The sequence below is a fragment of the Microbacterium trichothecenolyticum genome (assembly GCF_030818955.1).
GTDB lineage: Bacteria > Actinomycetota > Actinomycetes > Actinomycetales > Microbacteriaceae > Microbacterium > Microbacterium trichothecenolyticum_B.
Window position 1 is genome coordinate 112,590 of sequence record NZ_JAUTBF010000001.1, and the last position, 57,671, is coordinate 170,260.

At 70.8% G+C, this 57,671-nt stretch carries 48 protein-coding genes and 1 pseudogene; 28 read left to right on the forward strand and 21 right to left on the reverse strand.

The genetic code is table 11. The annotated features are described in order from the left end of the window. Positions 1 to 69: 69 nt before the first annotated feature. Together QE412_RS00580 and QE412_RS00585 are read right to left on the reverse strand one after the other, a co-directional pair. Positions 70 to 1,344: a DUF445 domain-containing protein gene (locus QE412_RS00580; RefSeq protein ID WP_307478822.1), complete on the reverse strand. Its 1,275-nt coding sequence runs from the start codon at positions 1,342 to 1,344 to the stop codon at positions 70 to 72. Beyond that, positions 1,344 to 2,504, reverse strand: coding sequence for an acyl-CoA dehydrogenase family protein (locus QE412_RS00585; protein ID WP_307478823.1), 1,161 nt, complete (start codon positions 2,502 to 2,504; stop codon positions 1,344 to 1,346). The genes QE412_RS00580 and QE412_RS00585 overlap by 1 nt, the downstream gene beginning before the upstream one ends. 102 nt (positions 2,505 to 2,606) lie before the next feature. On the opposite strand from QE412_RS00585, the gene QE412_RS00590 reads away from it, so the two are divergent. Continuing rightward, the gene (locus QE412_RS00590) at positions 2,607 to 3,011 is read left to right on the forward strand and encodes a pilus assembly protein CpaE (RefSeq protein ID WP_307478826.1); all 405 of its coding nucleotides are present in this window, start codon (positions 2,607 to 2,609) and stop codon (positions 3,009 to 3,011) included. A gap of 46 nt (positions 3,012 to 3,057) precedes the next feature. Here the strand turns inward: QE412_RS00590 and QE412_RS00595 are convergent, their stop codons facing one another. After that, a complete protein-coding gene (locus tag QE412_RS00595; RefSeq protein ID WP_307478829.1) occupies positions 3,058 to 4,263 on the reverse strand; it encodes an MFS transporter in 1,206 nt (401 codons plus the stop codon). A gap of 396 nt (positions 4,264 to 4,659) precedes the next feature. Here QE412_RS00595 and nrdH point away from each other — a divergent pair, with 396 nt between their 5' ends. From nrdH to nrdF, 4 genes are read left to right on the forward strand one after another with little or no spacing between them, the layout of a single operon-like run. Then, the gene (gene nrdH / locus QE412_RS00600; protein ID WP_055838040.1) at positions 4,660 to 4,893 is read left to right on the forward strand and encodes a glutaredoxin-like protein NrdH; all 234 of its coding nucleotides are present in this window, start codon (positions 4,660 to 4,662) and stop codon (positions 4,891 to 4,893) included. A 28-nt stretch (positions 4,894 to 4,921) separates the two neighbouring features. After that, positions 4,922 to 5,362 carry a class Ib ribonucleoside-diphosphate reductase assembly flavoprotein NrdI gene (nrdI, locus tag QE412_RS00605; protein ID WP_307478832.1) on the forward strand — a complete coding sequence of 147 codons (441 nt, stop codon included), beginning with the start codon at positions 4,922 to 4,924 and terminating at the stop codon, positions 5,360 to 5,362. After that, positions 5,344 to 7,500, forward strand: a complete 2,157-nt coding sequence (nrdE, locus tag QE412_RS00610; protein ID WP_307478835.1) for a class 1b ribonucleoside-diphosphate reductase subunit alpha — start codon at positions 5,344 to 5,346, stop codon at positions 7,498 to 7,500. Before nrdI ends, nrdE begins: the two co-directional genes overlap by 19 nt. 35 nt (positions 7,501 to 7,535) lie before the next feature. Further along, positions 7,536 to 8,510 (forward strand): class 1b ribonucleoside-diphosphate reductase subunit beta, encoded by a 975-nt coding sequence (gene nrdF / locus QE412_RS00615; protein ID WP_307478838.1) that lies wholly within the window; start codon positions 7,536 to 7,538, stop codon positions 8,508 to 8,510. 71 nt (positions 8,511 to 8,581) lie between these two features. Here nrdF and QE412_RS00620 read toward each other — a convergent pair whose 3' ends face one another. The 8 genes from QE412_RS00620 to QE412_RS00655 all read right to left on the reverse strand — a co-directional run bounded on the left by QE412_RS00620 (position 8,582) and on the right by QE412_RS00655 (position 17,922). Further along, entirely contained in the window at positions 8,582 to 9,805 is a 1,224-nt protein-coding gene (locus QE412_RS00620) for a hypothetical protein (RefSeq protein ID WP_307478841.1), read from the reverse strand. Between the two features lie 17 nt (positions 9,806 to 9,822). Further along, entirely contained in the window at positions 9,823 to 11,025 is a 1,203-nt protein-coding gene (locus tag QE412_RS00625; RefSeq protein ID WP_307478844.1) for a polysaccharide pyruvyl transferase family protein, read from the reverse strand. 246 nt (positions 11,026 to 11,271) lie between these two features. After that, positions 11,272 to 13,089 (reverse strand): ABC transporter permease subunit, encoded by a 1,818-nt coding sequence (locus QE412_RS00630; protein ID WP_307478847.1) that lies wholly within the window; start codon positions 13,087 to 13,089, stop codon positions 11,272 to 11,274. A 3-nt stretch (positions 13,090 to 13,092) separates the two neighbouring features. Then, positions 13,093 to 14,622, reverse strand: a complete 1,530-nt coding sequence (locus QE412_RS00635; RefSeq protein ID WP_307478849.1) for an ABC transporter substrate-binding protein — start codon at positions 14,620 to 14,622, stop codon at positions 13,093 to 13,095. Between the two features lie 48 nt (positions 14,623 to 14,670). Next, the gene (locus QE412_RS00640) at positions 14,671 to 15,327 is read right to left on the reverse strand and encodes an ATP-binding cassette domain-containing protein (RefSeq protein ID WP_307478852.1); all 657 of its coding nucleotides are present in this window, start codon (positions 15,325 to 15,327) and stop codon (positions 14,671 to 14,673) included. A gap of 26 nt (positions 15,328 to 15,353) precedes the next feature. Further along, positions 15,354 to 16,037, reverse strand: a complete 684-nt coding sequence (locus QE412_RS00645; protein ID WP_307478855.1) for an ATP-binding cassette domain-containing protein — start codon at positions 16,035 to 16,037, stop codon at positions 15,354 to 15,356. Between the two features lie 116 nt (positions 16,038 to 16,153). Further along, positions 16,154 to 17,080: a nucleoside hydrolase gene (locus QE412_RS00650; protein WP_307478859.1), complete on the reverse strand. Its 927-nt coding sequence runs from the start codon at positions 17,078 to 17,080 to the stop codon at positions 16,154 to 16,156. Continuing rightward, positions 17,077 to 17,922, reverse strand: coding sequence for a PfkB family carbohydrate kinase (locus QE412_RS00655; RefSeq protein ID WP_307478862.1), 846 nt, complete (start codon positions 17,920 to 17,922; stop codon positions 17,077 to 17,079). Before QE412_RS00655 ends, QE412_RS00650 begins: the two co-directional genes overlap by 4 nt. A gap of 88 nt (positions 17,923 to 18,010) precedes the next feature. On the opposite strand from QE412_RS00655, the gene QE412_RS00660 reads away from it, so the two are divergent. Then, positions 18,011 to 18,463: a YybH family protein gene (locus QE412_RS00660; RefSeq protein ID WP_307478864.1), complete on the forward strand. Its 453-nt coding sequence runs from the start codon at positions 18,011 to 18,013 to the stop codon at positions 18,461 to 18,463. A 12-nt stretch (positions 18,464 to 18,475) separates the two neighbouring features. On the opposite strand, the gene QE412_RS00665 is transcribed toward QE412_RS00660, so the two are convergent. Further along, a complete protein-coding gene (locus tag QE412_RS00665) occupies positions 18,476 to 19,495 on the reverse strand; it encodes an FUSC family protein (protein WP_307478867.1) in 1,020 nt (339 codons plus the stop codon). A 200-nt stretch (positions 19,496 to 19,695) separates the two neighbouring features. On the opposite strand from QE412_RS00665, the gene QE412_RS00670 reads away from it, so the two are divergent. Continuing rightward, positions 19,696 to 20,160 (forward strand): DUF3817 domain-containing protein, encoded by a 465-nt coding sequence (locus QE412_RS00670; protein WP_307478869.1) that lies wholly within the window; start codon positions 19,696 to 19,698, stop codon positions 20,158 to 20,160. A gap of 53 nt (positions 20,161 to 20,213) precedes the next feature. On the opposite strand, the gene QE412_RS00675 is transcribed toward QE412_RS00670, so the two are convergent. The 5 genes from QE412_RS00675 to QE412_RS00695 all read right to left on the reverse strand — a co-directional run bounded on the left by QE412_RS00675 (position 20,214) and on the right by QE412_RS00695 (position 24,424). Beyond that, positions 20,214 to 20,558: a hypothetical protein gene (locus tag QE412_RS00675; protein ID WP_307478871.1), complete on the reverse strand. Its 345-nt coding sequence runs from the start codon at positions 20,556 to 20,558 to the stop codon at positions 20,214 to 20,216. A 52-nt stretch (positions 20,559 to 20,610) separates the two neighbouring features. Further along, on the reverse strand, positions 20,611 to 21,714 hold the full coding sequence (locus QE412_RS00680) for a class I SAM-dependent methyltransferase (protein WP_307478873.1): 1,104 nt from the start codon (positions 21,712 to 21,714) through the stop codon (positions 20,611 to 20,613). A gap of 70 nt (positions 21,715 to 21,784) precedes the next feature. Continuing rightward, the gene (locus QE412_RS00685) at positions 21,785 to 23,449 is read right to left on the reverse strand and encodes an alpha-keto acid decarboxylase family protein (protein WP_307478875.1); all 1,665 of its coding nucleotides are present in this window, start codon (positions 23,447 to 23,449) and stop codon (positions 21,785 to 21,787) included. A 15-nt stretch (positions 23,450 to 23,464) separates the two neighbouring features. Continuing rightward, positions 23,465 to 23,614 carry a hypothetical protein gene (locus QE412_RS00690; protein WP_307478878.1) on the reverse strand — a complete coding sequence of 50 codons (150 nt, stop codon included), beginning with the start codon at positions 23,612 to 23,614 and terminating at the stop codon, positions 23,465 to 23,467. A gap of 24 nt (positions 23,615 to 23,638) precedes the next feature. Next, positions 23,639 to 24,424 (reverse strand): EI24 domain-containing protein, encoded by a 786-nt coding sequence (locus QE412_RS00695; protein ID WP_307478880.1) that lies wholly within the window; start codon positions 24,422 to 24,424, stop codon positions 23,639 to 23,641. Between the two features lie 456 nt (positions 24,425 to 24,880). On the opposite strand from QE412_RS00695, the gene QE412_RS00700 reads away from it, so the two are divergent. The 12 genes from QE412_RS00700 to QE412_RS00755 all read left to right on the forward strand — a co-directional run bounded on the left by QE412_RS00700 (position 24,881) and on the right by QE412_RS00755 (position 43,097). Next, positions 24,881 to 25,516 carry a hypothetical protein gene (locus QE412_RS00700; RefSeq protein WP_307478882.1) on the forward strand — a complete coding sequence of 212 codons (636 nt, stop codon included), beginning with the start codon at positions 24,881 to 24,883 and terminating at the stop codon, positions 25,514 to 25,516. A gap of 60 nt (positions 25,517 to 25,576) precedes the next feature. Then, a complete protein-coding gene (locus QE412_RS00705) occupies positions 25,577 to 32,587 on the forward strand; it encodes a TIGR03773 family transporter-associated surface protein (protein ID WP_307478883.1) in 7,011 nt (2,336 codons plus the stop codon). 98 nt (positions 32,588 to 32,685) lie between these two features. Next, complete coding sequence (locus tag QE412_RS00710) at positions 32,686 to 34,173, forward strand: anchored repeat ABC transporter, substrate-binding protein (protein WP_307478885.1); 1,488 nt, start codon at positions 32,686 to 32,688, stop codon at positions 34,171 to 34,173. Further along, complete coding sequence (locus QE412_RS00715; protein WP_307478888.1) at positions 34,170 to 34,421, forward strand: hypothetical protein; 252 nt, start codon at positions 34,170 to 34,172, stop codon at positions 34,419 to 34,421. Before QE412_RS00710 ends, QE412_RS00715 begins: the two co-directional genes overlap by 4 nt. Before the next feature lie 55 nt (positions 34,422 to 34,476). Beyond that, positions 34,477 to 35,178 carry a choice-of-anchor M domain-containing protein gene (locus QE412_RS00720; RefSeq protein WP_307478891.1) on the forward strand — a complete coding sequence of 234 codons (702 nt, stop codon included), beginning with the start codon at positions 34,477 to 34,479 and terminating at the stop codon, positions 35,176 to 35,178. Next, positions 35,175 to 35,924, forward strand: a complete 750-nt coding sequence (locus tag QE412_RS00725; protein WP_307478894.1) for an anchored repeat-type ABC transporter ATP-binding subunit — start codon at positions 35,175 to 35,177, stop codon at positions 35,922 to 35,924. The genes QE412_RS00720 and QE412_RS00725 overlap by 4 nt, the downstream gene beginning before the upstream one ends. Beyond that, on the forward strand, positions 35,921 to 36,880 hold the full coding sequence (locus tag QE412_RS00730) for an anchored repeat-type ABC transporter permease subunit (protein ID WP_307478896.1): 960 nt from the start codon (positions 35,921 to 35,923) through the stop codon (positions 36,878 to 36,880). The genes QE412_RS00725 and QE412_RS00730 overlap by 4 nt, the downstream gene beginning before the upstream one ends. After that, complete coding sequence (locus QE412_RS00735) at positions 36,877 to 37,701, forward strand: lytic transglycosylase domain-containing protein (protein ID WP_307478899.1); 825 nt, start codon at positions 36,877 to 36,879, stop codon at positions 37,699 to 37,701. Before QE412_RS00730 ends, QE412_RS00735 begins: the two co-directional genes overlap by 4 nt. A gap of 43 nt (positions 37,702 to 37,744) precedes the next feature. After that, positions 37,745 to 38,434: a hypothetical protein gene (locus QE412_RS00740; protein ID WP_307478901.1), complete on the forward strand. Its 690-nt coding sequence runs from the start codon at positions 37,745 to 37,747 to the stop codon at positions 38,432 to 38,434. Between the two features lie 126 nt (positions 38,435 to 38,560). Continuing rightward, entirely contained in the window at positions 38,561 to 41,086 is a 2,526-nt protein-coding gene (locus QE412_RS00745) for an ATP-dependent Clp protease ATP-binding subunit (protein WP_307478904.1), read from the forward strand. Between the two features lie 356 nt (positions 41,087 to 41,442). After that, entirely contained in the window at positions 41,443 to 42,324 is an 882-nt protein-coding gene (locus tag QE412_RS00750; protein ID WP_307478907.1) for an LLM class flavin-dependent oxidoreductase, read from the forward strand. Next, a complete protein-coding gene (locus QE412_RS00755; protein WP_307478910.1) occupies positions 42,321 to 43,097 on the forward strand; it encodes an LLM class flavin-dependent oxidoreductase in 777 nt (258 codons plus the stop codon). Before QE412_RS00750 ends, QE412_RS00755 begins: the two co-directional genes overlap by 4 nt. Positions 43,098 to 43,174: 77 nt before the next feature. On the opposite strand, the gene QE412_RS00760 is transcribed toward QE412_RS00755, so the two are convergent. Continuing rightward, the gene (locus tag QE412_RS00760) at positions 43,175 to 43,669 is read right to left on the reverse strand and encodes a GNAT family N-acetyltransferase (protein WP_307478912.1); all 495 of its coding nucleotides are present in this window, start codon (positions 43,667 to 43,669) and stop codon (positions 43,175 to 43,177) included. 61 nt (positions 43,670 to 43,730) lie between these two features. Between QE412_RS00760 and QE412_RS00765 the strand changes: the two genes are divergently transcribed. Then, on the forward strand, positions 43,731 to 44,138 hold the full coding sequence (locus QE412_RS00765; RefSeq protein WP_307478914.1) for a DoxX family protein: 408 nt from the start codon (positions 43,731 to 43,733) through the stop codon (positions 44,136 to 44,138). A gap of 105 nt (positions 44,139 to 44,243) precedes the next feature. Here the strand turns inward: QE412_RS00765 and QE412_RS00770 are convergent, their stop codons facing one another. Further along, positions 44,244 to 45,917, reverse strand: coding sequence for a RecQ family ATP-dependent DNA helicase (locus tag QE412_RS00770; RefSeq protein WP_307478917.1), 1,674 nt, complete (start codon positions 45,915 to 45,917; stop codon positions 44,244 to 44,246). Positions 45,918 to 46,146: 229 nt separating this feature from the next. Between QE412_RS00770 and QE412_RS00775 the strand changes: the two genes are divergently transcribed. Both QE412_RS00775 and QE412_RS00780 read left to right on the forward strand, forming a co-directional pair. Continuing rightward, on the forward strand, positions 46,147 to 47,715 hold the full coding sequence (locus QE412_RS00775) for an ATP-dependent DNA ligase (RefSeq protein WP_307478920.1): 1,569 nt from the start codon (positions 46,147 to 46,149) through the stop codon (positions 47,713 to 47,715). A gap of 58 nt (positions 47,716 to 47,773) precedes the next feature. Next, positions 47,774 to 48,400, forward strand: a complete 627-nt coding sequence (locus tag QE412_RS00780; protein WP_307478923.1) for a hypothetical protein — start codon at positions 47,774 to 47,776, stop codon at positions 48,398 to 48,400. A 228-nt stretch (positions 48,401 to 48,628) separates the two neighbouring features. Here QE412_RS00780 and QE412_RS00785 read toward each other — a convergent pair whose 3' ends face one another. Further along, a complete protein-coding gene (locus QE412_RS00785) occupies positions 48,629 to 49,489 on the reverse strand; it encodes an NYN domain-containing protein (RefSeq protein WP_307478927.1) in 861 nt (286 codons plus the stop codon). A gap of 220 nt (positions 49,490 to 49,709) precedes the next feature. Continuing rightward, positions 49,710 to 50,693, reverse strand: coding sequence for a Gfo/Idh/MocA family protein (locus QE412_RS00790; RefSeq protein WP_307478930.1), 984 nt, complete (start codon positions 50,691 to 50,693; stop codon positions 49,710 to 49,712). Positions 50,694 to 50,763: 70 nt separating this feature from the next. Between QE412_RS00790 and QE412_RS00795 the strand changes: the two genes are divergently transcribed. The 6 genes and pseudogenes from QE412_RS00795 to mmsB all read left to right on the forward strand — a co-directional run bounded on the left by QE412_RS00795 (position 50,764) and on the right by mmsB (position 57,550). Next, positions 50,764 to 52,104 carry a M20/M25/M40 family metallo-hydrolase gene (locus QE412_RS00795; RefSeq protein WP_307478933.1) on the forward strand — a complete coding sequence of 447 codons (1,341 nt, stop codon included), beginning with the start codon at positions 50,764 to 50,766 and terminating at the stop codon, positions 52,102 to 52,104. A gap of 70 nt (positions 52,105 to 52,174) precedes the next feature. Beyond that, positions 52,175 to 52,294, forward strand: a pseudogene (locus QE412_RS00800) (LacI family DNA-binding transcriptional regulator); the annotation flags it as partial. Positions 52,295 to 52,439: 145 nt separating this feature from the next. Next, a complete protein-coding gene (locus QE412_RS00805; RefSeq protein WP_307478935.1) occupies positions 52,440 to 53,201 on the forward strand; it encodes a substrate-binding domain-containing protein in 762 nt (253 codons plus the stop codon). Between the two features lie 314 nt (positions 53,202 to 53,515). Continuing rightward, positions 53,516 to 54,619: a multiple monosaccharide ABC transporter substrate-binding protein gene (gene chvE, locus QE412_RS00810; protein ID WP_307486948.1), complete on the forward strand. Its 1,104-nt coding sequence runs from the start codon at positions 53,516 to 53,518 to the stop codon at positions 54,617 to 54,619. A gap of 152 nt (positions 54,620 to 54,771) precedes the next feature. Beyond that, on the forward strand, positions 54,772 to 56,298 hold the full coding sequence (gene mmsA / locus QE412_RS00815) for a multiple monosaccharide ABC transporter ATP-binding protein (protein ID WP_307486951.1): 1,527 nt from the start codon (positions 54,772 to 54,774) through the stop codon (positions 56,296 to 56,298). Next, a complete protein-coding gene (gene mmsB / locus QE412_RS00820; RefSeq protein WP_307478938.1) occupies positions 56,285 to 57,550 on the forward strand; it encodes a multiple monosaccharide ABC transporter permease in 1,266 nt (421 codons plus the stop codon). The genes mmsA and mmsB overlap by 14 nt, the downstream gene beginning before the upstream one ends. Positions 57,551 to 57,671: the final 121 nt, after the last annotated feature.

Genomic DNA, 57,671 nt, shown 5'->3' on the forward strand with positions numbered 1-57,671 from the left:
GGCGTCGACGCGGAGACAGATTGCGCCAGCGGGTGTGCGTTGTGCGCACAACGGCGGGGGAGGACGCGATCACGAACCCCACGCCAGGTGGGCCACGGTGAAGATCGCCAGTCCGGCGAGCGCGCCGACGATCGTGCCGTTGAGACGGATGTACTGCAGATCGCGTCCGACCATGAGCTCGATCTTCTCGGTCGTCTCGTCGGCATCCCACCGCTCGACGGTGTCGGTGATGATCGACGCGATGTCGTGGCGGTAGCGTCCGACGACGAAGACGGCGGCATCGGTGACCCAGCTGTCGACGCGCTTCTGCAGCTTCGCATCGCTCTGCAGACGTGTGCCCACTTCTGCGAGCGCGGCCGACGCGCGCCGGCGCAGAGCGCTGTCGGGGTCGGCGAGGGAGCGCAGGAGCCCGGTCTTGGCGGTGTTCCACGCGTCGGCGGCGAGCTGGCGCACGCGGGGGCTGTCGAAGACGGCCGCCTTCGCCTCTTCGAGGCGCACCATGGTCGCGGGGTCGTGCTGCAGGTTGTCGGCGAGACGGCCCAGGTAGCCGTCGATGGCGCCTCGAGCCTGGTGGCGGGGATCGGCGCGCACGGCGTCGACGAACTGCACGGCCTCGCGGTACACCGTGTCGTCGACGAGTCGTGTCGCCATGCTCGGCACCCACGCCGGCAGGCGGCGTGAGACGAGACCGTCGAACACCTCGCGATTGTTGCCGAGCCAGACGGCGATGTTGTCGAGCGCCAGATCGACCGCCCCGTGATGGGCGCCCGACCCGACGACGCGTTCCAGCCACCCGCCGAGAGACGGGCCCCAGTCGGGGGAGAGCAGATGCTCGCGGGCGAGGTCTTCGATCAGCGTCTGCACGTCGTCGTCGCTCAGGGCGGTGAGCACGCTCGTGGCGAGGGTCGCTCCCTCGGCGGCCAGGCGATCGGCGTGCGCGGGTTCGGCCAGCCACGCGCCCGCGCGGGCGGCGAGCGGCGTCGACTCGAGCTTGGTGCGCACGACGTCGCCCTCGAGGAAGTTCGTCTCGACGAACTCCCCGAGCTGCTTGCCGATCTCGTCTTTGCGGCGGGGGATGATCGCCGTGTGCGGGATGGGGAGCCCGAGCGGATGGCGGAAGAGCGCGGTCACTGCGAACCAGTCGGCGAGGGCGCCGACCATGCCGCCTTCCGCGGCGGCGCGGACGTATTGCAGCCACTCGACCTCGCGTTGCAACGCGAAGGAGACCGCGAAGACGATCGCCATCGCCAGCAGGGCGCCCAGGGCGACGCCTTTCATCACGCGCAGGGCGCGGCGGCGTTCCCGGTCGGTCGGACTCAGGAGAGTCGTGGGTGTGCGGGCCATCACGCCGTCACCGGGCCGAGCCAGGCCGACGCGGCCGTCGCGTGCGCCGATTCGGGGTCGGAGGGGTGGAACATGCCGGCGATGACGTCGCGGTAGAGACGACTGAGCTCGTGTCGCGAGAAGTAGGCCGAGCCTCCTGCGACCAGGAGGGCGTCGTCGACCACCGCCTTCGCCGACGTGACCGCGCGGTGCTTGATCCCGGCCAGCAGCGAGAACCACCGCGCACCGTGATCGACGAGGTCGTCGACGTCGCGCGCGAGGGCGGCGAGCTGCGGCGGCAGGGCCTCGTAGGCCAGCGCCATGTCGGCCACGCGCCACCGGATGTCGGGATCGTTCGCGTACGTGGTGCCGGTCTTCTTCGATCGTCGGGAGGTCGCGGCCTCGACCGCGAGGTCGAGCGCGCGGCGGGCGATGCCGGTGTACACCGACGCCAACAGGATCTCGAAGACGGCGAAGATGCCGAACACGAGCGGGTCGGGCTGGGGCCCCGGGTCGATGCGCCGCACGATGCGATCCGCCCCGGCGTGGGCGCCGTGCAGTTCGGTGGTGCGACTCTGCGTGCCGCGCATGCCGAGGGTGTCCCAATCGTCGCGGCTGACGACGGCGTCGTCGCGCTCGAGGAAGGCGAAGACCATCTTCGGCGCGTCGGGCGAGGTGGTGTCGAGTCCGTGCACGCCCAGGTGGTCCCAGGCCGGTGAGAGCGAGGTGAAGATCTTCGTGCCCGTGAACGCGTACCCGCCTCGGCCGTCGGGGCAGGCGTCGGTGTCGCTGCCGAACAGCACGAGGTCGTTGCCGGCCTCGCTGATGCCGAACGCGAACACCTCGCCCGCGGCGGCGCCGCGCTGCACGAACTCGAGGTCGTCGATGCCGCGGTCGCGCAGCACCTTGGCGACGCCTGTCCACACGAGGTGCATGTTGACGGCGAGGGCGGTCGCGGGCGCGGCTCCCGCGAGCCGCTGCTGCAGCACCGAGACCTCGGCGAGGTTGAGACCGGCGCCACCCAGATCGGTGGGGACGAGGATGCCGAGGTACCCGGCCGCGCGCAGCTCATCGAGATCGTCGTGCGGGAACGTGTTCTCGCGGTCGTGCACCGCCGCCCGCTCGCGGATGCGCGCCAGCAGGTCGTCGGGCAGGTATCGAGCCGGATCGAACGAGGTCATGGCATCCATTCTGCTCGGGGCGGCCGACATCGCGGGCGGGGATGGCGTCGGCGCCGGAAATCGGCCCGGCCTCGGCGCGCGCGACGGCCCCAGAATGGAGCCATGATCTCGACCGAGACGGCTCTGGCCCTGCGCGAGGCGGGCCTGGTGTGGCATCCGCGCTCCGGCGATCGTTTCCAGCTCGACGAACCCGAGTTCGACGCCGACGTGTTCACGGTCAGCGAGATGACCGTCGAGCCCCGCGACGAACCGACCGGGCGCATCCTCGCCTTCAACGGCACGACCGAATGGGCGCTGGACTCCGTCGCGACCGAGGACGCGCTCTGGCTGCCGTCGGAGTCGCAGTTGCGCGAGCTGCTGCGGGCGACCTTCCGGTCGTTGCGCCGGCTGTCGGACACCTACGAGGTCGAGATCTCGATCGCCGGCGCCACCCTCGTCTTCGACCACCCCGAGCCGGCCGACGCCTACGCGCTCGCCGTGCTGGAGCTGCTGCGCCGCACGCACTGACGCCCGAGCGGTGAGCCGAAGGGATGCCGGGGATCCGGCATCCCGTTCAGGTGATCGTCTCGACGGGCTCGGTGTCGGGGATGGGGCTGGAGTCGCGGTGGCGCAGGTCGGGGAAGCCGCGCACGAACGTCGCCGCGACGATGAAACCGGCCACGGCGAACGCGGCAGCGGCGATGTACGCGCCCTGCGCGCCGATGCCGTCGACCAGGAAGCCCGCCACGGCGGAGCCCGCGGCCGCGCCGATGAGCTGGCCGGTGCTGATCCAGCCGTACGCCTCGGCCGTCTCGCTGAAGCGGACGCTCGCCGAGGTCATCGCGAACATCACCGCCAGTGCCGGGGCGATGCCGGCGCCGGCGACCAGCAGCGTCGCGCCCAGCCACCAGGCGTTCAGCGACACGATCGTGAGCGACAGACCGATCGCCACGATCGCCAGGCGTCGGGCCATGGCCCACGGGCCGATGGGGAGGTGTCCGAACGACAGCCCGCCGGCGAGGCTGCCGACGGCGAAGACCGCGAGGATGAGGCCCGCCTCGAGGCCGCCGTGGTCGAAGGTGGACACGACCCCGGCCTCGACGGCGGCGCACGCCCCGATGAGAAGGAACCCGGTCGCGGTGGCGAGGATCACCGGTGGCTTGGTGAGCACGCGGCCGAGGCCGCGGCGGCTGCGCGGGATGCGCACGCGCCCGACCTCGGGACTGAGGATGAACCATGCCCCGCCGCCCAGCAGGATGACGACGACGAGCAGCAGGCCGGGCACGGTGCCGACCTGCGTGGCGACCAGGGTGATGAGCACGGGAGCGAGCACCCAGATGATCTCTTGCAGCGATGCGTCGAGCGAGTACAGGGGTGTGAGCTGCTTCGAGTTGACCATCTTGGGGTAGATGGTGCGCACGGCCGACTGGATGGGCGGGGTGGAGAGACCGGCCACGAGACCCAGGGCCATGTAGAGGGGGAGCGGCATCTCGACCAGGGCGAGCGCGGCGATCGCCGTAGCGCAGGCCAGCAGCGTCACGGTCAGGACCCGGCGCATGCCCCAGATGCCCATCCACCGGCTCGTGACCGGGCCGGCCACGGCCTGACCGATGCTGGTGGCGGCGAGAACCAAGCCCGCGGCGCCGTAGGAGCCGGTCACGTGCTCGATGTGCAGCAGCACGGCGAGGCTCGTCATGCCGTTGGGGAAGCGCGCCGTCAACTGTGCGGCGATGATGCGACCCACGCCGGGGGTCTGGAGGAGTTCGCGGTAGCCGGCCACGGCTCCACGCTATCTCTCCCCTCCGACATGGCGGATCGGATGCCGGGACGGATGCCGCGGGCGGCGAGGCGCGACACGCCGCGACACGCCGGGGGAGGTTGTCCACGCCCTGTGCGATGTCGGAACCCCCGTCTAGCGTCCGATCTGTGGACAGATGCCGGACGGGCTCGTCGGAACCGCGGAATCGCGGGGCTCGCGAGGCCCGAGCGATCGGGGAGGGCTGTGGATGAAATCGTGGACAACCTGTGTTGTACATGGGGAGAGACGGTGGAAAATGACACTCGTGTAACTACTACCCCTTGTGGTGACTCCCGATGTCGGCACCCATATGTAGTATTGAGGTCCCGGCGAGCACTGCTTGCCCGGGCGATGATTTTTCAGGGGAAGAGAGAGAACATGGCGATCACGGTCTACACCAAGCCGTCCTGCGTCCAGTGCACCGCGACCTACCGTGCGCTCGACTCGAAGGGCATCGAATACAACGTGCTCGACCTGTCGGAAGACCCGTCGGCGCTCGAGCAGGTCAAGTCGCTCGGCTACCTGCAGGCGCCCGTCGTCATCACCGACGAGGACCACTGGTCGGGCTTCCGCCCCGACAAGATCGACGAGCTCGCGTCGCGTCTCGCCTGATCCGACGACAGGCTCACAGACCCCCGTCATGAGCGCTGTCATGTCGGCGACCGAGGCCCCGCTGCTGGTCTACTTCTCGAGCGTGTCCGGCAACACCGCGCGTTTCATCGAGAAGCTCGGCAAACGGGCCGTCCGCATTCCGGTGCGACCGACCGACCCGCCCCTCCACGTCGACGAACCCTTCGTGCTGGTCACCCCCACCTATGGCGGGGGTGCCGGCCGGGGTGTCGAGAAGGGTGCCGTCCCCAAGCAGGTCATCCGGTTCCTCAACGAGGAACGGAACCGACGCAACATCCGCGGAGTGATCTCCGCGGGCAACACGAATTTCGGCGATGCCTTCTGCCTCGCCGGAGACATCATCAGCCGCAAGTGCGCCGTGCCGCACCTGTACCGGCTGGAAGTATTCGGCACGCCCGACGACGTCGCGCGGGTCACCGAGGGATTGGAACGATGGTGGAAGTTGAGCTGACCGACGTGGACTTCAAGACCGAAGCGCGTTTCGAGGGCCTGGATTACCACGCCCTGAACGCGATGCTGAATCTGTACGACGCCGACGGCAAGATCCAGTTCGACGCCGACAAGCGGGCCGCGCGGGAGTACTTCCTGCAGCACGTCAACCAGAACACGGTGTTCTTCCACTCGCTCAAGGAGCGCCTCGACTACCTCGTCGAGAAGGAGTACTACGAGCCCACCGTGCTCGAGAAGTACTCGATGGAGTTCATCCAGGAGCTCAATGACCGCGCGTACGGCGCGAAGTTCCGCTTCGAGACCTTCCTCGGCGCGTTCAAGTACTACACGAGCTACACGCTGAAGACCTTCGACGGCAAGCGCTACCTCGAGCGCTTCGAGGACCGCGTCGTCATGACCGCCCTCGCCCTGGCCGACGGCGACCCGCGCCTCGCGGTGCAGCTCGTCGACGAGATCATCTCGGGCCGCTTCCAGCCCGCGACCCCGACGTTCCTCAACGCGGGCAAGGCCCAGCGCGGCGAGCTCGTCTCGTGCTTCCTGCTGCGCATCGAAGACAACATGGAATCGATCGCCCGCGGCATCAACTCCGCGTTGCAGCTGTCGAAGCGCGGCGGCGGCGTGGCCCTGCTGCTGTCGAACATCCGCGAGTCGGGTGCGCCGATCAAGCAGATCGAGAACCAGTCCTCGGGCATCATCCCCGTCATGAAGCTCCTCGAAGACAGCTTCAGCTACGCCAACCAGCTCGGCGCCCGTCAGGGTGCCGGTGCGGTGTACCTCAACGCCCACCACCCCGACATCCTGCGCTTCCTCGACACCAAGCGCGAGAACGCCGACGAGAAGATCCGTATCAAGACGCTGTCGCTGGGTGTCGTCATCCCCGACATCACGTTCGAGCTCGCCAAGAACGGCGAAGACATGTACCTCTTCTCGCCGTACGACGTCGAGAAGGTCTACGGCAAGCCGTTCGGCGACATCTCGGTCACCGAGAAGTACCGCGAGATGGTCGACGACCCGCGCATCAAGAAGACGAAGATCAACGCGCGCGAGTTCTTCCAGACCCTCGCCGAGATCCAGTTCGAGTCGGGCTACCCGTACATCATGTTCGAAGACACGGTCAACAAGGCGAACCCCATCGCCGGCCGCATCAACATGTCGAACCTGTGCTCGGAGATCCTCCAGGTCAACACGCCGACGACGTACAACGAAGACCTCTCGTACGCCGAGATCGGCAAAGACATCAGCTGCAACCTCGGCTCGATGAACATCGCCCTGGCGATGGACGGCGGCGACCTGGGCCTCACGGTCGAGACCGCGATCCGCGCCCTCACCGCGGTGAGCGACCAGAGCCACATCGCCTCGGTCCGCTCGATCGAAGACGGTAACGACCGCTCGCACGCCATCGGCCTCGGCCAGATGAACCTGCACGGCTACCTCGCACGCGAGCACGTGCACTACGGCTCCGAAGAGGGCATCGACTTCACGAACATCTACTTCTACACGGTGCTCTTCCACGCCCTCCGGGCCTCGAACCGCCTCGCGATCGAGCGCGGCGTGGCCTTCGACGGCTTCGAGAACTCCACCTACGCGTCGGGGGCGTTCTTCGACAAGTACACCGAGCAGGTGTGGGCCCCGCAGACCGAGAAGACGAAGGAGCTGTTCGCCGGCATCCAGATCCCCACGCAGGACGACTGGCGCGAGCTGAAGTCCTCGGTGCAGGCCCACGGCATCTACAACCAGAACCTGCAGGCCGTGCCCCCGACCGGCTCGATCTCGTACATCAACAACTCGACGAGCTCGATCCACCCGATCGCGTCGAAGATCGAGATCCGCAAGGAAGGCAAGCTCGGCCGCGTCTACTACCCGGCTCCGTTCATGACGAACGAGAACCTGGAGTACTACCAGGACGCGTACGAGATCGGCTACGAGAAGGTCATCGACACGTACGCCGCCGCCACGCAGCACGTCGACCAGGGTCTGTCGCTCACGCTGTTCTTCAAGGACACCGTCACCACGCGCGACATCAACAAAGCCCAGATCTACGCGTGGAAGAAGGGCATCAAGACCATCTACTACATTCGCCTCCGTCAGCTGGCGCTCGAGGGCACCGACATGACCGAGTGCGTCTCGTGCATGCTTTGATCCGCTGATCCCGACGATTCCGACAAAGGACACTCATGGCTGAGAAGCTGCAGCTGCTGAATCACGTGCAGGCCATCAACTGGAACCGCATCCAAGACGACAAAGACCTCGAGGTCTGGAACCGTCTGGTGAACAACTTCTGGCTCCCCGAGAAGGTGCCGCTGTCCAACGACATCCAGTCGTGGAACACGCTCACCCCCGAGGAGCAGACGCTCACGATGCGCGTGTTCACGGGGCTCACGCTCCTCGACACGATCCAGGGCACGGTCGGGGCGGTCTCGCTCATCCCCGACGCGATCACCCCGCACGAGGAAGCCGTCTACACGAACATCGCGTTCATGGAGTCGGTGCACGCCAAGAGCTACTCGTCGATCTTCTCGACGCTGTGCTCGACGAAGGAGATCGACGAGGCGTTCCGCTGGTCGACCGAGAACGAGTTCCTTCAGAAGAAGGCACGCATCGTCATGGACTACTACCGAGGTGATGACCCGCTCAAGCGCAAGGTCGCCTCGACGCTGCTGGAATCGTTCCTGTTCTACTCAGGCTTCTACCTGCCGATGCACTGGTCGAGCCGTGCCAAGCTCACCAACACGGCCGACCTCATTCGGCTCATCATCCGCGACGAGGCCGTGCACGGGTACTACATCGGCTACAAGTTCCAGCGCGGTCTCGAAACGGTCGATGAGGCGCGTCGCCAGGACATCAAGGACTACACGTTCTCGTTGCTGTACGAACTGTACGACAACGAGGTGGGCTACACCCAGAGCCTGTACGACTCGGTCGGCCTGAGCGAAGACGTCAAGAAGTTCCTGCACTACAACGCCAACAAGGCGCTGATGAACCTCGGCTACGAGGCGATGTTCCCGTCGTCGGTGACGAACGTGAACCCGGCGATCCTGTCGGCCCTGTCGCCCAACGCCGACGAGAACCACGACTTCTTCAGCGGGTCGGGTTCGTCGTACGTCATCGGCAAGGCCGAGGCGACGGAAGACGACGACTGGGACTTCTGAACCGGACTACCGCCGCACGACGCGAACGGTGCGGCGGTAGGAGCCCCCGCTTGATCGACCCGAAAGATCGATCAAGCGGGGGCTTCTTCTTGTCCCCGGTCCATCTGTCGCAGCGACACCAGGAAGGTCGTCCACCACGCGACCGCCTGCAGCGCCCCGCCGATGACGGCCGCGAGGACCGCACCGAAAGCGCCGCCCTGCCACGCGCCGTAGACGACCGCGGCGATGATGACCGGCGCCGTGGACCACCGCAGAATCAGGCTCCTGCGCGCCAACTGCAGGGCACGCAGACCGGATGTGGCGCCGTACGACACGTTCGACGCGAGCAGCTGAAGGATCAGCACGGGCAGGAGCGCCGCTCCGACGTCCCACGATGCGCCCAGCGCCGCCTCTCCCACCGAGGCGGGAATCGTCAGCACGACGGCGCCATAGGCGAGGGTCGCGCCCGAGAGGATCGCAGAGACCATCACGGAGCGATTCCGCAGCCGGTCGAATCTCCCACTCCGGGCAAGGCGCGACAGAGCGGGCAGCGCGACCACCGCGAACCCCATGGTGAAGATGCTGAGGGGGCCGAGGACGACCTGGCCACCACGTATCGCTCCCGACGCGGTCAAGCCGGCGAAGATCACGCTGAAGAAGACGACGCTCTGCTGGACTCCCGAGATCGCGAGGTACTCGGCGGCGAACCGGCCGGACAGGTCGCGATTCTCGCGCAACCACCGCACCCCGGTCAGCGGTCCGGGCAGCGATCCCTGCGAGATGACGACGAACGCGAGAGCGCACGCGCTCCCCACGACCCATGACAAGACGATCGTGGGCGCAGACCAGAGCTCGACGCTCCACAGGACGACGAGCAGCGCACCCTGGGAGCCGATCCAGATGGCATCGATGGCGAACGCCCGTGACGGCCTGCTGCGGGCGAACTCCGTGTACCGGGCGGCATCCACGAGCATGAGCACGGGGAATCCGACCGCCATGAGAGCCAGGGTCGTCCAGAACGCCGGGATCACCAGGGCGAGCGCACCCACGGCGACGGCACCGGCGAGACCGATCACCCACCCCGACGCGATCGCGGCGGATGCTCCGCCACGGGAGTCGTCGTCGCTGAAGCGGATGAGGGTGGGCTCCCCGGTGACGGCCCGAGACAGTCCCAGACCGAGCTGATAGATCGCGAACGCCAGAGCGAACGCGCCGAACTCGGCCTCCCCGGCGGATCGGGCGACGAGCACGGAGAGGAAGAGGTTCGACAGACTCGAAAGCGCCTGATCCGCGGACGACCAGAACAGTCTGGTCATCCGCGACGAGCCCGGCGTCACCGGATGAGGGAGTGCACGAACTCGGCCGGTGACGATGCTCCCGCGCGAACGTGCTCCAGCCGGTCGTCGTCGACAGTCGCTCCGATCGCGTCGGCTCCCACTCGCTCGCCCCACGCGCCGTCCACCTGCTCGATGGGCGTGACGAACGCGGTGGCCCCCAGACTGCCGAAGAGGTCGATCGTCTTGGTCTCGTACGCGATCGCCACGACCGGCGTCGCGGCGAGGAGGCTGAGGATGGCGAAGTGCATTCTCGTGGCGACCACCAGGTCGGCGGATCGGATCATCTCGAAGAGCTCCGCCGGGGTGTGGAACCGCTCATCGATCGTCACGGGAAGACCGTCGAAGATGCGACGTGCCGTCGCCGCGTCGTCCACCGCGTAGCCCGGGACGCCCTGGCATGTCGAAAGAGCGACGCAGTTCCACCCCGCCGCGGTGAGCGTCTCGGCGACCGTGCGCATGCCCGCTTCGTATTCCCCGAAGTCCAGGGAGCCGCCTTCGACCCCCTGCCCCCAGTTCCGGACGGAGAGGTACGCCGTCCGCGATCGGTTGGCGGGGCGTTCCCGGCGCTCGAGCGTCATACCGAACACCGTATCGGGGAGGACGGCGTGCACGGCGGGGAGGGGCGCGACCCGCTCCCAGGCTTGCCGGGAACGGTCGTCCCGGAAATAGACGGCGTCGACGTGCGGAGCGAGCCGGCGCAGCGCGCGTGCTGCGGCGGCATCGACGAACGGCCCCATGGACTGCGTCCACAAGACGATGGGTTTGCCCATGGCGCGAGCCACCAGGAGTTCCCGGACACGGTGGCCGAAGCGATAGTGATCGACGAGGTAGGTGCCGCCGCTGCTCACCACGACGTCGGCTTCACTGATCACCCGCAGGGCCTTCGAGAACTCCGAGTTTCTCACCGGCCCCTGGAGGGCGAACGTGCGCAGAGCCGACGAGCGGATCAGGAGTTCCAGAGCCGCGCCCCGCAGGAAGTTCGAGAGACGGCGGATCGGCATGGGCCGCGAGGCCGACCTCGACATCTGCTGCTCGATGTTCCATTCCGGGTACAGGTCGATGGTCGTCGGTGCCGCCCCGTCCAGGGCCGTGACTTCGATGTCGTCGGAAGCGCGGGCGGAGCACGCCTCGACGATCGACTGATAGATGGCGGCATCGCCGGCGTTGCTCAGGACGGTGTTGGTGACTGCGATTTTCACGAGCGCCTCTCCGGGGGTGTGACTGCCGAGGCTCGAGGGCCGCGGAGCAGTGTCGGTCTCTGCCTCGCGCACGCGCACGAGGCAGCGTGACGCGAAGCCGCAACGTTCCGCGACGAGCTCAGGTGAGTCGTTGCAGAGCGGCGCGAATCGGTGCAGCGTAGGAGGCCCGGGTGACGCGCGGGCATACGGCGATCAACGATCAGGGGTCGCGGCGGTGTCGTCGACCGATCGGCGGGGCGAGACCCCTTACAGCGGAACGGACTCCACCACGCGCTCCGCAACGTCGGCCCGCCGGCCGGCTCCACCGATCCGCCGCAGACGCCCACGAAGGCCTCGGCTCCCGCCGCCGTGCGAGCTCGGGCGCAGCCCCGCCGCCGCGACGGCGAGCACCGAGGTCACGATCAGCGCGAACGCGGGCGCGACAGTGGTCCAGGGGGCGCGTTCGACGTAGTCGATCCCCTCCGACAGCAGCAGGCCCCACTCCGGTTGCGGCGGTTGCGCGCCGAGACCGAGGAAGCCCAGTGCCGCGAGGGCGAGCGCCACCCCGGGCAGGCGCAGCATGCCGTGCCGCAGGAGCGGGGGCAGGGCGGCGGGAACGACGTGCCGCAGCCAGATCTCCCCCCGCGGCACGCCGGCCACCGGCATCCATTTCACGTGCGGTGCCGCCCATGCCTCGTCGATCAACGCCGCGGCATGCGTCGTGAGCGGCGGCCAGGTGACCCAGAGCACGGCCAGTGCCGCGCCTCCCACCGAGGGACCCATCAGCGCGGCGACGATGACGCCGGCGAGGATCGGCGGGGTGGCGTTGGCGATCTCCGCCGGTCCACGGGCGATCTCACCGGCCACCGCGAGGAGCAGGGCGATCACGATCGCGATCGCCACGATGCCGAGAGAGGGCAGGAGCGTGCCGAGCGTGCCGTGCGCGACGCGGGCGAGAAGGTCGCGTCCGCTCGCGTCCGCTCCGAACGGCAGCGCGAGACTCGGCGGGCTCAGGCGCGGGTGCGACAGCGCGTAGGGGTTCCGAGGCAGCCCGGTCACGAAGATGAGCCCCAGGATGCCGATCGACACGGCGACCGTGATCCGGGCGGCACGTGCGTCTGCGCGGACTTCCGGCGGGGGAGGGAGCGCGCCCGCCGGAAGCTTTCCGCCGCGCAGCGCGCGACGCGCGAGCCCCGCGAGCAGGCCCACGGCGACCGCGGCGACCGCCATGAGCAGCACGCCCGCCTGGAGGGCAGGGAGGTCCTGCGCGTTCGCCGCGCCGAGCAGGTAGCGTCCGAGGCCCGGGATCGCGAAGACCTGTTCGACGGCGACCGCGCCGCCGAGCAGGCCGATCGTCACGAGGCCGGCCTGATCGACGACCGCCGCGCCCGCGCGACGCAACACTCCCGCGATCAGCACGCGGCCCGGTGCTCCGGCGAGCCGCCAGAGCTCGACCCATCGCTCCTCCGCCACACCGGTCACCGCGTCTGCGAGGAGCCGCCCGAGTAGACCGCCGGCCGGGATGCCGAGGGCGAGAGCGGGCAGCACCGCGGTGTCGAGCCCACTCCAGCCGTACGGCGGGAACCACCGCAGCTGCACCGCCACGACGACCAGCAGCGCGCTGGCCAGGAGGAACTCCGGTAGCGCGGTCAGCGCGACACCGACCGGCCCCGACCCGCGCGGCGGGCGGTCGCGCAGCACGCGCCGCAGCGCGGGAACGACGAGGGCGACGGCGATGACGACCGCGACGATCATCGCGAAGGCCGTCAGCGTCATCGAGACCCCCAGCGCATGCCAGACGCCCGGGCCGATCTCGCCGCCGCTCACCCACGACCGCCCCAGATCGCCTCGCAGCACGTGACTCCACCACCGCAGGCTCGTGGCGACGGGGCCGCCGTCGAGTCCCAGCTCCGCGCGGATGGCATCCAGGGCCTCGGGGGTGGGCTCGAGCTCGGCGTATCGCGCGCGCAGGATGGACGCGGCGGGATCGCGCTGCGACAGCCAGGGCAGAGCCCCGGCCACCACGAGCAGCGCGATCCCGCTGATCACGCGCGAGAGCAATCCGGCGACGTGACTGTGGCGCATGCCTCAGTCCGCGAGGTGGGTCTTCGCCGTGACCAGCAGGCGCTCGCGCGGGTCGCGCGCCGCATCGACGACGGTGGCCGACTCGCCCTGGATCACGCGCTCGTGCAGCAGCGGCACCGCGGCATCCGTCGCGAGCACCCGAGCTTCGGCCGCCATCGTCGCGCGCTGGCGATCGGTTCCGGCATCGGTCTTCGCGGCCGCCGAGATGGCGTCATCGACCGCGGGCACGCACAGCTGCGAGATCGAGAAGCCGCCCGTGCAGGTGAAGTCCGAGGCGAGGTAGGCGACGGGGTCGCCCGAGTCGAGGACGGTGGCGCGCGACAGGATGAACGCGTCGAACTTGCCGTCGAGGGCATCGGCCTCGATGAACTGGTATTCGCGCACGTCTTGCTGCACCACGAACCCCGCGGCCTCGAGCTGTTGCTCGAGGATCACCGCCACCTCGGGCAGCTCGGCGCGGTCGGTGAAGGTTCCGAGCGTGATCGGGATGCCGGACACCGCCGCCGGGGCCGGACGCGCCGCCAGCACCTCGGTGTAGCCCGGTTCGCTGCGGTACGCGGCAGCCCAGGGGAGAGCGGGACCGAGCAGGCCCGCGGCGATGTCGGCGCGTCCCTCGTACACCGACGACACGATGGCGGCGCGGTCGATGGCCGCGCGGGCGGCCGCGCGGACCGCGGGGTCGGCGAACGGGCCGCTCTCGGCGTTCAGGTACAGCGTGTTGGTGCGCGGCATCGCCACCTCGTGCAGAAGCTCGTCGTCGACGGTGGCGGCCTGACCGGCCGGGACGGCCTCGACGATGTCGGCATCGCCGGTGCGCAGCGCCGCGGCCCGTGCGGTGCCGTCGGGCACGAAGCGCACGTCGATTCCCGCGGCGAGAGCCGTGTCGCCCCAGTAGCCGTCGTATCGATCGAGGGTGGCGCCGACGATGCCGTCGACCGCGGTCAGTTCGAACGGACCGGTGCCGGTGCCGACCGGGCTGACGCCGGTGTCGGAGTACGCGTCGTCGTCGAGGATCGCCAACTGCGGGCTCGACAGGCGGTTGGGCAGCAGCGGGTCGGCGACGGCGGTCGTGACGACGACGGCGTCGCCGTCGGCGGTGACCGTCATGTCGACGCCGTTGAGGATGCGCGGTCGGGGGCTCGCGTCGATGGCGTGCTGCAGGGAGTTCACGACGGACGCGGCGGTGAGCGCGTCGCCGTTGTGGAACGTCACGCCGGAGCGGACCTCGAATCTCCAGGTCGTGTCGTCGACCCGTTCCCATCCGGTCGCGAGCGCCGGTTCGGGCGTGCCGTCGGGGTCGAGGACCACGAGTGTCTCGGCCGTTGACCAGCGCGACAGCTTGAACGCATCGTCGCTCAGGGGGCTCAGGCCCGAGCGCGGTGGCTGGAGCATCGCCACCGAGATGCGCTCGTCGCCGGGCGTCGCGGCGCCCGTGGAGACGCCGGATGAGAAGCACCCGCTCAGCAGGGGGAGCGCGGCGGGCACCAGGGCGAGGGCGAGCAGGCGGCGGCGGGCGTGTCGGGATGCCGTCATGGATTTTCCTTTCGAGGGAGGGAAGGGGCGCCGTCGAACGGCGCGGCGTCAGGCCGCTGCGGGAGCGGTGAGCGTGAGGGTGCGATCGCAGCGCGAGGCGACGGCGGGATCGTGCGTGACGAGCAGGAGTGCGAGTCCCGTGGAGCGGGCCAGCTCGACGAGGGCGCGCGAGACGTCTGCGGCGCGGCGGGGGTCGAGGGCGCTCGTGGGTTCGTCGGCCACGAGCACGACGGGGTCGACGGCGAGGGCGCGCGCGATCGCGGCGCGTTGCGCCTGCCCGCCCGACACCTCGGCGGGTCGGCGAGCGAGAAGGCCGTGATCGAGCGAGGCGAGGTCGCAGGCTCGATGAATCGCTCGGTCCACGCTCGCCCGGTCGGTCATGCCGGTGAGCCGGTGCACCGCGTCGGCCATGGATCGGCGCAGTGTCCAGCCCGGGACGAAGGCCGCCGCGGCGTCTTGCGCGACCCCCTGGACGAGGTGGCGATGCTCTCGCCCCGCCGTGTGCCGGGGACTGCACCACGCGGTGCCGTCGACGCTCACCGTTCCCGTGCGCGGTCGCCGCAGCGCCAGCACGATCTCGGCGAGTGTCGATTTGCCCGCGCCCGAGCGACCCACCACCGCGAGCGACTCGCCCGAGCGGATCGCGAGGTCGGTGGGGGTGAGGATGGTCCGGGTCGATCGTCCGCGACCGTGTGCGGCGCTCACCCCGGCCACGGTCAGCGCGGCGGGCATCACGACGGCTGCCGATCGAGCACGATGCCGGCCTCGACCCGCACCCGCGTCGCGCCCAGCGCGACCGCGACCTGCGGGTCGTGCGTGGACAGCACCAGGGCCTGCGTCGGCGCGAGGACGCGTGCCAGCACACCGAGGATCAGGTCGCGGGTCTCGTGGTCGAGGGCGCTGGTGGGTTCGTCGGCGATGACGATCGGCGCTTCCGACAGCACGGCGAGCGCGATCGCCGCCCGTTGCGCCTGTCCTCCCGAGAGTTCGGCCGGCCGGCGGGCCCCGATCCGCGCCGCGTCGAGGCCCACCGCAGCGAGGACTTCTCGCGTCTTCTCGCGGGACGAGCGGGTGACGCCGCTCAACTGCCGCTCGATCGGCACGAGCGGGTGCAGCGCATCGAGGCCGCGCTGGGGGATGGTGGCGATGCGGCCCGGGTGACCGAGACGGCGGCCGGTCTCGGTCAATCCGGCGGGGAGGCGGCCGGCGAGCACGCGCAGCAGCAGCGTCTTGCCGGCGCCGGAGGGGCCTGTCACGGCGAGACGATCTCCCGCGTGCACCGAGAGCTCGTCGACGCGCAGGAGCTCTCGTCCGTCGTGGCGGCGCACGACGATCCCGAACAGCCCCACGATCGGTTCGGTGGCGGGAGCGGAGAGAAGGCGAGCGGGAGATCGCGGGGGGAGCGCGGTGTGCATACTGATAATCATTCTCATACAGAATTCCGCACCAACCCAAATCCGCGCGCGCTCTCGGCGTCATCGCGTCTCGTCACGCGAGCGGCCACAGGCCCCCAGGTGAGGGACCGGGGGACTCAGTCCGGCCACTCCCGGTTCTCGAGGCGCCCGAACAGCACCTCGACCGCCGAGCCCTCCATGCCCCGCACCCATCGCTGCGTGCGGGAGTCGCCCGACGACACCGTGCGGCCGCGCTCGCCGCGCTCGAGTCGCACCTCGATGCGCGCGCTCTGCACCGACACCCCGCGCAGCACGCCCGCCGCGATCATGGCCGCAAGCGGATCGTGCAGGGCGCAGCGACGATCGGGGAACACCCGGCCGGCGTAGAAGTCGAGGTACTGCGGCAGCATGCGCGCCAAGGCGCGCGGCACGGCTCCCCGGATCGCCTCGAGGCGCACCAGGTCGGCGGCGTCCAGGGTCTGCGTCATCGTGACATCGAGGGGCACGACGGTGGTGTCCCACGGCTGCGCGAACACGACGGCCGCGGCCTCGGGATCGTTGTGAATGTTGGCCTCGGCCCAGGCGGTGACATTGCCCGAGTGGGCGAAGGCTCCTCCCATCACCACGAGCCGATCGAGCGATGCGACCCCGGGCGTCTCGGCGTACGCGGCGAGGTTCGTGAGGGGGCCGAGGGCCAGGACGGTGAGATCGGGATGCCGGGATGCCAGGTGGTCGATGAGGTCGACGGCGGCACGGGCGTCGTGCGTGCGGGCGACCGGGGTCAGCCCGATCCCGCCCACGCCGTCGTCGCCGTGCACGTGCGCAGCGCCACCGGCGTACGCCCGTTCGCGGAAGTCGTGCGCGCCGACCGCGACCGGGATGTCGTGGATGCCGGCCAGCTCGAGCAGCGAGAGGGTGTTCGCGGCGGCGCGGGCGGCATCCGTGTTCCCGGAGACCGTCGTGATGCCGACGACCTCGACCGCGGGCTCGGCCCACAGATAGGCGAGGGCGAGGGCGTCGTCGATGCCGGTGTCGCAATCGACGAGGATCGGCCGCCGGTTCATGCCGGAACCCCGTACGCATCGAGCGGCGAAAGCGCCGGCTGTGAGGCGGCGTCGGCGACCGCAGCCGCCCCCACAGCGCACGCGCGCGACAGGGCGAGAGCCGGCTCGTCGCCGCGCAGCAGGCCCGTCACGACAGCGGCGCAGAACGCGTCACCGGCGCCGACGGTGTTGCGCACTTCGGTCGCGACTGCGGGAGCGGATGCCACGAGCTCACCCCGGCGATACAGTCGGGCGCCTGCGGCACCGAGCGTGACGCACAAGAGCGCCGCGTCGTGCACTTCGGGCAGCTGTGCGTACTCGGTCTCGTTCACGATCACCAGGTCGCACCGCTCGAGCACGCCCGTGGGCAGCGGGCGGGCGGGGGCGGCGTTGAGGGCGAGGAAGCCCGCTGCGGACGCCGCGGCCGAGACCACGGCATCCGACACCTCCAGCTGCACCAGCACGGCGGCGCCGGCGGCGATGCCGAGGGCGGCGGGATCGATGGCCGCGTTCGCTCCGGCGCAGACGACGATCGAGTTCTCGCCCGTCGCGTCGACGACGATCAGGGCGGTGCCCGTGGCCGCGTCGGCGGTCTGCACGCCGGTCGCGTCGACGCCGATGCCGGCGAGCTGCGCACGGATACCGCGGCCGTCGGGATCGTCGCCCACGGCGCCGACCAGTCGCACCCGGGCACCCAGTCGGGCCGCCGCGACGGCTTGATTGGCGCCCTTTCCGCCGGGGCCGCGCTGCAGCACCCCGTCGGCGACGGTCTCGCCCGCCGCGGGGGCACGTTCGACGCGCGCGGTGAGGTCGACGTTGATCGCGCCGACGACGGTGAGCGAGGGAACGGGGGCCACGATCATCCACCCTGGCACGCTTCGTCCCACCGTCGAGGTGCGACACGTTGCGGGGATGCTCGCGAGGGGCCGGCTCCTCCGCGACGATGGCTTCATGACCGCGGAACTTCGTGACGACCACCTCGCGAGCGGCGACGCCGCGCGCCGGGAGACCCCCTCGTTCGACGAGGCGCTGCGCGCGGTGGCGGAGGCCCTGGATGCCATGGGGCACGGCGACCCGCTCCCGTTCGCGGCCCTGTGGACGACGACCGACGACGCCACCCTGATGGGCGGATTCGGCACCCGTGCCACCACGGCCGCCGACGTGCGGGCGACGCTGGAGGTCGTGGCGCGTCGTTTCGCCGGGGGAGCGCTGGTGCCGGAGTACGACCGCGTGCTCGTCGGTGACGGCTGGGCGCTCACGGCGGGACGCGAACGCGGCGTGCTGTCGGTGGACGGTGCGGCCGCCGCACCTTTCGTCGTGCGCGTCACGCACGTGTGGCGGCACGAGCCGGGCGGATGGCGGATCGTGCACCGCCACGGCGATCACACCCTCACCTTGTCGTGAGCTCGGGGCGCGTCAGGCCGAGCGACGGCGCAGCGCTGCCGACACGATCGCCACGATCGTTCCGACCGCCACGCCGATGACCGTCTCGACCACCCGGTCACGCAGCAGCAGCTCGGTGCCTACGGGTGACGCCAGCGACACCATGAGCAGTGCCAGCGGTGTGACGAAGATCATGGCGATGCCGTAGTTGCGGCCGACGTACAGCTCCGCCCCGGCCTGCAGCGCGACCGCCACCACGATCACGAGCCACGGGGGCAGATGCAGCACGAGCAGTCCCGCCGCGATGAGCACACCCAGGAGCGTTCCGACGAGGCGTTGGACCCCGCGGATGAGGCGGGCGCTCACGTGGGCCCCGCCGACGGCGGCGACCGCGCCGACCATGGCCCAGTACCAGTGCGTGCCGACCAGGAGCACGCCGGCGATCCCCGCCAGCAGCGTGGCGACGCCGACGGTGACGGTCATCTCCCACGCCACGGCGCCGATGCGCGGCCGCGGACGGGCGGGACGATTCCAGGGGCGTCGCCGCACGAGGGCGATCCCCGCCGTGATCAGCAGGCTCCACACGACGCTCGCGCCACCGATCAGCAGCACGGTCGCGAACGATCCGGCGGTAGCGGGGAAGCTCGCGGTGGCACCCGCGGCGAACACCGCGAACAGTGCGCCGGGCGGATGCCAACGGTCCCGGTAGGCGAAGAGGGTGACGCCCGCGGCGAGAGCGGCGACGACCACGACACGGGCGAACACCGGGACCGACGACACCGACACAGCGGTGCCCACGAGCATCGCCGCCAGCAGCACGCCCCCGGCTGTCGCCTGCATCCGCAGGCGTGCTCGCGGCCCGTCGGCGCGTCCGTAGAGGGCGGCGAAGGCGCCGAAGCTGGCGTACACGGCGATGTCGAGCCGACCGAGCAGCAGCAGGATCAGCAGCGGCACGCCGACGCTGATCACGGCCCGAAGGGCCACGCGATGATCGCCCTGTCGTGGCCCCACGCGGACGACGCCGGTCCACACGCGCCCCCGGGATTCCGCCACCCGTCCAGCCTACGCGCAGGGGCCGCGGCGACTCGCGCCGGACACCGCCGCTGCTTTCGCGTTGGAGTTCCGCCCCCTCGCTCGGGGAGGAGGACCACCCGCTCGAGCGGGCGACGCACGTCGTTCGACGTCGAACGATGAAGGGATGCCTCGACACGCGGTTCCGTAGGGTGGAAAGCCCCGATTCCGCGAGGAGAGACGTGTTCCGCACGCCCCTGACCCTGTTCCGCACGCTCGCGATCGCCGAGGCGGTGTCGTGGACGGTCCTCATCGTCGGTCTCGTCGTGCGCGCGAGTACCGACCTGTCGGTCGCGGTCTCGATCGGTGGAGCCATCCACGGCTTCGTCTTCCTCGCGTACGGCGCGACGGCCGTGCTCGTCGCCCTCAACCAGCGGTGGGGAGCGGGACCGACCGCAGCGGCGATCGTCAGTGCCGTCATCCCGTACGCCAGCATCCCGGTCGAGATCTGGCTCCAGCGCAGCGCACGCCTGCGTGGCGCATGGCGGGTCGACGACAGCGGCGACCCGCGCGATCGGCGTGCGTTCGACCGTGTCCTGCGATTCTTCCTGCGGCGCCCCTGGGCGCTCGCCGGCGTCGTCGTGGTCGTGGTCGTGGTGGTGTTCGCGGCGTTGCTGACCCTGGGCCCTCCGGGCGGCAAGGGCTGACGGAGACCCGGGTGCGGGCGCGACGGAAACGGACCCGGCCCGGGAACGCTCCCTCAGCGTACGAAGATGCGGGCCAGCGCGGGCGTGACGGTGCAGGTCGTGCTGAACGTCTCGACGGTGCCGGAGAGCGCGACCTGCGCGCGCCCCGAGCCCACGAAGCGCACCACCTCGTCACGGGAGAGCCGACCGGCCGCGGAGTTTGCGACGTGGCGGACCTCTCCGGCCAGCCGGCCCATGATGGTGAGGTCGAGATCCACACCCGTGATCGGCCCCGTGCGCGAGGCGGCCCGCCATCCCACCGCCACGAGCCCGCCGCCGCGGCCCGTCACCGTGAGCGTGATCTCGCCGCCCAGCAGAGCCACGCCGACGAGGGCGGTGGTCGCGGGGCGCCGGCGCACGGCTGCTCCTTTCGGATGCCGAGAATCTACGCTCCGGGCGCGCGCCGCGCACTCATCGTTTCGTCGACACCGTGACCGTGAACTTGCGGTCCCGCGCCACCTGACGGGTAGGTCCGACGATCCGTTCGAGAGCGGGGCGGTACCGCAGGGCGGAGTTCCACACCGTCCACAGCTCGCCACCCGGCCGCAGGACGCGCGCGGCATCGGCGAACATGCGCGGAGCGAGCCGCTCGTCGATGGCGGCACCCGCGTGGAACGGCGGATTCAGCGCGATGAACGACGAACGGGCACCCGGTTGCGACGAGAGCACGTCGTCGCGCACCACCTCGACGCGGTCGGCCACCCCGTTCGCCTCCGCGGTCGCGCGCGCGGAGGCCACCGCGACCGCGGACTGATCGCTCGCCCGCACGCGAAGGGCCGGATGCCGCAGGGCCAGTGTCGCGGCCACGACGCCGGTGCCGCAGGCGAGGTCGACGGCGTCGCCACCGGCGGGCTCGGGCAGGTGCGCGAGGAGCAGGCGGGTGCCGATGTCGATCGAGGCCCCCGCGAAGGCTCCGCCGAAGGCCCGCACCTCGATGCCGTCGACGCGAGCGCTCGCCGGCTGCGGCTCGGCGCCGTCGTGGGGGCCTCGGGCGACCAGGACGCGGGACTTCTGCCGCGCGCGCGTCACGTCGACGCGATCGAAACGCTCGCGCAGCACGTCGTTCATCGTCACGCTCATGTGCTTGATACGGCCCCCGGCGAAGACCACGGCGTCGGGGTGCGCGTGCAGGGCGATGAGCCCGGCGATATCGCCGAGCGCCGCCAACGAGCGGGGCAGGCGCAGCAGCACGACGCGCGCACCCGCCAGCAGGTCGGCGCCGAGATCGTGCGACGTCGAGGCGTCGGCCAGGCCGGCATCGACCGCGTTCGCCTCCAGCGCCCGTTCCCTCAGCAGCTCGTCTTGATGCACCCGGATGCCGCGCGCTCCGGCAGCGGCGGCGCCCAGGGTGAGGGCGCCGTAGGCGTCGCCGATGACGACCAGCTCCCCGTCGCCGACACGGGCGCGAGCCGCGGCCGATTCGTCGAGGATCAGCCGATCGGCGGCGTCGACGGCGACGAGGTCGGGTCCCTCGACGTCGGGTCGGCGGCGAAGGGCGGCGAACGAGAAAGGCACCCGGCTACGCTACCCGGCCCTCTCACGGCAACCGCCCGTGCTCCGCCGAGTGCGGCTGTGCGGGGCTCTGTCAGGACCGGCGGTTGGCCGAGGCTGCGGCGGCGGCGAGATCGGCGAGGACCGGGGGAACGTCGTCTGAGGGCACCACCGCCTGCACGAGCGTGAGCCCCGTCGCCGTGCGCGCGGTCGCGAGGGCGTCGCTCAGGGCGCCGACGGTGTCGACGCGCACGCCTGTGCTCGTGCCGGTCGGGTCCATCGCCGCCAGCAGAGCGGTCCAGTCCCACGTGGCGATGTCGTTGTACTGCTCGTGCAGCCCGTGGATGACGCGTTCGACGGTGTAGCCGGCGTTGTCGACGACCACGATGACGGCCGGGATGCCGTGTCGCACGAGCGTGCCGAGCTCGGCGATGGTCAGCTGGGCGGCGCCATCGCCGATGAGCAGCACCGGCCGCCGTTCCGGCCGGGCGAGGGCAGCCCCGAGGATCGCGGGCAGGGTGAAGCCGATGGCGGCCCAGAGCGGCTGACCGCCGAAGACCACGCCGTGCGGGAGTCGCTCGCCGGCCATGCCGTAGAACGAGGTGCCCTGATCGGCGAGCACGGTGTCGCCGTCGCGCAGGAACGCGGCCACTTCGTGCCACAGCGCCGACTGGCTCAGGGGCGTGCCGGCCTCCAGCGGTTCGCGGGGGATGGGTGCGGAGGGCGTGACGTCGAGGCGGAAGCGATCCCGGTGCGTCTCGAGCACCGCGGCGACGGCATCGAGCGCGTCGCTCATCGCGAGGGGGCGGAAGTCGTCGTCGCCGATGCGGGCGTGCTCGCCCCGGATGTCGACCGTTCGGGCCGGATCGATGTGCTGCGAGAAGAAGCCGCTGGTCAGATCGGTGAACTGCACGCCGGCCATCACCAGCAGGTCGGCGTTCTCGATGCCCTCGCGCACGCCCGGGGCGCTCGCGGCGCCGAGGTAGGACCCGAGGTAGCCGGGCGCCGTCTCATCGACGACGCGGCGTCCCCACAGCAGCGATGCGTGGGGCAGGCCGTGCGCGAGCACATGGTGCAGGGCGCTCTCGGCTCCGAGACGCGCCACGAGGATGTCGGCCAGCACTGCGGCGGAGTCGGCGACCTCGAGCCGCGCGGCGATGGCGTCTCGAAAGCGGGCGAGCACACCCGGGTCGGTGACCACATCGGCCGCGGGGAGCGGGGCGGCGGGAGGCTCGGCGGGAGCCTCGCTCACATCGGCGGGAATGAGCAGATACCCGGGGAGGCGCCGGTGGCGCACCACGGTGAGCACGCGGTCGATCTGGACCGTGGCATCCGTCGCCGACAGCACCTCCTGCGCGGCCGTGACCTCAGCCGTCATGCGGGCGAAGTGGCCGAAGTCGCCGTCGCCCAGGGAGTGGTGGCTGGCGCGGCCGGCCGCCTGCACCGCAGTGGTCGGCGCGCCGACCACGTGCAGCACGGGGACGTGCTCGGCGTAGCTGCCCGCGACGGCGCTGATGGCCGAGAGCTCGCCGACGCCGAAGGTCGTGCTGAGGGCACCGAGGCCGTGCATGCGGGCATAACCGTCGGCGGCGTAGCCGGCGCCGAGCTCGTTCGCGCATCCGACCCATTCGATCAGCGGATGCCGTTCGACGTGGTCGAGAAAGGCGAGCGTGAAGTCTCCGGGCACGCCGAAGAGATGACGCACGCCCGACTCAGCGAGGCGATCGAGCAGATAATCGGCCACCGTGTAGGTCGACATCGCCGCCTCCGTCGGTTACCGGGTGCCGAAGTGGAAGGGAATGGCCAGCGAGGCCGCGACGAGGACGATGCCCAGGGCGAAGAAGAGCGCCGGGGCCGCGAGCGAGAACGAGATGCCGGTGAGCAGCATGCCCCCGACGAACAGGATGAGCGAGACGATGAACATGAGGATCCCTTCGGTCGGTCCAGGCTATCGCGCCGGGTCGGTCGGCTGAGTCGCCGACGATCGTGACGCGGTGGCGGGGCGCGGGGTCTCCCCGAGTGCGGCGTGCACCCAGAGCGTGCTCCCGGCGACGGCCGCCGGCATGACGGCGACGGCCCCGAGCGGCACGAGGAAACACAGCTGGGTGGTCACGCCGAAGCCGAGGGCGCGGGCGCGGTTCTCGCGCAGCACGGCACGCCGGGCCTTCCGGTCGAGGCCGCGCGCCGAGAGCGAGCGCGACGTGAGCTCGTCGGCGAGGAGCCACCCGGTCAGCGAGACGCCGACGATCGCGCCCAGCGCCCCGCCCACGAGTGGGATGAGCCCGACGAGCCAGGCCAGGACGGCGACCAGGATGCCGCGCAGCACGAGCCGCACGCTGTCACCGACTCCGCGCCAGAAGCCGTACTCGCTGTCGGGCACCGCGCCGAGCGCCGAGCGCTCCGTCGCTCGCCAGATGCGGTCGTAGATCGGCTCGCCGACGGTCAGCGTCAGGGCGGTGAACGAGATCGCGACGACGAAGAGGGCGGCGCCGAACGAGGCGGCGCCGATCGCTGCGCGCAACGCATCCGCCCAGAACGGCGCCCACCCGTCGGCGAACGGCGTCCAGTCGTCGACGACGTGGGAGAGCAGGATCGCCCAGCCCACGAGCGCGGCGCCGAGAACGAGTCCGACGACGGCGCCGGGGATGAGGCCGAGCGCCATCGCGCCGGGCGTCCGACGCCACTGACCGAGGCCCCGGGCGAGCAGGGCGGCGCCGGCGAGGAACTCCTTCATGTCGGAAGTCTCGCAGGGTTACGCGTGCGTCGACACGAATTTGACACCGGGTGGCTCGCGGGACAGGATGACTTCACAGCGAACTGATAATCATTATCAGTAACGCGTGCATTCAGGTGGAGAGGACGACATGCCGACGGCATCCCTTTGCCATCCGCACACCGCCGGACACCTGGGTCCCGGGGGACTCCCGCGCTGCGGCTGCGCCCGCCCCCTCTCGAACCCTGTCTCGCTTCCCCGGCCGGCGGTCGACGGACGCGGGTGGTCCCCGCTGCGACGTCAGCACGTCGGATTCGTCCGCGCGCACTTCATCTACTCCGACCGAATGAGCTGCCTCGGAGCCTGACACCCCGGGTCCCGCGGGCGGTCTCCTCGACCGTGCGCCGACGCAGGCATCCGAGTCGCTCCGCACGTCGGCGCGCCCGCACTCTTCCACGTTTCGGAGAACCATTCGTCATGAGCACCACCATCCAGGCGCCTCCCGCCCCCTCGTCTCGATCGGCACAGGCCCCGATCGCGCGCATCGTCCTCGCCCTCGTCGCCGCTCTCGCGTTGACGCTGGGTGTCAGCACGCCCTCGTTCGCCGCCACCGGCGCGCAGACGGGGGAGTGGGACATCCTCGCGACCTCGGCGGCGCAGTCACCGCGCCTGCAGAGCTACAACCACGAGAGCGAGACCTGGGACACGGTCCTGAGCCCCTCGGCCTCGTTCGCTGTCGGCAGTGGCAAGCGCATCGACGGTGACGACGCCACGGCGACCTCGCCCGTCTCGGGCGGCGGCCTCCGCTTCGCCAACACCGCGTCGGTCGCCCGCTCGGCCACGTTCACCATCACCGTCCCCGCAGGTACGGGGCTGGCGATCACCGACGTCTCCAACGGCACGGTCCGTTCGGTGCCGGTGTCGTCGTCGGACCAGACGCTGACGATCTCGACCGGCTCGGTCGCGGCGAACTCGCAGTGGCACCGCCACTACACGTGGGAGTTCAGCGGCAGCGCGAGCTCCGTCGATCTCCCGGTCTCGGTGCGCGTGCGCAACGCGTCGTCGGGGTCGACGGCCTACACCGCGACGGCTACCTACCGCTTCACCTTCTGATCGATCGTGCGGGGGCGGTGACTCGTCACGCCCCCGCACTCCCCTCTGGAAAGATCTCGAATGCCTCGCCCCGTTCGTCCCCGGTTCACCGGCCCCTCCGCCCGACCGCTGGCCGTGCGCGCTCGCTTCGTCTCGGCGATCCTCGCCGCGACGATGATCGCGACCACCGTCACTCCCGCCCATGCGAGCGATGACCCGGTACCCGACGTCGGGGCGGTGGTGGAGACCGCTGATTCGGCATCCACCCCGACGCCGACTCCGGAGGCGACGCCCTCCGTCTCCCCGGCCCCGGAGGCGAGCCCGCGCGTCGAGGCGAACGCGGCGCCGGAGGCCCCCGCTGTCTCGACTTCTCCCGAGTCTTTCTCGGTGGAGGCGACGGATGCCGACGTCGAAACGGCCGCCGAGCCCGGTCCCGTCGTTCTCGACGGCGGCCGGGTCGATCTGGCGTCGCGGATCGTCGACGGCGACCTTCGAGTCGATCTGGAGACGGAGGGGCGAACCCTCGATCCCGCGGGGACGGTCTTCGTCGTCCGCGATGCCGAAGCGTGGCCAGGCGAGGCCGAGGGGCAGGACCCGGCGTTCTGGTCCGAGGTGTCGTCGGAGCGCACGCCGATCTGGAGAACCCCCACCCCGTCGACGCCCGGCACCGGACCGTCCCTCGTGGTGAATGCGAGCGGGGTCGACCCTGCCGCTCTCCTCGTCCCCACGAACACCGTCGAAGCGACCGTCCGCTCGTGGCTCGTCAGCGCATCGGATCCGGCCACGACGGGTCTGCTCGGCGACGGGACGTACGACCTCGGCACGTCGCAGCGCTCGGGGCGCAGCATCCCCGTCGCTCAGACGTACCCGCAGCCCGAGAGCGCCTTCGGACCGGCTCAGCTCCCGATCGCCGCCGCATTCGCCGCGGAGGGCACCTCCTGCGTCACGATCGGCACGCACGCCCAGCTCGCCGACGGGACCTTCGTCAACCACGACGTCACGCTCACCTTCGCCGTCGGCGCCGTCGACATCGCCACGGTGAGTCCCTGCGCACAGCCCGCTGCGATCCCTCCGCAGGAACCGCAACCCCGGCCCTCGACCGCGACGGGCGTCACCGTGGTGTCGTCGGGAACGGCGCTGCTGGCCACGACCCTGCACGAGGGTTCCCTCTCACTCGACGCCGTCGTCGAGGACCGCGGACGCACCACGTCGTACGACCCGTCTCGCGTGGTGTTCTCGCTGCCCCACCGCGACACGCGCTGGCCGGCGACCGGGTACCGGGCGACGCAGCAGGACATCTGGGCGCGCCACCTCGCCCCGGAGGAACGGGCCTACCGGACGCTCGGGCGCTTCATCGCGCCGGGCACCGCGCCGTCGGAGCGCGATGAGTGGAGCAACGATCTCACGCTCGACCTCGAGGCACGCTTCGTCGACGGCGCGTCGCTGGCGCCCGACTCCGGGGTCGACTACTCCTTCCTCGGAGCGACCAGCACCGCGCAGACCGGTCGGTTCTTCGCCTACTGGCAATCGGGCCCCCTCGTGCCGTCGCCGGATGCCATCGGCTTCTGGAGCACGCGCGCGCCCCAGGAGGCCGTCCCCCAGTGGCGTGCGGTCTCCAGCGCAGACGCCCCGTTCTACGCCCGAGACAAGCAGGACGCCGGCCTGGAAGCTCTCGGCACCGCCTTCACCGAGCCAGGGGTGTACTGCGTCACGCTGGAGTCGTCGACGACGCTCGTCGACGGCGCCCCGGTGTCGGACCGGGCGACCTTCACGTTCGCCGTCGGCGTCGACGCGGCGGCCGTGAAGCCGTGCGCGCAGGACAGCGGCGCCGCCACCATCGTCCGGGAGGGCGACGTGCGCGTCGCTGCGCGAGTGACGGACGGCGATCTGGTGCAGGAACTCGTCGCGGGAGACACCGTGCTCGACCCCGCCCGGACGGTGTTCGCCCTTCCCACGAGCGAGCAGCGCCCGGACTCCGCCGACGGTCAGGGCTCCGCCTTCTGGGACGAGGTCGCGCCGCAGGGCGGCGCCATCTGGCGATCGCGGACGCCGGAGAACGCCGGAAACGCCCTCTCCTTCGCCCTCGACACCAGCGGCATCCCGTCGACCGCTCTGTACGCCCCCGAATGGGCTCCTGAGCAGGCCATGCTCCGCACCTGGCTCGGATCGGTGCTCGGCTCACGGGGCGGGCTCCTGACGGACGGTGCCACCGACGCCGGTACGAGCAGTCGTGCCGGTGATGCGGCCCCGCGCCTGCGCACACGGGTCGGCGAGGGGACCGAGCCGCGGCCCCTCTCGGTGGCGTTCGGGGAGGCGGGCCGCGCCTGCGTCACGCTCGACAACCACGCGCAGCTCGCCGACGGCACCTTCGTCAACCACGACCTCACGCTGACCTTCGCGGTGGGGGTGGATCCCGAGACGGTGGAGCCGTGCGCGCAGCCCGCCGCGATCGCGCCGCAGGCTCCGCATCCGATCACCTCGACGGCGACGGGGACCACCGTGCTCGACTCGGGCACGGTGCTGGTGGCGCCCACCCTGGCCGACGGCGCGCTCACCCTGAACGCCGTGACCATGGATCGCGGCCGCACCACCGCTTACGACCCCGCGCGCGTCGTGCTGTCGGTGCCGAACAGGGACGCGCAGTGGCCCGCCGACGGCGGCACCGCGAACGACAAGGAGATCTGGGAGCGATACCTCCCCGAGGGGAGCACGGCCTACCGCACCTCGGGCCGGTTCGTCCCGGACGACCGTCGCCTCGATGACGAGCACGCGAACGATCTCATCGTCGACCTGGACGCGCGTTTCGTCTCGGCGGACGGCCTCCGCGTGGTGCCGGACGAGGGTGCGACCGTCGCTTTCGACTTCGGCGGCACGACGAACGCCTCGGGGCGGTTCTTCACCTACCGGCAGGACTACTGGCGGCACCTCGACGGACCCGAGAACATCGGATTCTGGGACAGCGCCCCCGGGGCGGAGCGGATGACGATCGCGCGCGCCGCCGCGACGACCGAGGAATGGGGCGAGCCGTTCTACAACCGCGCCGAGGAGTACGCAGGAGCGGGAGCCCTGGGCACCGTCTTCACCGAAGCGGGCGTGTACTGCGTGAGCGTGCGCTCTTCGGCGACCCGCGTCGACGGCGTCGCCATCGAGGACCGCGCGACCTTCACCTTCGCCGTCGGCGTGGACGCGTCGGCCGTGACACCGTGCGCCCAGGACGACCCGAACGGCCCCGACGACCCGGACGGCCCTGACGACCCGGACGGCCCCGGCACGCTCGACCCCTCGGTCGCGTGGCTGCAGAAGGGGCACACCGACCTCGCCGTCCGCGAGAACGGGCGAGGCGGCATCGAGTTCGCCACCGGCGACGGGCACACCGACGTCGGCATGCACGGCTTGAAGGACACGGTGTGGGTCGGGCGCGGCGAGTACGCGCGATTCACCGTGCGTGAGCCGGACGCCGGCGACGACAGGACGTTCATCGGGCCTCCCGGTACGACGTACTACGGCTTCTCCGCCGGCAGTCAGTACGTCGACTACACGCTCTGGCCGGGCCTGAGCACGCTGTATCTACCCGTGGGATTCACCCAGCGTCACATCACCTGGTCGCTGCAGAAGGTCTCCGGCCCCGGGGAAGCGTACGCATGGTCGAACAGTGTGTTCATGCTCGATTCGCGCCGCTCGACCCCCGTCCCCTTCTCCCTGGGGCGCACGCACCGGCACCTCAACTGGGCGTTCACCGAGCCCGGCGTGTACTGCCTCGCCGTCCGCGCCGACCTCCGCGCCACCGCCGACGAGAGCCGTGACGTCTCCGCGGCCTCCCTGCTGACGGTGGCCGTGGGCGACATCGATCTGTCGACGGTGCAGCCGTGCGAGCGCACGACCGCGATCCCGGATGCACCGTCACCCGGGGGCGTGGCTCTCTCGACCGCGCCCGCCGTGGTCGACGGCGAGACTCTCGCGCCCTCCCTCGAACTGCGTCGTGTGAACGGCGTGCCCGACGTCGTGGCGTCGACGGAGGAGAAGAACACCCCGCGCACGATCTTCTTCGACCCGGAGCGGACGATCTACGCGGCGTCGGCGGCCGCCGAGACGTACCGGATGCAAGACCGCTGGCGCACGCTCGAGAGGGATGCCGGAGGCAGTGACGTCACCCTGACCCTCGGGGACGTGAAGGGTCCGGGTTCCTACTCGCGCCGCGGTAACAGTACCGACTCTCAGGCGGTGCAGCTGGACTCCGGCTCGACGCCCGCGAGAACGACGGAGACCCTGTGGCCGAACTCCACCTTCCCGGCCACACACGTCTTCTCGGCGGCCGGGGTGTACTGCGTGCCATTGACGTGGTCGGGCACCCTCGCTGACGGCACCGCCTTCCGCGTGACCAAGACGTTGACCTTCGCCGCCGGTGTCGACACCGCGGGCATCACCTCCTGCGCGGACGGGGGAGGCGGCACCGACCCCGTCGATCCCGACCCCGAGACGCCCGACGTGGAGTGGGACGTGCCCAATCACACGCGCACCGAGTCCGGTGCCACCATCGTGGCCGCCGGTCACATCGACGTCGCGGCGCGCCTGGACGGCGATCGGCTGGTCACGGTGATCGCCGACGCGAGCGACGCCGCGCAGGAGGAGACGCTGCGGGCACCGTCCGACACCGTGCTGCAGGTGCGCCCCGAGGCGCAGAGCACCGTTCCCGCCGATGCGGCGTACGCGTTCCTCGGCGCGGCGGGTGCGAAGACCTGGCTCCTGCCCGAGACGGAGGCCGAAGGCATCCTGTGGCCGGGGTGGTCCACCGAGGCGATTCCGACGACGGCGACGACCGGCGGGGTGACGTGGTCTCTCGATCGAGCAGAAGGACCGGGGGAGTTCGCGCTGTACCAGACGCCGTTCGCCGGACCGCGGGTCTTCTTCAACACTCGTGACGGCATCGACGCGGCCGACACGTTCGAGATCCCGAAGAACATCCACGCGCACGGCACCTGGGCGTTCAGCGCGGAGGGCACGTACTGCCTCGGCTTCACGCGCGCGGCGACACTCGCCTCGGGCCAGGCAGTGAGCGACACGTTCACCCTCGCGTTCGCGGTCGGTGCCGTCGCGGTGAAGAAGGTCGACCCCACGGGCTGCTTCCAGACGCCCGACGGTGCGCCCACCGACCCCGACACCGCTCCGGTTCCGCTCGACGACCTGACGGATGCCGCCCGCGGCGGTGTGCAGGTGCTGAACGCCGACACGGGGATCACCGCGGGCCAGCTGGTCACGGTGCAGGTCGACCGGGCCCGCGCGGGCCAGTGGGTCTCGCTGTGGCTCGACCACACCGCATGGCTCGGCTGGGCGCGCATCGGCTCGTCCGGCGCGGTGCAGGTGCGCCTGCCCGCCGACACCGCGATCGGAGCGCACCGGCTTGTCGTGAAGGACCGGTCGGGTGCACTCTCCGGGTGGGACGACCTGCAGATCGTCGCCCCCGCTGTTCCCGAGAATCCGGTCGAGCCCCAGCCCGAGGTCCCCGGGGCGTGGGACGTACCGAACGGCACCGTCAACCGTGCGGGTGCGGTCGTGCTCAACGACGGACACGTCGACATCGCCTCGCTCGTGCAGGACGGCACGCTCGTCACGCGTATCAAGGACTCGGCATCCGTCACCGAACCCGTCTACCGCGACGTCTCGCGCACCGTGCTGCAGCTCAAGCCCGGCTCGCGTGCGAGCGTGCCCGACGGTGATGCGTGGCGCTTCCTCGGCGACCCCGGTTCGTCGTTCTCCCAGGTGACGCAGACGCAGCAGAGCGGACTCGTCTGGCCGGGCTGGTCGACCGAGGGCATCCCGCTGTCGGCGACGACCGGCGGCGTGACGTGGTCGCTGGTCGACGTCTCGGGACCCGGACGGTTCGCCCTGTACGAGACCGGTGCCTTCGGGCAGCCGTCGGTGCTGTTCACCACGCACGACGGCATCTCGGCCGCCGATCGCGTGACGATCCCGAAGAACACGCACGCGCACGGCTCGTGGGCGTTCAGCGCCGAGGGCAACTACTGCCTCTCGATGCAGCGGACCGCACAGCTGAGCGACGGGCGGGTGTCGAGCGACACGTTCGTGCTGGCCGTCGCCGTCGGCACGGCCGACGTGATGTCGGTGGACCCCGCGCGGTGCGGACAGGCCGTGGACACCGGCAAGATCGAGGTCCCGACGCCGCCGCGCGAGGACTCCCGCGCCGCGACGCCCGCGGTGCAGCAGCTCGCCGCCGCGGCGTGCGTCGCCGGCGCGACGATCGTCTCGTCGGGTCACGTCGACTACGCCTCGCGCATCGTCGACGGGTCGCTGCAGTCGCTCGTCGGCGACGACTCCACCGGCGCCAAGGTGTATCGGGAGCCCTCGAGCACGGTGCTCTGGCTGAAGCCCTCGGCGCGGGTCACCCTGCCGACCGGTTTCGGTCAGGTCGGGGCGGCCGGATCCACCGTGTGGCAGGTGCCGCAGACGCAGAACCCCGACCTGGTCTGGCTCGGCTGGAACACCGAAGCGCTCAACGCCGGCAACACGGCGGGACCGGTGCGGTGGACGATCGACGGCATCGACGGGCCGGGACGCGTGAGCGTATACCTCTCCGGTGCCTTCGGCGGCGTCCAGCAGACCATCTTCTCGGGCGGCGGGTCGTACGACATCCCGCTCGGTGTCCACGCGCACGCGAACTGGGCCTTCAGTGCGGAGGGGGTCTACCGCATCACCTCGACGCAGACCGTGACGCTCGCCGACGGCCGTGTTTCGCGTGATCGCGAGACCCTCACGATCGTCGTGGGCGACGTGGATGCGCGGACCGCCGTCGCCGGCGGAGCGGGGTGCGCGGTCGCCGCCGCGCTCGTCAGCCCCGACCAGGCCGCGGTGGCGGCGGTGCAAGCAGCGGTGGAGGCCGCGGACGCCGCTCGACGGGTGCTTCCCGGGCAGGGCTCGGATGTCGAGGAGGGTGTCGACGCGCTCACCGCGCTGGCATCCGGAGACCCCGTTCCGCTGCTGCTGGTGATCCTCGGCGGGTTGCTGGCGGTCGGTGCGGCCGGGTCTGGTGTGCTGTGGTGGCGTTCGAGGCGGCGCCCGGGCGGGCCGGCCTCGTGAGGCGGGGCGGCGCGGCCGCCGCGTTCGTCGCCTGCGCGCTCGCGTTGGGCGGCTGCGCGGGGCCGCCCTCGCTCCCCGCCGACGGCGAGCGTTTGCGCGTGGTCACCACGACCGGCATCCTGCGGGATCTCGTGCACAACGTCGGCGGCGACCGCGTGGACGTGGTCTCGCTCGTGCCCGACCGCGCCGACCCACACGCGTACGAGCCGACGCTGCGCGATGCCCGCAACGTCGTCTACGCCGACGTGGCCTTCTCCAACTACGCGATGCTCGAGGAGCAGTCGGTCATCAAGACCCTGGATGCCAATCTGCGCAGCGACGCGGTGAGCGTCTCGCTCGCCGAGGAGTCGGTGAAGTACGCGGCCGAGATCATCCCGCTCGTCGAGGACGTGTCGCTCGACACCGTGTGGCTCGGACTTCGGGCACAGGGGCGGGGGGTCGCGTACGGGGCGACCCGCACGTCGGAGGTGCAGTTGTCGGCGGTCGCGGCCACCGGGCCGGGCTCGATCGTGGCGTACCTCACCGGGTCGTTCGGCGACACCGATCGCTACATCGACTCGTCCGACGGGTTCGACCCCGCGGACGGGTACCGCGACGACACGGTGACCCTTCCCGCCGATGCGCACACGCACCTGTCGTGGGCGTTCACCGAACCCGGCACCTACACGCTGACGCTCCGCGCGCGGTTGCAGGTCGACGACACCGCGCGCCCCGTCGACCTCGGCGAGGCGACCTACGTCTTCGCGGTCGGTATCGACCCGCGGGAGGCTGCGACCGAGGCCGGGCTCACCGATCCCGTCGTGCTCGACAGGGGGCACGCCGATCTCACGGTCGACGTGGATGCGGCCCGCCTCGGCGTGCGATACGACCCGAGCGGCGGCGGAGACCACACGCAGCGAACCCTTGCCGCCGACGGTGTGATCGTCGAGGTGCCCGCCAAAGCGCGCACGGAGATTCCCGCGGGGGAGGAGTTCCGCTTCCTCGGGCGCGCGGGTCAGCCCGTGTACCAGCTCGCGCAAGCCGTCCTCGGCAAGCACGTGCACGGCGAGATCGACCCGCACCTCTGGCAGGACGTGCGCAACGCGATCGCCTACGTGCAGCTGATCCGTGACACCCTCATCGGCGCCGACCCCGCCCACGCGCGGGACTACACCGAGAACGCGCGACGGTACCTCGGGGAGCTGGATGCCGTGGATGCCGAGGTGCGCGCGAGCTACGCGAGCATCCCGCCCGGTGACCGGTATCTGGTGACCACGCACGACGCGTTCGGCTATCTCGCGCATGCGTACGGGCTCGAGATCGCCGGTTTCGTCACCCCGAACCCCGCGGTCGAGCCCTCGCTCGCCGACCGCCGCCGGCTCGCCGACACGATCCGGAACCTCCACGTGCCCGCGGTCTTCCTCGAGCCGAACCTCGCCGCACGCTCGTCGACGCTCACCGACGTCGCCGACGACCTCGGCATCCGGGTCTGCCCCATTTACGGAGACGCCTTCTCCGACACCGTGACCACCTACCTACAGCTCGTGCGTGCCAACGCCGACAGCGTGCGCTCGTGCTTGTCCCCCTCCGTGGAAGGAACCCCATGATCCCGTCCCTGCGCACGCGCGCGTGGGCCGCCGTCGGTGTCGCGGCGGCGCTGCTCGTCTCAGGCCCCGTCGTCGCGGCATCCGCTCTTCCCGGTCTGCCCGCGGCGACCGGTGAGGACCCGAACCTCGACCAGACGCTCGGCGAGCTGGCGATCGTCCACGGCGAGCGCGTGCTGGAGGCGGGCCACCTCGACATGGGCCCGAAGTACGACGCCGACGGCACCTGGCGCTTATCTCATCCACGATGACGTCGCCAAGGCCGATGCAGGCGCCACGAGCGTCTGGCGCTACCCGGACGAGACCGTGCTCCACGTGCGCGACGAGGGCAAGCTCGTCGTGCCCGACGACGCCGCGTACTCCTTCGTGGGCGCGGAGCCGGGGAGCGAGGTGTGGGTCGCGCCCCAGACGCAGGATCCCGACGTCGTCTGGATCGGGTGGAACACCCAGGATCCGGCGGTGATGCAGACCGTCGACCGCGGGGTCACACTGTCGCTGCGGGCCGTCGAAGGGCCGGGCATCATGACGACCTACCTGCAGTCGGGCTCGTTCGGTGCCCCACAGGTGCTCTGGGACTCCCGCATCGCCGAGGCGCAGCCGGTGTGGGTCGATGTGAACACCCACACGCACGCCAACTGGGTGTTCACCGCCCCGGGGGTCTACCTCGTCGAGCTCACCGCCGAAGCCGACCTGATCGACGGCTCGCACGTATCGGACACGCAGCGTCTGCGGTTCGCCGTCGGCACCTCCACCTCGCCCGACGAGGCGTTCGCGGCGACGTGGACGGAGGGGGCGGACGCCGAGTCCGCTGCCCCCGTGAGCGTTGCGACCGCGCCGCCGAGCCCCGACTCGCCCCTCGTGCCGATCCTCGTCACGGCGATCGTCGTCGTGGCGGTGGGAATCGCCGGTGGGGCGATCGCCGTCTCGGTGCGCTCCGCGCGCGCCAAGCGAGCCGTCCTCCAGCGAGGGGCGGCGGGAACGGATGCCGAGAGGGAGGCGTCGGTGTGACGGCGCTCGAAGTGAGAGGGGTCTGCGTCGACCTGGGGGGCCGGCGCGTGCTGCAGGACGTCGACCTCGTCGTGGAGCGTGGAGAGCTCGTCGGCCTCCTCGGGCCGAACGGCGCGGGCAAGACGACGTTGCTGCGCACGGTGCTCGGGCTCCAGCCGACAGTCGCGGGCCGGGTCCTCGTCGAGGGGCGGGTGACTCGCCCGGGCCGCGCGGCCATCGGCTACGTGCCCCAGCGGCACGAGTTCGCCTGGGACTTCCCGATCTCGGTCGCCGATGTCGTGATGACGGGCCTGACCGGACGGCTGGGGCTGCTGCGCCGACCCGGTCGCCGGGAGTGGGAGGCCGTGGCCGAAGCCCTCGAGCGGGTGCGGATGTCCGAGCTTGCCGAGCGCCCCGTCGGGCAGCTGTCGGGCGGTCAGCGCCAGCGCGTCCTGGTCGCACGAGCTCTGGCCCTGAAGCCCGCCGTCCTCCTGCTCGACGAGCCCTTCACGGGTCTCGACATGCCGACCCAGGGTCTGCTCGCGGCGCTCTTCGCCGATCTCGCGCACGAAGGGCACGCCGTGCTCATGACCACGCACGATCTGCTCGGCGCGATCGACGGCGCCGATCGCCTCGCGTTGCTCAACCGCACGATCGTCGCGGCCGGAACGCCCGCGCATCTCGCGCGAGACACACGGGCGTGGCGCGAGGCTTTCGGTGTCGGACCGGACTCCGCGCTCGTCCGCATGGTGCGGAGCGTCGCATGAGCCCCGTCGATTTCGTCGTGGATCTGCTCAACCCCGATCTCGCGTTCCTCCCGAAGGCCCTGGCGGTGGCGGTGATGTCGTCGATCGTGTGCGGCATCGTCGGCACCTACGTGGTGCTGCGCGGAATGGCTTTCATCGGCGACGCGGTCGCGCACGCGGTGTTCCCGGGACTCGCCGTCGCCTTCGTCGTGTCGGGCAACCTCGTGCTGGGCGGGACGATCGCCGGCGTCCTCACCGCGGTCGTCGTGGCCGTGTTCGCCCAGAACCGTCGGCTCAAAGAGGACTCGATCATCGGGATCTTCTTCGTCGCCGCCTTCGCGCTCGGCATCGTGGTCATCTCGCAGGCGCCAGGGTACGCGGGATCGCTCCAGCAGTTCCTCTTCGGCTCGATCACCGGCATCCCCGACGAGGACCTTCCCGTCATCGCCGTGGCGTCCGTCGTCGTCCTCGCCGCGGTGCTCCTGCTGAACAAGGAGCTCGTCACGGTGAGCCTGGACCGAGAATCTGCCCGGGCGCTCGGCCTGCGGGTGTTCTGGCTCGACCTGGCGCTCTACGTGCTGGTGACCCTCGCCGTCGTCATCAGCGTCCAGACCATCGGCAACATCCTCGTGCTGGCGCTGTTGGTCACCCCGGCCGCCACCGCGCGGCTGCTCACCGACCGCCTCGGCGTCATGATGCTGCTCGCGCCGGCCATCGGAGCGGGCGCCGCGCTCATCGGGCTGTACCTCTCGTGGTCGTGGGCCCTGCCCACCGGGGGAACGATCGTCCTCGTGCTGACCGCGGTGTTCCTCGGGGCCTGGACGCTGTCTCCGCGCCAGGGGGTGATCGGCCGTGTCCTCGCTCGGCGCCGGCCGACGCCCTCGTCTCGCGACCGTCTTTCGCGCGGAACGGTCGCTTCGCCACGAGCGGACGCTGCCCCTCTCGCGCCCGAACTCGCCCCGGAAGGACGACCATGACCGATCCCGAACCGCTGCTCCCACCCGTATCGCGTTCACGCCTGTGGCCCGTTGTGACCATCGTCCTCGCGCTGCTCGCCGTCGGCATCCTCACCGTCGGCGTCGGAGCGCTGGCCGTGACCCCTCCAGTCCGGCAGGGCGCCGTCTCGGCTCCAGCCGCTTCGGCGGAACCCGACCCGGGGACCTCGTTCGCGCCCACTCCCGGGCCCACCGTGGCCGTGACCCGAACGGACGGCGCGGTCGCGGCACGAACGCCCGTGTCGGAGCTCGCCGACCCCGAGTGGATCGACCGGGTCTCGGCATCCACCGGCATCCCCGCCCGGGCGCTCGCCGCCTACGCGGGCGCCGTCCTCGACGTCTCACGCACCCATCCCGGCTGCGGGATCGGCTGGAACACGGTCGCGGCGATGGGCCTCGTCGAGAGCGAGCACGGCAGCATGAACGGCGCCCACCTCGCGGCCGACGGCACGGTGTCGCCCGCCATCATCGGCATCCCTCTCGATGGGAACGGCACCGAGATCGTGCGCGACACGGATCGTGGAGCGATCGACGGAGACGCCGAGTGGGATCGCGCCGTGGGGCCGCTGCAGTTCATTCCCTCCACGTGGGCGCAGGTCGGGCGCGACGGCAACCGCGACGGGGTCGTCGACGTCAACCAGATCGACGACGCCGCCCTCTCGACCGCCGGGCACCTGTGCGACGTGGGCGGCGATCTCACCGTCGCGCAGAACTGGATCGCCGCTGTCCACGCGTACAACCCGTCGATCGAGTACAACAACCGCGTGGCCGCCGCCGCCGAGCAGTACGCGGCGGCACGCTGAGGCACACCGCGGCGGTGTCGGAGCCGGGTGCCACAATGCCCTCATGCGCCTGCGGACCACCTCGACGCAGCGGACGTACCGGTACGTGCGGCTGTCGCTCATCGGTGCGACGGTGCTGCTCGCCGTCGCGGTCGCGATCGACAGCGTCACGGGCGGTGTGCCGGCATCCCTCAGCGCGTCGTACTACACCTCGGCCGGGCCCGCGTTCGTCGGGAGTCTGATGGCGGTCGCGCTCGCGTTGGTCGCGCTGTCGGGTCGCAGCGTCGAGCAGGGGCTGCTCGACGTCGCGGCGGTGCTCGCGCTCGTGATCGCGGCGGTACCGACCACGGTCGTGGGACCGCCGTGTCCGGGCGCGGCCGTGTGTGTGCCTCCTTCGGTCGTCGCCTCGATCACCACCACGGGCGGGGCCGTCGCCGTCGTCGTGGTCCTGGGCGTGATGACGGCCGTCGTGCTCGCGCGAGTTCACGGCTCCGCCGGGCGCGGGACGATCGTCACGATCGTCGCGGTCAGCGTCGTGACGTTCGCGTTCGTCGGGTGGGCGGTTCTGTCGTTCGCCTCCTTCCTCGCGGCGGCGCACAACGTCGCGGCGATCGGATTCTTCCTCCTGATCGCTCTCGGTGCGCCGCCGTGGATCCTGGTCGGCGAGGCGCTCGCCGTGGGGTTCTTCGCCCTCTTCTGGGTCGTGCAGACGATAGAGCTGTGGAACGAGCCCGATCCCGCGCTGCGGGCGTGAGGGGCGCTCGTCACCCCGTCGCGGGCCAGCCGGGAATATCCCGTGCAGCATCCCGTTGAAGTTGATACGGATTCGCTCAAGTAGCAAACTTGAGTGATATCGACTCACGTATCTCAGGAGACGGAATTGCCCGAAGACTTCACCCCCGGCGCCGGGGACGACGGCGCCCAGTCGTTCGACGAGTTCCTCGCGCGCTACCTCGCGGGCGAGCAGGCGCGTGCGCAACGATCGATCGACCTCAGCCGGTTCCTCAGCGCCCGCACGCAGGACGCCCTGCATGAGGCCGGCCGGTTCGCGCTGGGCCGCGGTCAGCGCGAGCTCGACGCCCTGCACGTGCTGCACGTTCTCGTCGGGCGCTCGCCCGCGAAGGATGCCGTGTCGCGCCTCGGGGCCGACCCCGCCGCGATCGCACGCGCCGCCGAGAGCCGCCTTCCCGCCGCGGCGGCCCCCGCCCACGTGGACGGTGCCGTCGTCGCCGGATCGGTGCAGCGCGCGCTCTTCCACGCTTTCCAGGTGGCCCGTGCGGCGGGGTCCACGTACGTCGACCCCGACCACCTCTTCTTCGCTCTCGTGCTCGCGCAGGACGCCCCCGCCGGGCAGATCCTCGCGCAGGCGGGAGTCACCGCCGAAGCACTGACGCAGGGCGTGCGCGAGACGGTCGTGGGCGGTGACGCTGCGTCGGCGCCGAGCGAGTCGGCATCCACCACCCCGAACCTCGACCGCTTCGGCACCGACCTCACCGCGCGCGCCGCCGCGGGCGAGCTCGACCCGGTGATCGGGCGTGCCGACGAGATCGAGCAGACCATCGAGATCCTCAGCCGTCGCACGAAGAACAACCCCGTGCTCATCGGCGAGGCCGGCGTCGGCAAGACCGCCGTCGTCGAGGGGCTGGCCCGGGCGATCGTCGCGGGCGAGGTTCCCGAGCAGCTGCGGGGCACCCGCGTGGTCTCCATCGACCTCGCCGCCATGCTCGCCGGCGCGAGGTACCGCGGCGACTTCGAGGAACGCCTCACTCAGACGATGGATGAGATCTCGGCATCCGAGAAGCTCGTCGTCTTCATCGACGAGGTGCACACCCTCGTCGGTGCGGGCGGATCGGGCGACGGATCGATGGACGCCGGCAACATCCTCAAGCCCCGCCTCGCGCGCGGCGACGTGCACCTGATCGGCGCGACGACCCTGCGCGAGTACCGCACGATCGAGAAGGATCCGGCTCTCGAACGCCGGCTCCAGCCGGTGCGCGTGGGCGAGCCCTCGATCCCGGATGCCGTGGAGATCCTGCGCGGACTCCGCCCCGCGTACGAGGAGCACCACGCCGTGACCTACACCGACGACGCCCTGCGTGCTGCGGTGGAGCTCAGCGACCGCTACCTCTCGGAGCGTGTTCTGCCCGACAAGGCGATCGACCTCATCGACCAGGCCGGAGCGCGTCTGCGTCTGCGCCTGGGCGTGTCCGTCGACACCTCCGCGCTGATCGAGCGGCTCGCAACTCTCGAGGCCGACAAGAACGCCGCCGTCTCGGCCGAGCACTATGAGGAGGCCTCGCGACTGCGCGACGAGATCTCCGCGGTGCAGGCCCGCCTCGACGAAGCGACCCGGACTCCCCACGTGGCCGCGGTCGTCGACGAGCCCGAGATCGCCGCAGTGATCAGCCGGGCCACGGGCATCCCCGTCGCGCGCCTGACCGCCACCGAGCGAGGACGCCTCGCCGACCTCGAGACCGAGCTGCACGCCCGGGTCATCGGACAGGATGATGCGGTCGCCGCCGTGGCCAAGGCCGTGCGCCGCAACCGCACGGGGATGGGAGACGAGAACCGTCCGGTCGGGTCGTTCCTGTTCCTCGGACCCACGGGTGTCGGCAAGACCGAGCTCGCGAAAGCCCTCGCCGGGTCGTTGTTCGACGACGACTCCGCGGTGATCCGCTTCGACATGAGCGAGTTCGGCGAGCGGCACACGGTGTCGCGCCTGATCGGTGCCCCTCCCGGATACGTCGGCTACGACGAGGCCGGCCAGCTCACCGAGCGCGTACGTCGCAACCCGTATGCGGTCGTGCTCTTCGACGAGATCGAGAAGGCCCACCCCGACGTGTTCACGTTGCTGCTGCAGGTGCTCGACGACGGTCGCCTCACCGACGGTCAGGGCCGCACGGTCGACTTCCGCAACGCCGTGATCGTCATGACGTCGAACCTGGGCGCCGAGGTGCTGGCATCCCGCTCGGGGGCCATCGGCTTCACCACGACCGGGCGCGACTTCGCCGACGACGACCTGCGCGACCGCGTGATGGGCAAGCTCCGCGAAGCCATGCGGCCGGAGTTCCTCAACCGCATCGACGACATCGTGCTGTTCCGCAAGCTCGAGAAGGAGCAGCTGCGCGAGATCGTCCGGCTGCTGCTGGGTGCCTCCGCGCGGCGGTTGGCCTCGCGGGACGTGGCGTTCCACGTCACCGACGCGGCCGTCGACCGGCTCGCCGAGGTCGGGTACGAGCCCGAGTACGGTGCGCGCCCGCTGCGCCGCGTCATCCAGCGCGAGGTCGACGACCGCATCGCCGATCTGTTCGTCTCGGGCGAGCTGGGCGACGGGGGCCGGGTGCACGTGGATGCCGACCGCTCGGGCTTCGTCGTGAGCGCGGCCGGGGAGGCGCTCGCCGCCTGACCGGTTGGGAGGCCTCTGACGGGTCCTCTGAACGCCCCCGGTGCTTCGGCGCCGGGGGCGTTCGGCATGCTGCGGGGCGGAGTCGGGACGCGGCGACGGATGCCCGTGGGACCGGGGCGGGTCCGTGGAGCCGCGGGCCACGGCGCGGTGCGCCGTGGGACGGGGTGGACCGCGGATGCCGTGGGGCCGGGCAGGGCCGTCCCGCGGAGTCGGTGGTCGACACGCCGGGGTGGTCGGCGCGGCGGCGGCGTGTCGTCGTCGATCTCCGCTGGACGGACCGCAGATGCCGCGGAGCCGGGCGTCGGGTGCCGCCACCCCCTGCCGCGATGTCGGAGGGTGGGGGCAGAGTAGGTGTCATGAGTCGTATCGGCACGATCTTCAGCCCCTACCCCCACCCTCCCGAGCAGCTGCGCGACGCCGCCCGGGCCGCCGAAGACGCCGGTGTCGAAGAGTTGTGGCTGTGGGAGGACTGCTTCCGCTCCTCGGCCTGGGCGGCGGCAGCCGCCGCGCTCGCCGTCACCGACCACCTGCGCATCGGGGTCGGTATCGCGCCGCTGCCGCTGCGCAACGTCGCCGCGTCGGCGATGGAGGTGGCGACGATCGAGCGCATGTTCCCCGGTCGGTTGCTGCCGGGCTTCGGCCACGGCGTGCAGGACTGGATGCGACAGGTCGGTGCCAAGTCCGCGTCGCCGCTGACGCTCATGCACGAGCAGCTGCCGGCGCTTCGCGCCCTGCTCGCGGGCGAGACCGTCAGCGCCGAGGGCCGGTACGTCAAGCTTCGCGATGTCGCTCTCGACTGGCCGCCCGCCCAGGCCCCGCTCGTGTACGCCGCGGCAGAAGGGCCGAAGACGCTGACTCTCGCGGGGGCGGTCGCCGACGGCGTGATCCTCGACAGCCGGCACACGGTCGCCGAGATCGCGACCGCGGTGGATGCCGTGCAGGCCGGTCGTGCCGAGGCGGGCCGCGCCGGACGTGCCGACGTGGTCGCCTACGTCCTCACCGCCTTCGGCCCCGGCGCCGTGGAGCGCGCGACGGCTGCGCTCGGCGACCGCGAAGACGCTGTCGACCGCGTGCTCGCGGGATCGGTGTCCGAGGTCGCCGAGGGGGTGGCGCGATTCCAGGCGGCGGGCGTCGACGACGTCGTTCTGCTGCCGACCGACGACGTCGATCTCGCGGCCTTCATCTCGGCGGTGGGCCAGGTGACCGTTGCCGTGCCCGCCGCGGGAGGCGTGTCATGACGCGCGGAGCGGTCTCGCTCGGCCTGGCGGGCTCGCTCGGACCCGACGCCATCGCCGAGGTCGCGCCCGCCGTCGAGCGAGCGGGTTTCCGGACGCTCTGGGTCAATGACACCCCCGACGGCGACGCGCTCGCGGGTCTTGCCGCCGCCGCCCGCGTCACGGAACGCCTGCAGCTGGCGACGGGTGTCGTGCCCGTCGACCGCCGACCCGCCGCGGATATCGCGGACGACGTGCGCTCGCTGGCTCTTCCGCTCGACCGACTCACGCTGGGTATCGGCTCGGGCATGGCCAAAGAGGGCGCTCTGGCTCGCGTACGCGACGCCATCGACGTGCTCCACTCCGCCGGCATCCCGCGCGTCCTGGTCGGAGCGCTCGGTCCCCGTATGCGCCGAACGGGCGCCGAGCGCGCCGAGGGCGTGCTGCTGAATTGGGTGCCGCCGACCGAGGTGCGTGAGCAAGCATCCGCCCTGCGCGCCACCGCCCCCGACACCTCGGTGGCGGTGTACGTGCGGACGGCGATCGTCTCGGCCGCGCGGGAACGCCTCGACGCCGAGACCGCGCGCTACGCCTCGTTCCCCAACTACGCGGCGAACTTCGCCCGGATGGGAGTGGATGCCGCGGACACGACGATCCGCGACGTGACCGAACTGGGTGACGCGCTCGAGGCGTACACCGCGGCGGCCGACGAGGTGGTGCTGCGCGCGATCGTGCCGGAGGACACCGTGGCGGCCTACGTCGACTTCGCCTGGCGCACGGCGCCGTCGCCGACGTGAGCAGGGCGCCTGGCTGAGGGGCGCCGTCGCCGACGTGAGCAGGGCGCCTGGCTCAGGGGCTCCTTCGACGACCGGACTCAGCGCACCAAGCGCACCGTGGTCGGGATGGGACCGAACGACGACTCGGCACCATCCGGTCGGAAGCCGTTGCGCCGATAGAACGCGTGCGCCCGAGGATTGTCGGCGGCGACCCAGAGCTGCGCCGGTCGATCGTCGAGCACCGCATCGAGCAGGGCCTGACCGGCGCCCGTTCCGTGCGCGTGAGCGACGACATAGAGCATCGCGAGCTCCTCCGGGCGGGCCGCGTCAGGGCCTGACGTGGGTCGGGCGGCCGCGAAGCCGACGATCTCGCCATCGATGGTCGCGACCATCGTCGTGAAGGTCCCCGCGTCGAGGTCGTCGGCCCACATCCGGATACGGCGGTCGACGGCGAACCATTCGCTCGTTTCCGGGTCGTCGACGAACCGTCCGTAGGTCTCGCGCCACGACGTCGCGTGCACCGTCGCGATCGCCACCGCATCCGCGGGCTCCGCTTCGCGAACCTCCCGCTTCGTGTCGTCGGCTCTCCCCATGCCGGGAGCCTAGCGAGTGGCATCCGACCCTCGCCGCCGGCCCGGATGGCAGACTGACCGGATGCCACGACGTCGAGGTCTCACCGTCCGCTTCCTCGCGCGGGGAGTGCTGGCCGCGCTGCTCGTTGCGGCCGGGGTCAGCCACCTGACGTGGGGGCGCCGGGGCTATCGGATCGTGGTGCCCGACTGGGCAACGCGCCTCTTGCGGACCGACAAGGACGCGATCGTCGTGGCATCCGGTGCGGTGGAGCTCCTCCTCGGCGCGGCCCTCATCGCGTTCCCCCGCGAGCGTGGGCGCATCGGTGCTGCTGTCGCCGCGTTCTTCGTCGCCGTCTTCCCGGGAAACGTGCACCAGTGGCGCACCGGCCGGCCCGCGCCAGGCCTGGCCACCGACCGCGCGCGTTTCGTCCGGCTGTTCCTGCAGGTGCCGCTCATCGCCTGGGCGTGGTGGGCGACGCGGGCACGCTGATCCGCCGGGCGGGCCGGGCTCCGGTGAAAGCCGCCCGCCATCCCATCGCCCGTCGCCGAGCGACCGCGTGCGACATCGTCCTTCCGGAGCGCGGCACGCCCCGGCTCACGCCGCCTCCCCGAGCCCCAGGATGCCGTTCTCGAACGCCGCGCGCGCCAGCACCTTGTAGCCGTGCTCGGGGAAGAACACCGTCAGTCGGTCGTCCTCGATGCCCATGACGGTGCCCGTTCCGAACTCGCCGTGCTCGACGGTGGCGTCGATGCGGATGCCGTCGGCGTCGGCGGTTGCCGGCTCCTCCTCGGCTGCGGTGACAGCGCTCGCGTCGGCTGGGGCGACAGCGCTCGCGTCGCAGCGATCGCATGCGCCGCAGCGCTCGGCGGCCTCGACGCCGAAGTACTCCAGCAGCGCGCGCCGCCGGCAGTGGGCAGTCTCGGCGTAGCCCCGCATGATCGCGATGCGGGAGGCGCGGATGCGCTCCTCGGCTTCGTCACGTTCGCGTACGGCGCTCACCGCGTCTCCCGCCGACGCCGTCGACATCGCCGACACGCCGTCGGGACCCGAAATGGCCAACCCGCACGCGATGAGCTGGTTGAGAACCCGGCCGATCGCGCGCGTCGAGCGCTCGGCCTCCTCGGCGATGTCCTTCGCGCGCATCGGTCTCTTCGACCGTCGAAGCGCGTCCCACACCCCGGCGATGTCGCCCTTCTTGCTGTGCCCGCCGGCGAAGAACGACCGCAGCGAGAAGTCCTCGGCGCGGTAGTGCAGGATCGCCCGCGCCGGCTGACCGTCGCGCGCAGCCCGGCCGATCTCCTGCGCATACGCGTCGAGCGACTCGGTCACGTCGGCGTGCACGACGAGGCGCACGTCGCTCTTGTCGACGCCCATCCCAAAGGCCGAGGTCGCGACGACGACGTCGAGCTCGCCCGCGCTCCAGGCGGTGTGCACCTCGTCGCGCCGCTTCTGCGCCATCGCCCCGTGGTAGGCCGCCGCGCGCAGACCCAGTTCGGTGAGCTCCTCCGCATACGCGTCGGTTTCCTTGCGCGTCGCCACGTACAGCAGCGCCGGGCCACCGGCATCCTGAACATCCGCCACGACCGCGCGCCGCTTGCCCGCGTCGTCTTCGTGACGGCGCACGCTCATGTGGATCTCGGGGCGATCCATGCCGCGCACTTCGAGGTGCGGGTCGCGCATTCCCAGGCTCGCCGTGATGTCGTCGCGGACGGGGGCGGATGCCGTGGCCGTCAGCGCGAGGACGGGCGGGTGCCCGAGGGCCTCGACGGCGTCGCCGATACGGGCGTAGTCGGGCCGGAAGTCATGCCCCCAAGCGGAGACGCAGTGGGCTTCGTCAACGACCATCAAGCGCACGTCGGCCTTCACGAGGCGATCGAAGACCTCGGGGTTGGCGAGCTGTTCGGGAGCGAGAAAGGCGTACACGGCATCGTCGCTCTCGATGGCGGCCCACGCGTTCTTGCGCGCAGCGGCGCTCGTGCGCGAGTTCAGCGCCACGGCGGCGGGTGCGTCGGGTGCGGCATCGATGGAGTCGATCTGGTCGCGCTGCAGCGCCAGCAACGGTGACAGCACGACGGTGACCCCGCCCAACTCGCACCCCGCGATCTGGTAGACGGCCGACTTGCCCGCGCCCGTGGGGAACACCACGAGGGTGTCGCGCCCGCCGACGACAGCGTCGATCGCCTCTGCCTGGCCGGGCAGCAGGTCGTCCCAGCCGAAGACCTCACGGGCCGTGCGCGCGGACTGTGCGAGAGTGGCGGGAGCGTTCACGAGACCTCATTCCTGGGGGACGAACCCAGCACATCGCGAACCTCCGACATCGGATCGGGGGTTGCGGGCGGCGGGGCGAGCGGGTACTCGCCCGGGAAAGCGAAGATGCGAGGCCCGCCCGCGTGGTTCCGCCCGACGGACGGGGCGTCCCGGGCGCAAGCCGATGCCACGCGCACCCCCTCGGCGCAAGCGGCGCATCGATGTCGGAGGGGGATGCCAGGATGCCGACATGCTCTTCGGCGATATCGATGCGGCCCTCACGACGGTGACGGGCACACGCTCGCGCCTGGCCAAGGTCGAGACCCTTGCGGCGGTGTTGCGCGCTCTCGATCCCGACGAGATCGAGCCGGCGGTGGGACTGCTCACGGCGGCTCCCCGGCAGGGACGCCTGGGCGTCGGGTGGCGCACGCTGTCGACGCGCGGAGGAGCTCACGCGCCCACGTCGTCGCTGACGATCAGTGAGGTCGACGAGGCCTTCGCCCGGCTGGTGAAGACCGGGGGAGCGGGGTCGGTCTCGGTCCGCACCGCTCTGCTCGACGACCTCGCCGCGCGGGCGACGGCGACCGAGTGGCAGCTGCTCGTACGCATCATGACCGGAGAGCTGCGCACCGGCGCGCTCGAGGGCGTGCTCGTGGATGCCGTCGCCCGGGCGAGCGAGCGCGACGGCGCCCTCGTGCGCCGGGCCGCCATGCTGTCGGGCGATCTCGGCGAGACTGCCCGCATCGCGCTCACCGGGGCCGCCGAAGAGCTCGCTGCCGTCGGACTCGTCGTCGGCCGCGGGGTGCAGCCGATGCTCGCCTCGACCGCGAAGACCGTCGCCGAGGCCCTCGAGGCGGCGGGGCGGGCGTCGGTCGAATACAAGCTCGACGGCGCCCGCATACAGGTGCACCGGCACGGCGACGAGGTGCGCGTGTTCACTCGAACCCTCGCCGACGTCACCCACCGCGTGCCCGAGATCGTCGACGTGGCCCTGTCGCTGCCCGTCGACGACGTGATCCTCGACGGCGAGACGCTCTCGCTCGACGACGACGGCGCTCCGCGCCCTTTCCAAGACACCATGGCGCGCTTCGGAGCCGAGACCGCGCAGGCCATCGCCCTGCGCCCCTGGTTCTTCGACATCCTGCACGTCGACGGGCGAGACCTGATCGATGAGCCTTTGCGCGCCCGCCTCGACGAGCTGCAGCGCGCGGCGGGGGAGTACCGCATCCCGGCCCAGCTGACCGACGACGTCGAGGTCGCCGAGGCGTTCGCTCGCGCGGCGCTCGACGCCGGGCACGAGGGCGTCATGGTGAAGGGGCTCGACGCGGCGTACTCTGCCGGGCGCCGCGGGAAGAGTTGGCTCAAGGTCAAGCCCGTCCACACGTTCGATCTCGTCGTGCTCGGCGTCGAGCGCGGATCCGGACGACGCGCGCGGTGGTTCTCGAACCTGCACCTGGGTGCGCGCGACCCGGCCGGTCTGTTCGGCGACCCCGGCGGCTTCGTCATGGTCGGCAAGACGTTCAAGGGACTCACCGACGATGTGCTGCGCTGGCAGACCGCGCACTTTGCCGAGCGTGCGACGGGCGAGGTTCCGGGCGGCATCCGCGTCGCCCCCGACACCGTCGTCGAGATCGCGATCGACGGCGTCCAGCGCTCGGTGCGCTACCCGGGCGGTGTCGCGCTGCGGTTCGCCCGGGTCAAGGGTTACCGCCCCGACAAGAGGGTCGGCGACGCCGACACGATCGACACGTTGCGCGCGATGCTGCCGGCCGGCGCCGATGCTGGCGCCCCGAGTGACGACGGCGACACGGCATCGTGACCGCGCGCAGCGCCCGTATGCCCTCATCCACGGTGATTCCTGAAGGAAGGACGACGGAATGAGTCTGGCCCCCTGGCTCGACGGTGAACTCGGTTATCGAAGTTTTGGCACTCCCGGCGCGCCGCGCGTGGTGTTCGTGTTGCGGACCGGAGATGTGGCCACCACCGACCCCGACACCCGGGTCACCTCGGGATTCGATGTACGCATCGTCGCCGTCGGACTCGACGCTCCCGAACTCGAAGACCCGCCCGTGTTCGGCGGTCAGACCTCGGCGGGTCTCACCGTCGAGGCCCTGCGCGCGCTCCTCGACCGCGAGGCGCCGGGGGCGAAGGTCGGGCTCGTCGGGGAGCGCGCCGCGGGCCCGATCGCTATCTACCTCGCAGCGGCGATGGGGCCAGTGGTCGATCGTCTGGTGATCGTCGGGGTCGAGAGTCCTTCAGATCCGCTCAGCCGCGACCTGCGCACACCGCTTCTCGACCATCTCGACGCCGAGGCCCTCATCATCGTCGGTGGCGCGGGCCCCGCCGGCGTGGCCGACGCCGAGTGGTACCTCGAACGCATGCGCGCGGCCGAGATGGAGGTCGTGCCCGACGCCGAGATCGGCTCGGTCAACGGCCACGTCACACTGACGTCGGTGTGGGCCCGCGCACTCGCCCACGCGGCTCCCGGTGCCGAGCGTCGCTGAGGCCAGTGGTGGGGGTCGCTGGTGCAGGTGGGAACTGCTCACGCCGGTGGGCGCTCGCTGACGCCGGTGCCGCCCACGCGGTGCTGCGCGCCCTCGACGCCGGTACGGGTCCCGACATCGGCCGCAACGGGCGGAGCGCCCTGTGGTCGGTGCGCTCGTCGAGTCTGAGCCGACCGACACCGGCGCACGGCGCCGCTGCGCCGCGGACGAGCGCGCGATGGTGACACGTCAGCCCCGCGTCACGGCCTTCACCTGCACGACGTTCGACTCCTCGTCGACCTCGACGTGGTCGGTCTGCGCTTTGAGGAAGTCCGAGAAGCTGCGGAACCCGAGTGACTTCTCGCTGAACGACGGGTCGAGACGCTTCATGAGGTCTTTCACCGCTGAGGCGTGCAGCCACTCGCCGTCGGCGCGCTCTCCCTCGAGCTGCATCGCCCGGTCGAGCAGGTCGACCGCGGGGTCTTTCGAACGCTTGCGGGCACGGGGCCGCGAGGGCGCGGCATCCTTCTTCGTCTCGGCCAGGTTCGGGATGCCGGGAAGCGAGTCGTACGCGTCGAACCGATCGCAGGCAGCGGCGAGCGACTTTGCCGTCGATCCGGCCACACCGACGCCCACCACGTAGCGGCCGAGGCGTTTGCAGCGTTGCGCGAGGGGAACGTAATCGCTGTCACCGGCGACGATGACGACGTGCGTGAGGTCGGGCAGGCGGAACATGTCTTCCACGGCATCCACGGCGAGGCGGATGTCGGCGCCGTTCTTGGCATATGCCGCTGCGGGAAACAATTGCACGAGGTCGACGGCGCGCGCTACGAGCTGCGAGCGGTATTCGGCGTTGACGGGCGACGACCAGTCGGCGTACGCACGGGTCAGCACGAGGGTGCCGAACGATGCCGCGTAGTCGATGACCGCACCGACGTCGATCGTCGCCTTCGTCAAGCGCTCGGCGATCTCGGGGTCGATCGGGTTCTCAGCGATCTTCTGCCGGTCGCGTGAGTAGGCGTTGCGTCCGTGCACGCGGTCGTACCACGACATGACGATGTTGTCGAAGTCGAGGTAGACGGCGACACGGGCGCTCTGCGTTTCGGGCATGGCATCCAGTCTCGTCGGTTGCGGCGGTCAGGGCCAGTCCGCCCCACCGGCCCGATGCGGCTCCCCGCCGTGGCGGCGCCGATGCCGCCGCCCGCCCGGGCGGGGCGTGCCGTTGGGCGGAGTCGGGGGTCGACACGCCGGTGTGGGTGGTGGGGTTGTGGGTGTGTCGGATGGGGGTTCCGCGGGACGGCGCGGGCTGGGTGGATGCCGACGCGCCGGCTCAGCGCTCTCCGGGGTAGACCACGCCGATCTGGCGTCGCACCTCGTCGAGCACGCCCATGATCGCGACGGTCTCGTCGATCGGGAGCACGTCGCTCGACGTCACGCCGGCTGCCACGAGACGCTCGGCGGCGAGGGCCTGGAACTGCATGCCGCGACCCTCGATGTCGGTCGTGAATTCCTCGGCCACCTCGTTGTCGGGCGTGATCACGCGGAACGAGGTGGGGGTGTACCAGACGCGGTCGATCTCGATGCGCGCTTCGGTGCCGACGATCTGGGCGGTGTTCGCGCCCGCGCCGCGCGACGACGACACCGTGGTCGACATCGCTCCGCCGGGGTGCACGAGGATCGTGGCGACTTCGGCGTCGCTGCCGGCATCCGACAGGCGGGCCAGCGCGGTGATCTGCTCGGGAAGGCCGAGCACGTCGATCGCGAACGAGAGGGGATAGATCCCGAGGTCCAGCAGCGCGCCGCCGCCCAGCTCGAGGGCGTTCAGCCGGTGGGCGGGGTCGGTGGAGATCTTCTGCGTGTGGTCCGCGGAGACGACGCGGATCTCACCCAGCGTCCCCGCCGCGAGGATCTCACGGATGCGGACCATGTGCGGCAGGTACCGCGTCCACATGGCCTCCATCGCGAGCAGCCCCTTCTCGGCCGCCCGGTCGCGGATGGCGGCGGCTTCGGCCGCGTTCAGCGTGAACGGCTTCTCAACGAGCACGTGCTTGCCGTGGTCGAGAGCGAGCAGCGCGTTCTCGACGTGACCGGGGTGCGGGGTCGCGATGTAGACGATGTCGACGGTGGGGTCGGCCGCCAGCTCTTCGTAGGAGCCGTGCGCATGCGGGATGCCGTACTGATCGGCGAACTCCCGCGCGCTGTCGATGCGGCGTGAGCCGACGGCGGCGACGTCGAGACCCGCGGTACGCAGATCGGAGGTGAAGGCGTGCGCGATGCCGCCCGTGGCGAGGATGCCCCAGTGCAGTCCAGTCATGTCTCCACCGTATCGGCGCTGCGCCCTCGCGGGCCGAGCAGCCCGACACCTGCGCGAATAGGCTCATCGCATGACGCCCGTCGAGCGCTTTCGCGAACTGCTGGCCATTCCCACCGTGTCGCGGGCCGACCCCGCCGACGTCGACGATGCCGCCTTCGTGGCGTTCCGCGCGACGCTGGAGAGTCTGTACCCCTTGGTGCACGAGCACCTGGACCGCGAGGTCGTGGCCGGACACTCGCTCCTTTACCGCTGGAGAGGCCGCACCGATGCCGCACCGCTACTGCTCCTCGCGCATCAGGACGTGGTTCCCGTCGACGGTCAAGAGTGGCGGCATCCGCCCTTCGCGGCCGAGATCGTGGGGGAGGGGCCCGACCAGACCATCCACGCCCGCGGCGCCATCGACGACAAGGGCGCGTTGGTCGCCATCTTCGAGGCGGTGGAGCAGTCGCTGGCCGATGGCGCCGTGCCCGAGACGGACGTCTGGCTGGCTTTCGGTCATGACGAGGAGACGCGCGGAACCGGCGCGCAGGCCCTGGCGGCGCTGCTGGCCGACCGCGGTGTGCGTCCCGCGCTCGTGCTCGACGAGGGCGGCGCTGTCGTCGAGGGGGCCGTTCCCGGTGTCGGCGTTCCGACGGCGATGATCGGCGTGGCCGAGCGTGGCGTCGCCACCTTCGACCTCGTGACGCGCGAGGCCGGCGGACACGCCTCTACGCCTCCGGCCCTGCCGGCGACCGCGCGCCTGGCGCGTGCGATCGACCGGCTGCGTCGTCGGCCGTTTCCCCGACGTCTCGTCGCCCCGGTGCGCGCGATGCTGGCGACGGCCGCACCGCACGCGGTGGCGCCCTATGGCGCGGTGTTTCGGCGGGCCGGGCTGACCGCCCCGGTGCTGATCAGGGCGTTGTCGAGCCTCGGTCCCGAGACGAACGCTCTGGTGCGCACCACCGCCGTGGTGACGCGGCTCGAGGGGGCGGCGGGTGAGAACGTGCTGGCCACGACCGCGCGCGCGAGTGTGAACGTGCGCCTGTTGACGGGGGAGACGCTGTCGGATGTCGCGATCCACCTGCGTCGTGCGGTCGCCGACCCCCTCGTCGACATCGAGCTGCGCCACGGCGGCGACCCGTCGCCGGTGTCGCCGTGGCGAGGCGACGCGTGGCGGCGGCTGGCGAGCGCGGTGACCGCCACTCTCGGCGCCGATGTCGTGTCCCTGCCGTATCTGCAGCTCGGCGCCAGCGACAGTCGGTTCTACACCGGACTCACCGACGCCGTGTATCGCTTCGCCCCGTTCCACCTCACCCGCGCCGAGCGCGATGCCCTGCATGCGCCCGATGAGCGTGTCCGCGTCGAGGTGTGGCTGCGCGGCATCCGGTTCTACCGCGCCCTCTTGGTGCCGCCGTCCCCTCCAGCGGCATGACGCTCTCGCGTCGGCTATCCTCGTGTGACCGGTCACGCAACAGCGCGTGACCGACGCGATCAGGCGGGCCATGAGCGAGACCGAGATTCCGGATGCCGCGGGGCGTGCCCCGAGTATTCGCGACGTCGCCCGGCTTGCCGGGGTGTCGTACCAGACGGTCTCGCGCGTGATCAACAACAGTTCTCAGCTGCGCCCCGAGACCGCGGCCCGGGTGCGGTCGGCCATCGCCGAGCTGAAGTTCGTGCCGAATCAGGCCGCCCGGGCCCTCGCGACCAGTCGTACCCGGCTCATCGGGGTGCTGGGGTCCCCGCACGACGACGCACGGCGTCTCGTCGATGGTGCAGGCGATCGAGTCCGCGGCGCGGGCGGCGGGGTATCGGTTGACCGTCACGAACCTCGCCACCAGCGCCGCCGACGACGTGCGCGCCTCGATCGACCACCTCATGCGGCAATCGATCGAGGGGCTCATCGCGGTGGCTCCCCAGACACGGGTGCTGCCCATCCTCGACGAGCTCAAGCTGCCCGTCCCGGTGCAGATCGTCGCCTCCACGGGGACGGCCACCTCGCACAATGACCAGACGGCCGGCGCCCGGGCGGCCGTCCGGCATCTCATCGAGCTCGGTCACACCCGCATCCTCCATATCGCCGGCCCGCGCGACTGGGTCGAGGCCGACCACCGCATGCGCGGATATCTGGCCGAGATGGACGCGGGCGACCTGTCGCCGCGCCCACCGGTGTTGGGCGATTGGACGGCGCAGTTCGGGTTCGAGGCGGGCGTGGAGCTGTTGCGTACCGAGGACGCCACCGCGGTGTTCGCGGGCAACGACTATATGGCGCTCGGATTCATGCATGCCGTTCGCGCCATAGGGCGATCCGTGCCCGAGGACATCTCGGTGGTCGGATTCGACGACGTCCCCGAGTCGGCCCACCTCTGGCCGCCGTTGACGACCGTGCGTCAGGACTTCCTCGGCATCGGCACCCGTGCCTTCGCCGACCTGTTGGTGGCATTGGGGGAGTCGGTCGAGGCGGATGCCCGCACCGAACCCGACCACCTGCGCTTGATCGTGCGCTCGTCCACCGCGCCACCGCGTCGCTGATTTCGTCACGTTTGCGCAACAGCGCGGGCGGGTTGCGAAGACGGACTTGACAGCGGCAGCGCCGCGCGGGGTAGCATCGCACACACAATGTGAACGGTCACATGACCGGGCCACACAGCCGACGGGACTCGCTGCGGAGCGGATCCGTCGAGACGAAGACGTTTCGAACGACACGGGCACCCGCGTCGCCGACCGGCTTCGTTTCGCCCCCGAGGCTGTGCGCCCCCGGTGCCGTCTGCAATGCCAGCGGCGGCTCCACGGCGAGACCCCGCGACAGACACCCAATGGAGGGAACCAGAGTGAACAAGCACAGCATGCTCAAGGCGGTCGCGGGAGCGGGCGTCCTCGCGCTCGGCATCGGCCTGGCCGGTTGCGCCGGAGACCGTACCGGCGGCGGCAGCGGAGACTCGCAGGAAGCCGGCGGCACCATCGGCGTCGCCATGCCGACCCAGCAGTCGGAGCGCTGGATCGCCGATGGCAACAACGTCAAGTCGCAGCTGGAGGACCTCGGCTACACCGTCGACCTGCAGTACGCCAACGACGACATCCCCACGCAGGTCTCGCAGATCGAGAACATGATCACCACGGGCGCCAAGGCCCTGATCATCGCCTCCATCGACGGCACCACGCTGACTGACGTCCTGCAGCAGGCCAAGGACGCGAACATCCCCGTCATCGCGTACGACCGCCTCATCAACGGCACCGAGAACGTCGACTACTACACGACCTTCGACAACTACAAGGTCGGCGTGCAGCAGGCCACCTCGCTCCTCACCGGCCTCGGAGTTCTCGACGCCTCGGGCAAGGAGACAGGCGCAACCGGTCCGTTCAACGTCGAGCTGTTCGCGGGCAGCCCCGACGACAACAACGCCACGTTCTTCTGGAACGGTGCCATCGACACGCTCAAGCCGTACATGGACAAGGGCGTCATCACGGTCCCGTCGGGCCAGACCGAGTTCGGCCAGGCGGCTATCCTCCGCTGGCTGCCCGAGACGGCGCAGAAGCGCATGGAGAACATCCTCACCGTCATCGGCGGCACCAAGCTCGACGGCGTGCTCTCGCCCTACGACGGCCTGTCGATCGGCATCATCTCGGCGCTCACCTCGGGCGGCTACTCGGCCAGCGACCTCCCCGTCATCACCGGTCAGGATGCCGAGGTCGGCTCGATCAAGTCGATCATCGCGGGCGAGCAGTACTCGACGATCTTCAAGGACACGCGCGAGCTCGCCAAGCAGGCCGTGACCATGGTCGATGACATCCGCAAGGGCGAAGAGGTCGAGGTCAACGACACCGAGACCTACGACAACGGCTCGAAGGTCGTCCCGTCGTACCTCCTGCAGTCGACCATCGTCACGAAGGACAACTACAAGGAGATCCTCGTCGACAGCGGGTACTACACCGAGGCCGACCTGGGTTGATCCCGCGGGAGGGCTTCGGCCCTCCCGCCCCGCCTCCGCCGCGACCCGACCGGTCGCGGCGGAGGCTCCCGCGGGTCACGCACCCGCCCCACGATCCCGACCGGCGACGCGCCGGTCCTTTCAAGGAGGACCTCGTGAGCACCATCCTCGAGATGCGCTCGATCACCAAGGAGTTCCCCGGCGTCATCGCGCTCGCCGACGTGTCGTTGACCGTCGAGCGCGGGACGGTTCACGCCATCTGCGGCGAGAACGGCGCCGGCAAATCGACCCTCATGAAGGTGCTCAGCGGTGTGTATCCCGCGGGCGACTACCGCGGCGAGATCGTCTTCGACGGCAACACCGTCGAGTTCAAGGACATCCGCGACAGCGAAGCGGCCGGCATCGTCATCATCCACCAGGAGTTGGCGCTCAGCCCCTACCTCTCGATCGCCGAGAACATCTTCCTCGGCAACGAGATCACGCACCGCGGTCTCATCGACTGGGATGCCACCAATCGCGAGGCCTCGAAGCTCCTCGCCCGCGTGGGACTCGGCGACAGCCCCGACGTGCCCGTCAACGAGATCGGCGTCGGCAAGCAGCAGCTCGTCGAGATCGCCAAGGCCCTGTCGAAGAACGTCAAGCTCCTCATCCTCGACGAGCCCACCGCGGCCCTGAACGACGACGACTCCGAGCATCTGCTCGATCTCATCCGGCACCTGCGCGGGCAGAACATCACGTGCATCATCATCAGCCACAAGCTGAACGAGATCCGCGCCATCGCCGACGAGGTCACGATCATCCGCGACGGGCGCACGATCGAGACGCTCGACGTCGCCACCGGCGGCACGAGCGAAGACCGCATCATCCGCGGGATGGTGGGTCGTGAGCTCGAGAACCGCTACCCCGACCGCGACGTCGAGATCGGCGAAGAGGTCCTGCGCATCGAGGACTGGAACGTCAGCCACCCCACCGACGCCGCCCGCACCGTCATCCACAACGCCAACCTGAACGTGCGCGCCGGCGAGGTCGTCGGCATCGCCGGTCTCATGGGCGCGGGGCGCACGGAGCTGGCGATGAGCGTGTTCGGCAGGAGCTTCGGCTCGCGCATCTCGGGCAACGTCTACATCCGCGGCCAGAAGGCCGACACGTCCACCGTGCCCAGCGCCATCCGCAGCGGACTCGCGTACGTCACCGAGGACCGCAAGGGCGCAGGTCTGAACCTCATCGACACCATCAAGCGCAACATCTCGCTCGCGGGCATGCGCAAGCTCGTGAAGGGCGGGTTCGTCGACGGCGACGAGGAGTACCTCGTGGCCAACCGCTACCGCGCCTCGATGAACATCAAGGCGCCCAGCGTCGATGTGGTGGTCGGCAAGCTGTCCGGCGGCAACCAGCAGAAGGTCGTGCTGTCGCAGTGGCTCTTCTCCGACCCCGAGGTACTGATCCTCGACGAGCCGACCCGCGGCATCGATGTCGGCGCGAAGTACGAGATCTACACGATCATCAACTCCCTCGCGGCGCAGGGGAAGGGGGTGCTGGTCATCTCGAGCGAGCTGCCCGAGCTCCTCGGCATCTGCGACCGCATCTACACCCTCAGCGAAGGCCACATCACCGGCCAGCTGCCCATCGAAGAAGCCACCCCCGAGGCCCTCATGGTGCTCATGACGAAGGAAAAGGAAGCCGACCATGTCAGCGCTTGACAACACCGTGACCCCCAAGGGTCCCGCCACGCCGAAGGGTCCCGTCGGCGGCGGCGCCGGCAGCGGTGCCGGCGGCATCGTGCAGTTCTTCACCTCGCGCCTGCGCGAGATCGGCATCTTCATCGCCCTGATCGTGATCGTGCTGCTGTTCCAGGCGCTGACCGGCGGACGCCTGCTCACCGCGGGCAACGTCTCGAACATTATCGTCCAGAACAGCTACATCCTCATCCTCGCCATCGGCATGGTGATGATCATCATCGCCGGCCACATCGACCTGTCGGTCGGCTCGGTCGCTGCCTTCGTCGGTGCCGTGTCGGGTGTGCTCATCGTGCAGTGGGGCCTGCCCTGGTGGCTGGGCATCGTGCTCTCGCTCCTCCTCGGTGCCGTCGTCGGCATGTGGCAGGGCTTCTGGGTGGCCTACATCGGCATCCCCGCGTTCATCGTGACCCTCGCGGGCATGCTCTTGTTCCGCGGTCTGACCCAGATGACGCTGGGCAACACGCAGATCACGCCGTTCCCCACCGAGTACCGCCAGCTCGGCGGTGGGTATCTCTTCCCCGACCTCTTCCCGGCCTCGTCGTCGCCGGCGGAGTGGATCACGGTGGCCCTCGGCGCGCTGACGCTCGTGCTCTTCGTCTTCTCGCAGGTCCGTCAGCGCGCCAAGCGTGCGGCCCTCGAGCTGCAGAACGAGCCGAAGGCGGCGTTCCTGGTCAAGGTCATCGGCGGCAGCGCGCTCATCGCGTACCTCACCTACCTGCTGGGTGTCGCACCCGGCTCGCGCGGCACGCCCATCGTGCTCGTGGTGCTGGCCGTGCTCATCATCGGCTACTCCACCGTCATGAGCCGCAGCGTCTTCGGTCGCCACATCTACGCCATCGGTGGCAACCGCACCGCCGCGAAGCTCTCGGGCATCAACACCCGTCGCGTGGACTTCCTGCTGTTCGTCAACATGGGTGTGCTCGCGGCCCTCGCCGGCATCGTGTTCACGGGTCGTCTGAACTCCGCCGGTCCCGGCGCCGGCAACCTCTTCGAGCTGGATGCCATCGCGGCATCCTTCATCGGTGGAGCAGCCGTGCAGGGTGGTGTCGGCCGCGTGGTCGGCGCGATCGCCGGTGGTCTGGTCATGGGTGTGCTCAACAACGGCATGTCGCTCATGGGCATCTCGACCGACGTGCAGCAGTTCATCAAGGGTCTGGTGCTGCTGCTGGCCGTCGCCTTCGACGTCTGGAACAAGAACCGCACGCGCGGCTGATCCTCACGACACCGCAACGCCCCGTCGCTTCCTCGCGGCGGGGCGTTGCCGTTGCCGAAACCCGTCCGAGGATTCGGGATAACCCGAACACACGCGGGGGATGACCCTGCTGACCGCCGAG

Excerpts from the sequence above, each read along its gene's own strand:
- QE412_RS00630 (WP_307478847.1), bottom strand. The coding sequence starts at position 13,089 with ATGCGCCACAGTCACGTCGCCGGATTGCTCTCGCGCGTGATCAGCGGG.
- QE412_RS00755 (WP_307478910.1), top strand. The coding sequence starts at position 42,321 with ATGACGCGCGGAGCGGTCTCGCTCGGCCTGGCGGGCTCGCTCGGACCC.
- QE412_RS00660 (WP_307478864.1), top strand. The coding sequence starts at position 18,011 with ATGACCGCGGAACTTCGTGACGACCACCTCGCGAGCGGCGACGCCGCG.
- QE412_RS00715 (WP_307478888.1), top strand. The coding sequence starts at position 34,170 with ATGATCCCGTCCCTGCGCACGCGCGCGTGGGCCGCCGTCGGTGTCGCG.
- mmsA (WP_307486951.1), top strand. The coding sequence starts at position 54,772 with ATGCGCTCGATCACCAAGGAGTTCCCCGGCGTCATCGCGCTCGCCGAC.
- QE412_RS00785 (WP_307478927.1), bottom strand. The coding sequence starts at position 49,489 with ATGCCCGAAACGCAGAGCGCCCGTGTCGCCGTCTACCTCGACTTCGAC.
- mmsB (WP_307478938.1), top strand. The coding sequence starts at position 56,285 with ATGTCAGCGCTTGACAACACCGTGACCCCCAAGGGTCCCGCCACGCCG.
- QE412_RS00795 (WP_307478933.1), top strand. The coding sequence starts at position 50,764 with ATGACGCCCGTCGAGCGCTTTCGCGAACTGCTGGCCATTCCCACCGTG.
- QE412_RS00655 (WP_307478862.1), bottom strand. The coding sequence starts at position 17,922 with ATGATCGTGGCCCCCGTTCCCTCGCTCACCGTCGTCGGCGCGATCAAC.
- QE412_RS00780 (WP_307478923.1), top strand. The coding sequence starts at position 47,774 with ATGAGTCTGGCCCCCTGGCTCGACGGTGAACTCGGTTATCGAAGTTTT.
- QE412_RS00740 (WP_307478901.1), top strand. The coding sequence starts at position 37,745 with ATGCGCCTGCGGACCACCTCGACGCAGCGGACGTACCGGTACGTGCGG.
- QE412_RS00620 (WP_307478841.1), bottom strand. The coding sequence starts at position 9,805 with ATGACCAGACTGTTCTGGTCGTCCGCGGATCAGGCGCTTTCGAGTCTG.
- QE412_RS00590 (WP_307478826.1), top strand. The coding sequence starts at position 2,607 with ATGATCTCGACCGAGACGGCTCTGGCCCTGCGCGAGGCGGGCCTGGTG.
- QE412_RS00700 (WP_307478882.1), top strand. The coding sequence starts at position 24,881 with ATGAGCACCACCATCCAGGCGCCTCCCGCCCCCTCGTCTCGATCGGCA.
- QE412_RS00695 (WP_307478880.1), bottom strand. The coding sequence starts at position 24,424 with ATGAAGGAGTTCCTCGCCGGCGCCGCCCTGCTCGCCCGGGGCCTCGGT.
- QE412_RS00690 (WP_307478878.1), bottom strand. The coding sequence starts at position 23,614 with ATGTTCATCGTCTCGCTCATCCTGTTCGTCGGGGGCATGCTGCTCACC.
- QE412_RS00805 (WP_307478935.1), top strand. The coding sequence starts at position 52,440 with ATGGTGCAGGCGATCGAGTCCGCGGCGCGGGCGGCGGGGTATCGGTTG.
- nrdF (WP_307478838.1), top strand. The coding sequence starts at position 7,536 with ATGGCTGAGAAGCTGCAGCTGCTGAATCACGTGCAGGCCATCAACTGG.
- QE412_RS00730 (WP_307478896.1), top strand. The coding sequence starts at position 35,921 with ATGAGCCCCGTCGATTTCGTCGTGGATCTGCTCAACCCCGATCTCGCG.
- nrdH (WP_055838040.1), top strand. The coding sequence starts at position 4,660 with ATGGCGATCACGGTCTACACCAAGCCGTCCTGCGTCCAGTGCACCGCG.
- QE412_RS00765 (WP_307478914.1), top strand. The coding sequence starts at position 43,731 with ATGCCACGACGTCGAGGTCTCACCGTCCGCTTCCTCGCGCGGGGAGTG.
- QE412_RS00585 (WP_307478823.1), bottom strand. The coding sequence starts at position 2,504 with ATGACCTCGTTCGATCCGGCTCGATACCTGCCCGACGACCTGCTGGCG.
- QE412_RS00735 (WP_307478899.1), top strand. The coding sequence starts at position 36,877 with ATGACCGATCCCGAACCGCTGCTCCCACCCGTATCGCGTTCACGCCTG.
- QE412_RS00750 (WP_307478907.1), top strand. The coding sequence starts at position 41,443 with ATGAGTCGTATCGGCACGATCTTCAGCCCCTACCCCCACCCTCCCGAG.
- QE412_RS00685 (WP_307478875.1), bottom strand. The coding sequence starts at position 23,449 with ATGTCGACCTACACGGTGGCCGATTATCTGCTCGATCGCCTCGCTGAG.
- nrdE (WP_307478835.1), top strand. The coding sequence starts at position 5,344 with ATGGTGGAAGTTGAGCTGACCGACGTGGACTTCAAGACCGAAGCGCGT.
- QE412_RS00775 (WP_307478920.1), top strand. The coding sequence starts at position 46,147 with ATGCTCTTCGGCGATATCGATGCGGCCCTCACGACGGTGACGGGCACA.
- QE412_RS00650 (WP_307478859.1), bottom strand. The coding sequence starts at position 17,080 with ATGAACCGGCGGCCGATCCTCGTCGATTGCGACACCGGCATCGACGAC.
- nrdI (WP_307478832.1), top strand. The coding sequence starts at position 4,922 with ATGAGCGCTGTCATGTCGGCGACCGAGGCCCCGCTGCTGGTCTACTTC.
- QE412_RS00760 (WP_307478912.1), bottom strand. The coding sequence starts at position 43,669 with ATGGGGAGAGCCGACGACACGAAGCGGGAGGTTCGCGAAGCGGAGCCC.
- QE412_RS00790 (WP_307478930.1), bottom strand. The coding sequence starts at position 50,693 with ATGACTGGACTGCACTGGGGCATCCTCGCCACGGGCGGCATCGCGCAC.
- QE412_RS00635 (WP_307478849.1), bottom strand. The coding sequence starts at position 14,622 with ATGACGGCATCCCGACACGCCCGCCGCCGCCTGCTCGCCCTCGCCCTG.
- QE412_RS00645 (WP_307478855.1), bottom strand. The coding sequence starts at position 16,037 with ATGCACACCGCGCTCCCCCCGCGATCTCCCGCTCGCCTTCTCTCCGCT.
- QE412_RS00705 (WP_307478883.1), top strand. The coding sequence starts at position 25,577 with ATGCCTCGCCCCGTTCGTCCCCGGTTCACCGGCCCCTCCGCCCGACCG.
- chvE (WP_307486948.1), top strand. The coding sequence starts at position 53,516 with ATGCTCAAGGCGGTCGCGGGAGCGGGCGTCCTCGCGCTCGGCATCGGC.
- QE412_RS00580 (WP_307478822.1), bottom strand. The coding sequence starts at position 1,344 with ATGGCCCGCACACCCACGACTCTCCTGAGTCCGACCGACCGGGAACGC.